This window comes from Polaromonas potterensis, assembly GCF_033446725.1.
Lineage (GTDB): Bacteria > Pseudomonadota > Gammaproteobacteria > Burkholderiales > Burkholderiaceae_C > Polaromonas.
In genome coordinates this window covers 169,105-224,923 of record NZ_JAWQLX010000005.1, presented here as the reverse complement: position 1 = coordinate 224,923, position 55,819 = coordinate 169,105, and the positions used below count along the sequence as shown (strand labels likewise).

Sequence of the window (55,819 nt, the reverse complement as noted above, 5' to 3'; positions counted from 1 at the left end):
TTATCCCGGAATCGACGCGGAAGAACGCGGCCAGTCCGAAGCCATCGGCCGCAACATCTTTGAGATGGCACAACTCGAAGTGCCCATCATCACCACCATCATCGGCGAAGGCGGTTCCGGCGGTGCGTTGGCGATTTCGGTCGCCGACCAGGTCGTGATGTTGCAGTATTCGATTTATTCGGTGATCAGCCCTGAAGGTTGCGCCTCCATTCTCTGGAAAACCTCGGCCAAGGCCGAGGAGGCCGCCGAGGCGCTGGGCATCACCGCCCACCGCCTCAAGGCCCTCGGTGTGATCGACAAAATCGTCAACGAACCCGTCGGTGGCGCCCACCGCGACCACAAACAGATGGCGGCATTTTTGAAACGCGCCCTGAATGACGCCTTCCGCCAGGTCAGCGATCTGAAGGTCAAGGAATTGCTGGACCGCCGCTACGAGCGCCTGCAAAGTTATGGCCGTTACACCGACACCAAAGCCGACGCCAAATAAGCCACCGGACGCTTCGACCGCGTCCGCGGGGCTGAACCGTCCCAACCCGGCGCTGGCAGCGCTGGATCAACGCCCCTTTTTTTCGCCCATCGGCGTGGCCTACAGCGGTGGTGCTGACTCCACGGCCTTGCTGCTGGCGGCGGCGCAGCGCTGGCCGGGTCAGGTCAGCGCCATCCATATCCACCATGGGTTGCAGGCGGCGGCAGATGATTTTGTGCGCGTGTGTGAGGCCACCTGTGCCGGCCTCCAGGTGCCGCTGCAGCTTGTGTATGTCGATGCTGGCCATGCTTCGGGCGAAAGTCCTGAAGATGCGGCGCGGCGTGCGCGTTATGCGGCACTGGCCGGCGCGGCGACACAGCTGGGCCTGGCGGGTGTGTTGCTGGGCCAACATGCCGATGACCAGGTCGAGACCCTGTTGCTGGCCCTGAGCCGCGGCGCCGGTTTGCCCGGCCTGTCGGCCATGGCGGCGCAGTTTGAGCGTGGCGGTATGGTGTTTTACCGGCCACTGCTGCAAGTGCCGGCCGCCAGCCTGCGCCACTGGCTGGTGCAGCAACAACACCCGTTTATCGACGACCCGAGCAACAGCGACGAGCGTTACACCCGGAATCGGATTCGCGCCCGCCTGCTGCCCGTGCTGGAGGAGGCCTTTCCCCAGTTTCGCGAGACCTTTGCGCGTAGCGCCCAACATGCGGCCCAGGCGCAGGCTGTGCTGCTCGAGCTGGCGCGTGAGGATATGGCGCGTACCGGTGCGCCGCCCGTGATCAAGGCCTTGCAAGGTTTGTCCCGGGCGCGGCAGTCCAATGTGTTGCGGCACTGGCTGCTCGAAGCGCATCAGGCCACGCCGAGCACGGCGCAACTGGAACAACTGCTGGCCCAGGTGGCGGCGTGCACCACGCGCGGGCACCGAATTCACCTCAAGGTGGCCACCGGCCATGTGACGCGGGCCGGGGACTGCCTGCATTACGCTGCCTAGCGCGTAGCGCAGGGCCGCCCCAAGCAAGCGCAGCCCCCTCAGGGGGGTAGAGAGCTACACGCAGTGAGCGAGCGTGGGGGCTCAATAGGTAGTACTCCTAGGTATAATTGAAGGCTTTGCTGGCGACCCAAGCCGTGTTGTACGGGGTGAAATGGGGCCTGCCATGAGCAATCTCCGTAACCAACTCCTGATTGATATCCTGCAATGGCTTTGATCGTTCATAAATACGGCGGCACGTCGATGGGCTCCACCGAGCGCATCCGCAATGTCGCCAAGCGCGTTGCCAAGTGGGCCCGCGCCGGCCACCAGATGGTGGTGGTTCCCAGTGCCATGAGTGGTGAGACCAACCGCTTGTTAGGCCTGGCCAAAGAACTGGCCCCGGCCCAGGCCCTGGACGCCTACCACCGCGAACTCGACGCGCTGGCGGCGACCGGTGAGCAGGCCTCCAGCGCGCTGCTGGCCATTGCGCTGCAAGCCGAAGGCATGCCCTCGGTGAGTTACGCCGGCTGGCAGGTCGCGATCAAAACCGACAGCGCCCACACCAAAGCCCGCATCGAATCGATTGACGACCAAAAAGTGCGTGCCGATCTGGATGCCGGCCGGGTGGTGATCATCACCGGTTTTCAGGGCGTGGACGATGGCGGCAACGTCACCACCCTGGGTCGCGGCGGCTCGGACACCTCGGCGGTGGCGATTGCGGCCGCGCTCAAGGCCCACGAATGCCTGATCTACACCGACGTGGACGGCGTTTACACCACCGACCCGCGGGTTGTGCCCGAAGCGCGGCGCCTGCACACGGTGAGTTTTGAAGAGATGCTGGAGATGGCATCGATGGGCTCCAAGGTGCTGCAGATCCGCTCGGTCGAGTTTGCGGGCAAATACAAGGTGCCCCTGCGCGTGTTGTCCAGCTTCACGCCCTGGGACATCAACATCGACGAAGAGGCCAAGTCCGGCACCCTGATCAGTTTTGAGGAAGACGAAAAAATGGAACAAGCCATCGTATCGGGCATCGCATTCAACCGCGACGAAGCCAAAATCTCCGTGCTCGGCGTGCCAGACACCCCGGGCATCGCCTACCAAATCCTGGGTGCCGTCGCCGACGCCAACATCGAAGTCGATGTGATCATCCAGAACATCAGCAAAGACGGCAAGACCGACTTCAGCTTTACCGTGCACCGCAACGACTATGTGCGGGCGGTGGACCTGCTCAAGGCCAAGGTGCTGCCCGCGCTGGGCGCGCATGAAGTCACCGGTGACGCCAAGATCTGCAAGGTCAGCATCGTCGGCATCGGCATGCGCAGCCACGTTGGCATTGCCAGCAAGATGTTCCGCGTGTTGAGCGAAGAGGGCATCAACATCCAGATGATCTCGACCAGCGAAATCAAGACCTCGGTCGTGATTGACGAAAAATACATGGAGCTGGCGGTCCGTGCATTGCACAAAGCCTTTGATCTGGACCAGCCTGTCGGCTAAAAATCACCTGATTGCTCGACAAGGGCTCAAGTCGTGAGATAATTCGCGTTAGCCAGGAAACGTGACCGAGTGGCCGAAGGTGCTCCCCTGCTAAGGGAGTATGGGGTGTAGAGCCTCATCGAGGGTTCGAATCCCTCCGTTTCCGCCAATGCATTAAAAAAGCCCATGTCAATCATGGGCTTTTTTTCGTCTGTACATAACGACGATTCAACCAAGCGAGCTAGGGCTGCCCGCAACTGGCGTTGGTTCAAGGACTGTATGGCTTCGACATCCCGGGGTGGGGCATCATTTTTTTTCCTTGTCGATGGATCTACGCTTGACGTCAATATGGCAATTCAGCCGTGTCAGGTGAACGTATTTCAGTGCAGGTACCTGGGTGATCAGGCCTTGAGAGCATTCATGCGCCCAAGCGATTCGCGCATCTGATCGATGAGTTCCGCCATTTGCGCCGCAATGGTGGTTGGCCGATCAATCGCGAAAACACTTTGCCCGGCCGCTTCGTAAATGAGGCGTGGGTCATCGTTCTCATGCATGGATGCAAAGACGTCGCCGGTGAGCGCTTGTTGCATGGGCATGGGCAGGGGAGTAGGGGCACCGGCTTCGGACCAGGCATCAATCCAGTCGCTGCGCACCACGCGGCAGGGCTTTCCGCTGTGCGCCCGGGTGATGACCGTGTCCTCGCTGCCGCTGTCGATCAGGCGTTGCAGCAGTGCCGGTGGTGTGTGGTTTTCCGCCGCAGCCATCCACAAGGTACCGAGCCAGCCTCCCTGCGCGCCCATGGCCATAGCGGCCACGATCTGGCCACCGGTGCCGATGCCACCCGCGGCTAGCACGGGCGTATGACCGGCCATAGCCACAATTTGTGGCACCAGTGAAAAGGTGCCAATGCCGCCGGTGTGTCCCCCCGCGTCATAGCCTTGCGCCACGAGCACATCAACACCCAGGGCAAGCGCCTTTTGGGCGTGGCGTACCGAGCCTATGAGCGAAAAAGTCAGCTTGCCACGCGCCTTGGCGCGCGCGATCAAATCGGCGCGAAGTCCGATCGCCGTCGCCACGCCGATCGCATTCGAGGCCAATACCTGCTCGATCTGAGATTCAAATAACTCTTCGGATCGCACTTGCGTGGTGAAAAAACTGGGTTTGACCGGCGGGGGCACGGCGAAGCGAGTACGCAAGCCATTCACGAAGTCCACATGCGCGCCGGGCAGCCCGGCGCGGACCTCGTTGATATTGCCTTGCTGCGGCACTTGCGAGGGCAGCATCAAGTCCACGCCATACGGACGTCCTTGCATACGGCGGTCTACCTCTTGCAGCAGGCCGGGGATTTCATGTGGCATTTCGCGGGCCAGTCCCAGCACCGGAAAGCCGCCGGCCCTGGCGATCTCCACCACCACATCAACGGAATGCGAGAAACCGAAAATGGGATGGGCAATGCCCAAGGTGTCGCAAAGAGGCGTGCGGAGATTGCGTGTCATGGTTTCCGTCCTTGGCTGACTCACTGGGGTTCTATGCCCGCTTGCTTGAGCACCTTGTTCCACCGGGTTGATTCAGCGGCAATGAAGGCGTCGAATTGCGCCGGGCTCTGAGGCGCCAATTCCATGCCCAAGGTGGCGAACTTGGCCTTCACCTCGGGCATATTCAGAATTTCGGCGACATCGGCGGAGAGCTTGCGCATCACGGCATCCGGCACCTTGGTTGGCGCGACCAGGCCAAACCAGGTTCCTACCTCGTAGTCGGGCAGCTTGGCAGCCTCCGCGACGGTCGGCAGATCCGGGAAGGCCGTCGAGCGCCTGGCCGTGGTGACGGCTAACGCGCGCAGCTTGCCGGTCTTGACGTAAGGCCCCGCGATGGCGGCGGTCAGCGGCATCATCGTGACCCGGCCTCCGAGCAGATCATTCATGGCATCGGACTGGCCGCGATAGGGGACGTGGGTGAGCTTCACACCGGCCATCTGGGCCAGCAATTCTCCCGACAGGTGGTTGGATGTTCCGACGCCAGCGGTGGCGTAAGACAGCGGTTCGCTGCTTTTCTTGGCCAGCGCCAGCAACTCGGGCATGGTCTTGACGGGCACGCTGGGATGCACCACAAACAGGTTGGGAACAATACCAATCCCCTGTATGGCGCGGAAGTCGCGAACAGGGCTCCAACTCAGGCCTTTGACCAGGCTGGGCAGTACGGCGTGGCTGGGGCTAACGCACAGCAGGGTGTAACCGTCAGGCGCTGACTTGGCGACGAATTCGGTGCCGATCGCACCTCCCGCACCGGTCTTGTTCTCCACGATGACGGGTTGGCCGTATTTGGCACCCAGCTTCTCGGCAATGATGCGCGCGGTGGAGTCCACCACGCCACCGGCCGAAAACGGCACGATGATGCGGATGGGGCGACTCGGAAAGCTGGCCTCCTGCGCGAGCGCAGACATGCTCAATAGCGCGGCAGTACTCAGTGAGAGGGTGGTCAAAATTTGGCGGCGGGTGAGTGTAGTCATGCTTGTCTCCTGGTTATAAGGTCATGAAATGGCGGTGAAGTGAGGGACGGTGCGCGGGATGTTCAGGGTTGCATGCGAATGGCGCGTCCCGAAGGCCGCCAGGTTGACCGGCTCAGTCTGGGCTTCACTCAGGCTGAGGACCGGCGTCACGCAGGCTTCCAGCGTTGAGAAATGCGCCGCCCATTGCGCCATGCTGCGCGTCAGAAAGCGTTGCTGAAAGCAGGCCGCCAGTTCGCCATGCCGGGTCTTGTCATGGCGTGGGGGCAAGGCGTCAGGCGCCAGTGCCAGACCTTGCACGAAGTTCAGATAGAAGCGCTCTTCGATGGCGCCCACCGCCATGTGGCGGCCTTCGGCCGTCAGATAGCTTCGGTACCAGGGAACACCGCCGTCAACCACATTGGAGGCAGGCGCGTCCTGCCAGGCGTTGACACCCAGGCGCGCAAACACGGCGGTGAGTAAATGCAGGCTGCCATGGGTCATGGCCGTGTCCACCACGCAGCCCTGACCACTAGCGGTGCGCGCGTGCAGCGCCGCGAGAATGCCCATCGCGGCGTACAGCGCCCCGCCGGCGAGGTCGCCAATGAGATTGAGCGGAACGCACTGCGGCCCGATGGCGTGCAGCGCACCCGACATGGCGATGTAGTTGATGTCGTGCCCGGCGCGCTGCGCCCACGGTCCTTGTCGGTCCCAGCCCACGATGCGCGCATAGATGAGGGCCGGCTTGCGTGCGTGGCAGTCCTGTGGCCCCAGGCCCAGGCGCTCCATGACGCCTGGCCTGAAACCTTCCAGCAGCACGTCCGCCTGGGCGATGGCGTCAAGCGCAGCCGCGCGGCCCGACGCCGTCTTCAGGTCCAGGGTCAGGTCGTCGCGCCCCCAGGTGCCGATGTCCGCGGCGGCGTCCACCGGCACGCCCAACTCGGGTGGGCGTGGGTTGACGATGCGCGTGATCTGCGCGCCCTGTTGCGCCAGCCACCAGCCGCAAAAGGGCACACCGCCTACCGTCGCGAACTCGACCACGCGCAGACCGGACAGCGGTTTCACGGCTTTGCCTTTTGTCCTTGCGCCAGCGCCACGGTGCGGCGTGCGATGTTGACCAGGTGAATCTGGCTGGTGCCTTCGTACAGACGGAACAAGCGCACGTCGCGGTAAAAACGCTCGGCCACGTTGTCGGCGATGTAACCGCCGCCGCCAAAAATCTGCACCGCACGATCCGCCACGCGGCCACACATTTCGGATGCAAAGAGCTTGCACATGGACGCCTCCAGGGTCACGTCCTGTCCATCGTCGCGTTTGCGGGCGGTTTCAAGCAGAAGCGCACGTGCCGCGTGAACCTCGACGTTGCTCTCGGCAATCATCTGTTGCACCAGCTGGAACTCGGCCACGGGCTGGCCAAACTGTTTGCGCGTGCTGGCCCGTTCAACCATTTCGTCCACCAGGCGAATGGCCGGACCTATACACAGTCCGGCCAGGTTGATGCGCTGCTTGTTCAAGGCCTTCATGGCCGTGCGAAAGCCAACGCCGGCTTGGCCGCCCACGATGGCGCTGGCCGGAACGCGGCAGTGATCCAGCAACACTTCGCCTACGGGCGAGCCGTGTTGTCCCATCTTGCGATAGGCCGGTGGTGTGCTCAGGCCGGCGGTGCCGCGCTCAATCAGAAAGGCCGTGACGCCAGCAGCGCCTTTGACCGACGTGTCCGTGCGTGCAAAGACGGTGAACAAGTCGGCGATAGGCGAATTGGTGATGAAACATTTTTTGCCACTGATGACATAGTCATCCCCTTCGCGCACGGCCACCGACTTGAGCGCGGTGGCGTCAGAGCCGGCATCGGGCTCGGTGAGTGCGAAACACCCTGTGAGTTCGCCGCTGGCCAGGCGCGGCAGGTAGCGCTGCTTCTGCTCCTCCGTGCCATCGACAACCAGGGACTCGGACGCGATCCCGGTGTTGCCACCGAAGCGCGCGCGAAAGGTGGTAGCGGCCTGCGAGACTTCAATGTTGATCAGCGACAGCTCTTCGGAGCTCAAGCCGGCACCGCCGTAGCCTTCGGGAATGCTGTGGCCAAACAGGCCCAACTCGCGCATGCGTTGTACCAGGGGTTCCGAAATAGTGTCGTTCCGGTCGACTTCGGCTTCGAGGGGGATGCATTCCGTGCGGATGAACTGGCGCACCTCGGCCAAAAGCTGCTTGAATTTCTCAGGATGACGGATCATGGTGTGTGTCTTTCCGGGTTAATGCAGGCCACAAGCGACTTCAATCTGCTGAACGGCCTCCAGTAGTTGGTTTGCCGCAAGCTTTTCCAGCGTGTTTTTGCCCAGCCGAAAAACCGACAAGGTGCAATTCAATGCCATGGGTTCTTCGCGTTGCATCTGGCGAATCGGAACTGCCAGGGCGTGTATGTCTTTGTGCCAGTCACCGCGCGAATAGCAATATCCGCGTTCGGCAAATGCGATCTGGTCGGCTTCCCAAAGGGGTTTGTCGAGTTCAAAACGCTGAGGGTCTTCGATCTTGAGCCGGTTCAGGATCGCCTTGCGCTCTGCAGGCGGGCTGGCCAGAATGAGGGCGCGTCCTATGGCCGTAGACAGCAGCGGTCGCGTGCTGCCGATATCTGGCTGGTACACATTGCCCTGGTCCACCCGGCAGGTGTCGACATAAACGACATTGGTCCGATCACGCATTCCGAGGTTCACGTTGCAACCGGTTTCCCGCGCCACTTTTTCCATGATCGGCCGTGCAATCTGCCGCACCCGCATGTTGGCCAACAAGGGGTATCCCAGCGACAGCACGCCTGAGCCCAGGCGGTACTTTTGCAGTTTGTCCACCCGGCTCAGATAACCCAGCAGGGTGAGTGTGTAGGTCAGACGCGAGACTGTGGGTTTGGGCAAGCCGGTGCGGTCCGCTATCTCGCGATTACCCAGCAGCGAGTCGGCCAATGTGAAAGCGCGCAAGACCTCCATGCCACGTGCCAGGTTCATGGAAAACTGGCGATCGGCGCTGAGGTCGTGAGGGTTGACCAGACCGGGTAGATGGATGGAGGACATGGTGCGTGGCTTGCGTTTGTTGGTGTTCATGATGGTTTGCTTAAAAACTGAAGTCAATGAATCCGGAAGACTGTTTCGCACAGCGAAACAGTCATTGTGTGGCGGACGGCATTCTGGCAAAACTCCATGAACCAACGCTTGCAACACGGAGATATTCAATTGAACGCAATACCAAACAACAGCGGCGCCCTGGCGGGCGTGCGCATTCTGGACATGGCCACCGTCCTGGCCGCTCCCTTTGGCGCCACCCTGTGCGCTGACCATGGGGCGGATGTGGTCAAACTGGAACTGCCTGATGGCAGCGACCCCTTGCGAACGCTGCAGCCGGTGAAGGACGGCAGCGCCCTGTGGTGGAAGGTGGCCAATCGCGGTAAACGTGGTATCTCCCTCGACGTACGCAAGCCCGAAGGGCGTGAGTTGTTCTTGCAGATGCTGCCGAGTTTTGACGTTCTGGTCGAGAACTTTCGCACGGGCACCATGGATCGCTGGGGACTAGGCGCGGCGACGCTGTTTGCCGCAAATCCGCGCCTCGTCATCCTGCGGGTCACCGGTTTTGGTCAGACCGGGCCTGACCGTTTGCGCCCGGGTTTTGCCCGCATCTTTGAAGCCAAGAGTGGCTTTACCAGCCTGACCGGTGAAAAAGGCGGTTCGCCCCTGCATTCCAATTTTCCGGTCGGCGACGCGGTGGCTGGCTTGTTTTCCGCGTTCTCCATTGCCGCTGAAATCGCGCGGCTGCGCGGTGACCCTCAGGCCAAGGGGGTTGAGATCGATCTGTCTGCGACCGAAGCGCTGTTTCGCCTGCTGGACCCCTTGCCGGTGGAGCATGAGCAACTCGGTCAGGTGCGTAAACCGGAGGGCAACTGCGCCAGTTACACGGCTCCCAGCAATATGTACGCGAGCCAGGAGCGGGTGTACTTTTCCGTTGTGGCCTCGTCAGATGCCATTTTTGTGCGTCTGGCCGAGGTCGTAGGCCAACCCGGTTGGGCCAGCGATCCGCGCTTCGACACCAATCCGCATCGGGTGCAGAACCTGCAAGCACTCGATGAGGCCTTGTCGGCCTGGTTCGCGAATCATCCGTATGCCCATATAGAAAGCGTGCTGGAGGCCGCTGGCGTCCCCTTCAGCAAGGTTTATACGATTGAAGACATTGAGACGGATCCGCAATTCATCGCGCGCGAGGCGATCGTGCGTTTGCCAGACCCCTTGTATGGCAGTCTGCCCGCGCCTTGTATTGTTCCGCGCATTCTGGGGCGCACCATGCCTATCCCGCGCACCGGCCCGGATGTGGGTGAGCACAACGCTCAAGTCTTTGCGGAGTTCGGCGTGGGTGCTGATGAACTCGCGGCGTTGAAAGCGCAGGGCGTGGTGTAGGTCTGATTTTTAAACCTGAACCGGTAAATCCATGCACACATTCAAAGCTTTTCGCCTGCTGGTCGGTGACAGCGAACCGGTACGGCAGTTTGCCGAGCTGTCTATTGACGATCTCAGCCCTGGCAACGTCGTTATTCAGGTCGCCTACTCCAGCATCAACTACAAGGATGCTCTCGCGTCCAAGGGCCTGAACGCCATCATCCGCACCTGGCCCCGCATCGGCGGGATCGACCTGGCAGGTACCGTGCTGGAGTCGGCTGATGCGCGCTTTCAGGCCGGCGACGAAGTCGTCGTACACGGTTTCGGGATCGGGGTCGATCATGATGGCGGACATGCGCAGGTCGCCCGGGTACCAGGCGACTGGGTACTGCGTATTCCCGACGGCTTGAGCCTCTTCGATGCAGCGGTGCTGGGCGCCGCCGGCTACACCGCCGCTTATTCGCTGCACCTGATGGAACTCAATGGGCTGGCGCCCGGCCAGGGTCCGGTGCTGGTGGATGGCGCCACGGGTGGTGTCGCCAGCGTGGCGATCGACATGCTGGCCCAGCGCGGCTACCAGGTGACCGCCATGAGCGGCAAGACCGATGAGGTGCCGTATCTCAAGAGCCTGGGCGCAAGCGAAGTCATTGGGCGCCTGGCGCCGCAGGACAAGCCGAAACCGCTGGAGAAGGCACAGTGGGCGGGTGCCGTGGATTCCGTGGGCGGCGCGACGCTGGCCTGGCTGACCCGCAGCATGCTGCCCGGTGGCGTGATCGCCGCCTTCGGCAACGCAGGCGGCGCCGAGCTGGCGACCACGGTGCTGCCCTTCATTCTGCGCGGCATCCGTCTGCTGGGCGTCAATGCCAACTCGCCCATGCCGGTGCGGGAGATCGTCTGGAAGAAGATAGCCATGGAGTACCGGCCCAAGCACTTGGCACAAATCGCCTGTGTCATCGGACTGGACGAACTGCCGAGCTACCTGGACCGCACGCTGGCGGGGCAGATCCGCGGCCGTACCGTGATTGACATGAACAAGTGAGCAAGCCGCTCTTGATCACCGGGGTGGGGCGCGTGATCGGGCGTGCCATTGCCTGTGCTGATGCTCAAACCGGTGCGGCCATGATGTGCCGCCCATCACGCGTCAAGTTGAGCATGAAAAAATTGACTGGGTAACAGACATGTTGAACCTGCCGCCGCGAAAATCGCATTTGGTTTTTAGCGTGTAAGCGCCTGCTCACGATTTCATCTGGATAGAGAATCCGATACGTGAGATGTCCGCGCTGGGGGACCGCTGTGACACGCTCCTTGCCCTCAGCGCATCACCGTGGCGAAGCGATCAGGTATTTGGCCAGCGCGTGGTAAGCCGGCAGCGAGGTCGGGTCGTTGGCCGCATTGCCGGCCACCGGGTTAGAGGCAAAACGGGCAATCACCATCTCGGCTTTCGGGTCGATGTACAGCGCCTGGCCGTGCACGCCGCGCGCCATGTAGGCGCCATGGTCGTTGTGTGTGACCCACCACATGTCGCGGTAGCTCCAGCCCGGCAGCAGTTTGTAACCGGCCTTGGCAAAGTTGTTTTTGTCGCCGCCTTGCCGGATGTCGGCTATCGCGGCCTTGGGCAGGATCTGCTGGCCGTTGAAAACACCGTCGTTGCGCAGCATCTCGCCGAAGCGGGCCAGGTCGCGCAGGCCGGCGTTCATGCCGCCGCCGGCAAAGGGTGTGCCTATGGAGTCCACGGTGTAGTAGCCGTCCTGCTCGGCGCCCAGGCGTTGCCAGATACGTTCGGACAGCAGTTGCGCCACCGTGCGCCCGGTGGCGCGTGCGATGACCCAGCCTAACGCATCGGTGTTGGCGGTCTTGTAGCCGAAGGCCTCACCGTGGTGGCCCTGCGGTTTCACGGTTTGCAAAAAATCGTAATAGCTGCGCGGCCCGGTGTAGCCCTTGGGTTTGGGCAGCGGGTTGCCGGCGGCCGCATGTTGCCAGACCTCGGCCTTGGGGTCGGCGTAGTCTTCGCTGAAACGGATGCCGGTGGTCATGTCCAGCAACTGGCGCACGGTGGCGCTGCCGAAGGCCGAGCGCGACAACTCGGGCACGTAGTCGGCCACACGTTTGTCGGCGTCGAGTTTGCCTTCGGCCACCAGCGCCGCGCCCAGGGTGCCAGCGAGGGATTTGCTGACCGACATCAGGCCGTGCTGGCCATCGTCCTTCAACACGCCGAAATAACGTTCGTAAACCACGCGCCCGCGATGCAGCACCACGATGCCGTCGGTGTAGTTGGCCAGCAGCGATTGCAACCAGCTCATGGGCTGGTTGCCGCCCAGCGGCGTGAAACTCACGCTGTCGATATCCTCACGTTCGGCGCGTGGCAAGGGCAAAGGCGCGCCCAGTCCACGTGAGACATTCGTGGTCGGCATCAACTGGCGAAAGTTGGAAACGCTCCAGCGCATGGCCGGAAACTGGAAGTAGCTGCCGTCCTCAAAACGCAGCGTACGGTCGGGCGGCGGTGGTGAGCCGACCATCCAGCCGAGTTTGGCCGGGTCGCTGGCCACGGCGTCCAGCGGTGCCTTGGTTTTTGCCGCTGATTCGGGCGCCGCGAAAACGCCGGGCACGGTGGCGCTCAGGGCCATGGACAGGCCCATCAGCAGGAAGAAGCGCGAAGGGGGGCGCGTGTGTACAGGATGTTGCATAAATACCTTTCAAGATTGGCGGCCATTGGGCCGCTGCAGATAAATGTCATAGCCAGTCAATACGATCAGTACATCACCACCAGATTGACCAGCCAGCCGCGCCAGACGGGGGCCGAGCCGCCCATCAACCGGGTCATGCCCTCGCCGGGGCGCGAGAAGCTGACGCCCCGGTGAAGAAGGTGTGTTTGTTGATCACCCGTGTGTATTTCAGATAAAGGTCGTCGGCCAGATGGGCGGAGGTGACACCGGTGATCAAGCTGGGCGCGCCGCCGACCAGAATGAGCCGGGTGGACTGGCCGAACTGCAGGGGGCTGGCGAGCTGATTCGCGTAGATGCCCGATGCCGCCCAGCGCCGCCTGCGTGTAGGGCGAGGACGAGCGGGTGACCTTGCCATAAGACAGCCCTGCAAACTTCTCTGCCGTGGGTTTGTACTGCAACACGGCCCCCACCAGCCGGGTGCCGGAATCGTTGTCGGGCTGCTCGTTGGGTGCCAGGTAAAACGCTTCGGTCGACCAGGGACCCTGGGTGAGGCGGGCAATGCCGGTCATCGCAAAAGCCCTGCGCGGACCCAGCTTGAGCGCACCGCGGTCAAACCCGTTGGAGGCGCCGTTGGACACCAGCATGCCAGTGCCCAGGGTGTAGCGTTGCGAGCCCGCTGACAGGTCCAGGCGGGCCGACGTGTCGGGAATAGCCACGCGCGGGCCAGCGTAGGCGTCCTCCAGGGTGACGCGGCCGGTGTTGCCGGCGTCAAAAGCATCCCGCCCCAACGTGCCCGAAGCCACCACCGACAGCGCCCCGTATGCCTCCAGGCCGGGCCGCAGGCTGCGCGTGGCGGCCACGCCGGGCTTGACGTAGAACTCGCCCCAGCCACGCTTGGCATTGAAGGCGGCGTGTTGTGCAAAGGTTTCCGCGAGCTTCCAGAACAGCTTGTGTTCGCTGGCGTACTGGATGCCTGCCTCGAGGGCGTAGTTGACACGGGTGTCGGTGTCGGCAGGTGACTCCGCCATCGCAAGAGAATGCGCTGCGGCGATGGCCAGGGCCGATGCCAGTGACTGGCGCCGTTGGCCAACTCGCTGCGGAGCGCTGCGCATGGGGAGCAAAGAGCGTCGCCGTTCCATGGTCAATCTCCGGATCACCTTGCGGGTTGCAGGAGCGTTCATGATAGAGCAAGGATCGGGCGTACAAGCCAGTCGTTGTGGCTGGCGGGCTGCGGGCGTGCAGGCCCTGCGGATGTGTGAGCACACCTCTAGGGGCGGGGGGGCTGTCCCGGGTTCGCGAAATGGCGTGCCGCAGCGGCGACGGCGACGCGAAGATTCAACATGCGCCTCCCCGTCACGCCGACGGCGTGAGTTACGCCAGTTCACTGATGTAGCGGCCGGCGCAAGCCATTTCATGAGTGAAATTGGCCTCTAGCCCATATAGGACGGGCGCAAGCAGCTATGGATTAAGTAGCGAATCAAGCCCGGCCTTGAGCCGCCGCGCCGGCGGCTTGCGACGATGGCTTAGCTGCGGCTGCGCTGGAGCAGGCTCTCGCCGATGAACTTGGCACGCTCACGCGACAAGGTGAAAAAGATCCAGCCGAAGCCGAGATGGCGCAAGCCCAGGCTGACATGGCGCTCCGGTGTTTGCGTTTGTGAGATGGCAAAGTCGGCATCGTGCTGCACCAGGACCGGCATGTCGGCCGTGACTTCCATTTGCACGGGCGGCTGCATGAGGTTGCGCGCTTGTGCCAGCTGGTGCATGAGTTCTTCAACCTGGCGTGTGGTCAGTTGCGCGCCAAGTACGGTGAGGGTACCGTCGGTGTTAGGTGTCATGGATGCCCCTTTCAGTGGCTTTGAGTTGTTGTCAGGGCTGGATTGTCCAGCCTTGGGGCGAGGCTGCTGATTTTATCCCCGCCCCCGCGTGGCCCGCTTGACGCAACCAGGCGTAAAAAAGCGCACACAGCCGTTTTCAGGCGTTATGGTTGATGTTTTTATTTCGTGAGGAACAAGAACATGGCTTTGAAACTCATCCTAGGCAGCGCTGCATTGGCGGTGGCACTGATCGGCTGCACCACACCGGGCACACCTGCGACCGGCACAGGTCCGGCTGCCGGAGGCGCCTCCGATGGCCTTTGCAATGCACAGGGCGCCCAGTTCACCATCGGCAAGGCCGCGGGCGCGAGTGTGGTCGAGAGCGCACGCCAGCGTTCGGGTTCCTACATGGCGCGGGTGCTGCGCCCCAACCAGGCGGTGACCATGGATTTCAATGCCCAGCGCCTGAATCTGGAAGTGGACGCTGCCGGGGTGATCAAGGCGGCGCGTTGCGGCTAAAGACTCAGTGAGGGCGGGGCCCCGCCTTGCAGCGGTACCTTGAAACACAATAACCTTTGATCCAAAGGTAAGGGGGCAAGCGCCTGACGTGGCCCTGTTTTGGGAGAAGCCGGCGATGGCGTGCACCGTGCGCAATCACTGACAAGCCGGTAGGTGTTTCTTTTTGCCGACAGTTGCTGCAACGACATTCGCAAATCATCAAGGTTCTCGCATTCAGGCGAGGTGTAGCGCAGGTATTCACTCAACGTAACAGGAATGCTCTTGATGGAAAGGCATTGAAATGGGGAATCAGCGAGCCTTATTTCAATCCTGCAGACGGCAAGCGTGGCATCTTCGGCGTCAACGCCTGGGTAGAACTCGGCGGCGAATACTATTTCGAGCTGGATTGTCGAACAGGGGAATTTCTGTGGGGCAAAGAGGTTCGCTTGTGAAGTCAAGCCTGATGCCATTAGTTTGTTCACTCATCGCAGCCGGCGAGTTTGGTGAGGGTCTAGCGTAGAAAGTAAAGTCCAGCCCGTAACCAACTTGCGATTACACCCGGCATGAAAAAAGATATTGGATATGTCGTCGAGTTAGAAATCACACGTCCTGCTTGTGCGAACGCAGGCGTAGTGGAAGACCAAGGTACTGCCGTCGGCGGTGGCAATCAGCTTCACTTTGTAGTTCCATTTGATGAGCGTGGTACAACGTTTAAATTGGTAGGTGGAAGGGCTTTGCCGTGAGCGCATTTGTAAAAAATCTCACTCTTCACAACGCACAGGGTGAAGAGATACTCGCGAGCGAAATTCTGGAATGGGTTGCCAAGCAAACTCCATGGCGTCCGTTCAACACCACAGCATATAGCTGGAGTGTCAACGAGAAAACAATATGCCTTCCGCTAGAAAACTTTAGTCTTTATCTACTTCCCGATGCCAGCGGTTTTGTTCGCATTGAGAAAGATCGAGTGCCGAATAATTGTGTTCTCTTGGATGCTCACGGTCAGGAGCGCATGCGCCTGATCGTACCTTGGCAACTCACAACATCCAGGAAAGCTGAGTCGGCGTTACCGTCAACAAGCTTTATCAGCACGGGTGGGCCTTACGAGAACCCCATGAATAACGAGATGGGAAAGTTCGGTGTCAGAGCATGGGTGGAGCTTGGTGGCGAGTTTTACTTCGAACTGGATTGGCGCACGGGAGAATTCCTATGGGGCAGAGAAATTCGCTTCTAGGCCACATTTCAGCTGTTGATCTCACCCCCATCACTTAAACCTTCCGCCTAATACTATTTGTTCGTCAAAATGATTTGTCAACACGCAGAGTATTCAATGAATCAATTCTTGAAATTTTCTTCCGAAAAGCGATTGAGTATAAAAAATATAACCATTCAACTTTTTCGCAAAAAACGAAATTCAAGACCAAGCGACTTGTGATGCTGTCGTGGTAGCAACTACGGGATCAGGCGACGTAGCCTGGGTTTTTCGTCCTGATGTGCAAGACGAGCAATTCGCCTTCATTTGGAATATTGAAGCGGCACGGGACGGTGATTTTGTCTTTGTATGGGTCAGTGTTCGAGAGTACAAAGATCAAGAACCCGCGATTTGGTCGGGAATTCAGTATCGCCATCGGATCAATCCAACCACTGGGGAAGTAGTGGAGTCTATCTATCAGATGAAGTAATTAAGTGTCGAATGAATACCCCAAAAATAGGAATCGATTGTGGTTGATCGCAATCAGTTCACGCTGCTGATCAAGATAGGTAGCATTACCGTCAAATACGGAGCATGTGACCCAATTGGGGGGCGCCCATCAAACTCTCGTACTGAATCGCAGTCAGTTCACGTCGCCCGTTAAAGTCGGAAGCATACGTGCAGGAGGTTACTGATGAAAAAACTGGTGAAACTCGATCCGGGTGGATGGCTCACGGAGATTGACCTCAAGGCCATGCGGCGCGAAGCGCTGACCTTGCGAGCTTATATAGAAGCTGCCTCGGAGGGTGAGGCGCGGCTTTTTGAATACCGGCGCAAGGTACTTCCTTTGATACAGGCTGCCCTCGATAGCACTCTGCCTATACCGTACAAGGGCGATGATCCCTATTCGTGGAGCTTGATGCTTGAAGGCTTGACGCCAAGACTGACAGAAGCCTTCTGTCACGTCTATAGCCGATTTATGAATCGTATTGCAGGGAGTTCGACGAACTCGGCGCTATCAACTGGGACTGAAAATAAGTCCGACTGGCTATCTAACGTTGTTGTTAAAGACGGTGAACGATATAAATGGGTCGAGTTTGAAGATTGATATGTAAAGGATCAGTTGGCGGTCATAGCTGCAATGAAACCCACTATCGGGCATGTAATTGATGTTGAAGTGGTGGCTCCGATTAGCGCGTTGGTCGGCCGAGTCGGTGCTCAGCCCGGCGCTACAGGCGGGGGCGGGTCAGATTCAGTTTGTCGTACCTATTGCTGATCGATCCAGCGTACTTTCTTGCGTCCAAAATAGTGCAAGAAAACTGTAATGAGCTTACTCAAAATCATCATGAAAATTAAGTCATTTTTCGGAAACTCTGTAAATGCGCCTGCGACCCAAGAGGCAACAGTTCTGCGCTCACGAGATGAAGGACTAGCCTGTCCTACATGCGAAACCATGCTTTCTATGGAAATGATATTGGACGCATCTAAATTTTGGACCGCGGGGGCGATTGTGTTTCACTGCCCACAGTGCAGTGATAGCGTTTATTTTGCACCGTACGAAAATGAAAATGAAATTGAATTAGGCAGGTTAGCCGCAAGTCCAGTGGTGGATACGCTTCCTTGTTTTCGCTATCCATATATGTCAGTTCACGAGTTAACAACAAGACAAGAGGGGACTGATTTAATGATAAGTGCTCAAGGCAAAGAATGGCGGATTCCTAGGTTTGGCGGTGGCTCATAGCGTTCCGGCGGGGGGCGCATGCATTGATTCAACGTAACAAGGATGCGTGAACTTGAAGCCCAATCTATGCAGGCATAAGCAGCTACGCATTCAGTGGCGAAAAGTCGCGCTCGCCCGCTCATTACCCTAAGCGTTGCGCAGAAGGTGTCACAGATTAAGTGATTCCTATTTTGAAACGTTTGTGCTATATTTTTTCAAATATAGATACAAGTGTTTCATGTCCACTTCTTCACTGTTTGCCAAACTCCCGCTTGAGGGCCTGAGCCCCGAACTGCTGCGTGCCGCGCGCTGGATAGAGGCGCATTCACGTGAGGTGGCGCTGCATTCCATGCGGGAATGTGCGCGCCGTGCAGAGCTGGCGCCAGCCACCTTGAGCCGGCTTGCCCAGGCCCTGGGCTTTCAGGGTTTTGAGGCGATCAAACAGCTGTGCCAGGAGTCTTTTTCGGCGCAGGCCGGTTATGCCGGTCGGGCCGAGGTCTTGCAGGCCAGCGCGCGGAAAACGCAGGACTGGCTGGCGCAGCTCAATGAAACCCAACATGCCAACACAGCGTCCGTCGGCGGGCTGAACCAGGCCGCGCAACTGGAGGCCGTGGCCGACGCCATGCTCAAGGCGCGGCGGGTTTATTTTTTTGGCTTGCGTGCCAGCCACGGCCTGGCCATGCACCTGCATTACACCTACGGCCTGCTGGCGCCCAACGGCGTGTTGGTGCAGGGGCTGGGCGGCACCTTGCGTGACCAGATCGGCGAGATGGCGCCGGGTGATTTGCTGGTCGCGGCCTCTTATGCGCCCTACACGCGGCAGACGGTGGACGCCGTCGCGCAGGCCAGTGCGCAAGGCGTGGACGTGTTGGCGTTGACCGACAGCGCCTTGTCGCCGATTGCCCGCTCAGCCGCACACACGCTGCTGTTTCGTACCGACAGCCCCTCGTATTTTCATTCCATGGTTGGCGCACTGGCCTTGGCCGAAGCGCTCGCCGCGGCCGTGGCGGTGCGCGGCGGCCGCAAGGTGCTGGCCCATTTGCAAATCCGGCAGGACCGTCTCGACAGCGAAGGCGCTTATTGGGACGAGCGCAGCGACAAGACCCCCGCCGCTCGTTCACTCCCTTCTTCATCAAGGAAATAAGTTTTATGGCTGTTGCGTCCACCCATGTGTTTCATCGCCAGTTGCAGCGCAAGCCGCCGGTGGCCGTCAGCGGGCAGGGCGTGTACCTCACCGACGCGCAGGGCAAAACCTACATCGATGCCTCGGGCGGCGCGGCCGTGTCCTGCCTGGGCCATGGGCATCCGGACGTGCTCGCCGCCATGCATGCGCAGATCGATAAGCTGGCTTATGCCCACACCAGTTTTTTCACCACCGAGGTGGCGGAGGAACTGGCCGACCAGTTGATCCGCACGGCGCCGCAAGGCATGAGCCATGTGTATTTTGTCAGCGGCGGCTCCGAGGCGGTCGAGGCCACGCTCAAGATGGCGCGCCAGTATTTTGTCGAGATCGGCCAGCCGCAACGCACCCACTTCATTGCACGCAAACAGAGTTACCACGGCAACACCCTGGGCGCGCTGGCCATAGGCGGCAACCAGTGGCGACGTGAACCGTTTGCACCCATTTTGATTCCGGCCACGCATGTTTCGCCGTGTTACCCCTACCGTGAGCAGCAGGCCGGTGAGATGCCCGAACAATACGGGCTGCGCCTGGCCAGGGAACTGGAAGACGCCATTCTGGCCAAGGGCGCTGACAGCGTGATTGCCTTTGTGGCGGAGACCGTGGGCGGCGCCACGGCCGGTGTGCTGGCACCGGTGCCGGGTTATTTCAAGGCAGTGCGCGAGGTCTGCGACCGTTATGGCGTGTTGCTGATTCTTGATGAAGTGATGTGTGGCATGGGACGCACCGGCACCTTGCATGCGTGCGAGCAGGACGGCGTTTCGCCCGATCTGCTGGCGGTGGCCAAAGGCCTGGGCGGCGGTTACCAGCCGATAGGTGCGGTGCTGGCGCAAAAGAAAATTGTGGATGCCATGCGTGACGGCTCGGGCTTTTTTCACCATGGCCACACCTACCTGGGCCATGCCATTGCGTGTGCGGCCGCGCTGGCCGTGCAACAGGTGTTTGAGCGTGACCAGTTGCTGCCGCAGGTGCGCGCACGCGGCGAATTTCTGCAGCAGCTCATGCACCACAGCTGGGGCGACCATCCCCATATTGGCGACATTCGCGGGCGTGGTTTGTTCTGGGGCATCGAGCTGGTGCAGGACCGTGCCAAGAAAACGCCGTTTGACCCGGCACGCAAACTGCATAGCCGTATCAAGCAGGAGGCGATGGCGCGCGGCTTGATGGTTTACCCGATGGGCGGCACCGTCGATGGCCGTTATGGTGACCATGTCCTGCTGGCGCCACCTTTTATCAGCAGCGAAGCGGAGCTGGCGATGGTGGTGGACCGCCTCGGTTCGGCCATGGATGCCGCGATCGCCGCGACCTCATAACCCTAGTTTTTACAACCTGGAGACACAGAGATGAGCAAGAAGTTTGCGTTGAATATGCTGAGTATGGCAAGTGCCGGTCTGGCGCTGGCGGCTGCCCTGGTGGCCACGCCGGTGTTGGCCCAGCAAAAGTTTGTGACCATAGGCACCGGGGGTGTCACCGGTGTGTATTACGCCGCGGGCGGCGCGATCTGCCGCCTGGTCAACAAGGACCGCGCCAAACACGGCATCCGCTGTTCGGTCGAGTCCACCGGCGGCTCGGTCTTCAACGTCAACACCATCAAGGCCGGCGAGCTGGATTTCGGCTTCACCCAGTCGGACGTGCAGTACAACGCCGTCAAGGGTGCGGGCCAGTACAAGGACGCGGCCTACACCGATCTGCGCGCGGTTTTCGCCGTGCACCCCGAGCCCTTCACCGTGGTCGCCCGCAAGGAAGCCAACATCAGCAAGTTCGAGGACTTCAAGGGCAAACGTTTCAACGTCGGCAACCCGGGCTCGGGCACACGTTCTTCCATGGAAGAGTTGCTGGGCGGAATGGGCTGGAAGTTGGGCGACTTTTCGCTGGCCTCCGAGCTGAAGGCCGACGAACATGGCCCGGCGCTGTGTGACGGAAAGATCGACGGCTTTTATTACGCGGTGGGCCATCCCTCGGCCAACATCCAGGACCCGACTACCTCCTGTGGCGCCAAGCTGGTGTCGCTGAGTGGCCCGGTGGTTGACAAGCTGGTGGCCGAGAAACCATATTACGCCAAGGTCACCATCCCCGGCGGCCTGTACCCGAACAACCCGCAGCCCACCAACACCTACGGCGTGTTGGCCACGGTCGTCACTTCCAGCAAAACGCCGGCGGAAACGGTGTATCAGGTCACCAAGGCCTTGTTTGACAACTTCGACGAGTTCAAAAAATTGCACCCGGCGCTGGCCAACCTGAACCCGCAGAACATGGTCAAGGACGGCCTGAGCGCACCGCTGCATGAAGGTGCTGCGCGTTATTACAAGGAAAAAGGCTGGATCAAATAAACACCTTCCGGTGTAGAGGGAAAGGGGTCAGGAGCGTGATGTTGCCTGGCCCTTTTTTTTAGAAAAATAACTAACAGCTCTGGAAGGCCACGGATGGCGCAACTCGAAAAACACTCGGCCCAAGAACTCGACCAGTTGGTCAAGGAGGCCGACCTGGGCGGGCGTGAGCCCGGCGGAAAAATTGGCGTAGGCCTGGCCATTCTGGCCGGTGCCTGGTCGCTGTTCCAGCTTTGGTATGCGTCGCCGCTGCCGTTTATGCTGGGCTTCGGCATCCTGAACGACACCGAGGCACGCGCCATCCATCTCGCGTTTGCGATCTTCCTGGCCTTTTGCGCGTTTCCGGCGTTCAAACATTCCTCGCGCAGCGTCATCCCCTGGTCGGACTGGCTGCTGGCGCTGGTCGGCGCTTTTTGCGGTGCCTACCTGTTCCTGTTTTACAACCAGCTGGCCCTGCGGCCGGGCGCGCCCACCACGATGGACATCGTGATCGGTGTGACCGGCGTCGCCGTGATGCTGGAAGCCACACGCCGCGCCATGGGTTTTGGCATGTTGGTGACCACCGGCGTGTTCATGGCCTTTGTGTTCCTGGGCCCGCACATGCCCGAGGTGTTGCAACACCGCGGCGCTTCGTTGTCGCGTTTTATCTCGCACATGTGGCTGACCACCGAAGGTGTTTACGGCGTGGCGCTGGGTGTGTCGGTGCAGTTTATTTTCCTGTTTGTCCTGTTCGGCACCTTGCTGGATATTGCCGGTGCCGGCAACTACATGTTGCAGGTGTCACTCGCCACCTTGGGCCATTTGCGCGGCGGGCCGGCCAAGGTGGCGGTGGTGTCCTCAGCGCTGAACGGCATTGTGTCGGGCTCGTCGGTATCGAATGTGGTATCTGGCGGTATCTTCACGATACCGTTGATGAAACGCACGGGTTATTCGGGTGTGAAGGCCGGGGCGATTGAAGCGGCCTCGTCGGTCAACGGCCAGATCATGCCGCCGGTGATGGGGGCGGCGGCTTTCCTGATGGTTGAATACGTGGGTATTCCGTATTCGGAGATCATCAAACATGCGGCCTTGCCGGCCATCATTTCTTATGTGGCGCTGTTTTACATCGTGCACCTGGAAGCGCTCAAGTACGACCTGAAACCGCTGGTGCGCGAACGCCAGCCGACCTGGCGCGAACGGCTGCTGGGCTGGGCGCTGGGCCTGTCCGGCACCACCATCGCTTGCGCCGCGATTTATTACGCGATCACCGCTGTGCAATACCTTGCGGGCGATGCCGCGGGTTGGGCGCTGGCTGTGCTGGCGGCCGTGGCTTATGTGGTGCTGATGGCCTATTCCTCGCGTTACCCGGACATCGCGGTGGACGATCCGCTGGCCAAGGAGGTCAAGCTGCCGCTGCCCTGGCCCACGGTGCGCGCCGGCCTGCATTTTTTCATCCCGATCACGGTCTTGTTGTGGTGCCTGATGGCCGAAGAGTTGTCGCCCGGGCTGTCGGCTTTCTGGGCCACGGCCACCGTCATGGTGATGGTGGTGCTGCAGCCTTTCATGTTGTCCGTTTTCCGTCCCGACGGCAAGGCCGAGGCGGCCTTGTCCTCGCTCCAACGCGGCGTGGCCGATCTGTGGCGTGGCCTGGTGCTGGGTGCGCGCAACATGATAGGCATCGGTGTGGCTTGCGCCAGTGCCGGCCTGATTGTGGGTGTCATCACGCTGACCGGCATGGGGCTGATGATGACCGACTTTGTCGAGCTGGTCTCGGACGGCAATGTGCTGGTGATGTTGCTGCTGACGGCGGCGATTTGCCTGGTCATAGGCGCGGGTGTGCCGACCACGGCCAACTACATTCTGGTCGCGACCTTGATGGCGCCGGTGATTGTTGAACTGGGCGCGCGCAGCGGCCTGGTGATTCCGCTGATCGCGGTGCACATGTTTGTGTTTTATTTCGGTATCCTGGCCGACGTGACGCCGCCTGTAGGGCTGGCGTCTTACGCGGCCGCGGCGATTTCGGGCGAAGACCCGAATGCCACGGGCTGGCAGGCGACTTGGTACAGCCTGCGCACCACCGTGTTGCCTTTTGTGTTTATCTTCAACCCGCAGATTTTGCTGATCGGCCTGGGCTCCTGGGTCGATGTGGTGCTGGTGTGTGTGACTGCGGTGGCCGCTTCGTTGCTGTTTGCCGCCGCCACCATGAAATGGTTTCGCACCCGCTGTACCTGGCCCGAGGTGGCGGTCTTGCTGCTGGCGACTTTCCTGTTTTTCCGGCCCGACTGGGTGGTGGACCAGTTTTCGTCCAAATATGTGTCGGCGCCGGCGGCCGACATCTACAAGGTGGCCGATGGCTTGCGCGCCGATGAATGGCTGGTGGTGGGTATTGCCGGCGAAACCCTGAACGGCGAGCCGCAGACCAAAACCGTGGCCCTGCCCATGGGCGAGGGCGCCACTGGCCGCGAGCGCCTGCGCGACGGGGGTGTGACCCTGAGCCAGCTTGGGACAGACCTGGAAGTGGCAGCCGTCAAGTTTGGCAGCCGCGCGAAAAAGCTGGGTGTCGAGCAGGGCTACAAGGTGGTTGAGCTCAAGCTGCCGAATCCGTCACGGCCGTCAACCCACTGGGTGTTTATTCCGGCGGCATTGCTGGCCTGGGGGGTGTGGTGGATGCAGGGCCTGCGCCTGCGCCGCGGGTCTGCCAAGCTGTCGCTGCGGACCTGAGCCACCGTCCAGCCCGGAAATGCTTGGTAAGGCCTGGTTTATGAGTGAAGTAGGCCTCTAGCCATAATCCACGGGCGCAAGCAGCTATGAAAAACAGAGCGTTTTATGAGTCGGCCGAAGCGCTCCAGCGGTCGCCCCAGTTTTTGTCCTGGGCTTTCTCCAGGTCACGCCGGTCGCGTTTGGTCGGGCGCCCGTGTTCTATGCTGCTGGCCGGCTCGTGGTTCAGCCGGCGTTGCTCGGCCGCCGCCTCGCGCAGGCGCAGGCTGTCAGCGGTTTCTTCGTAAAGCTGTTGCGCCACCGGGGCTGCGCCGCGATGCTGGCTCAAGCCCTTGACCACCACGGTGCGGGTGACCGGCCCTTGCCGCATGGCCACGGTGTCGCCGGCCTTGATGTCGCGGGCCGGTTTGGCGTCCTGGCCATTGACCGCGACGCGGCCCTTGCTGATTTCATCGCTGGCCAGTGAGCGGGTTTTGTAAAACCTCGCGGCCCAAAGCCATTTGTCAAGACGCATCCGGGAACTCCCCTGCAGTGCTTTTGCCGGCCCGCAGCTGTTGATCAAGACCTATATTTTTCATCAACTCTCATTGTGTACCAGGGGCAAACGCACGGTGGCGTCCAGCCCGACGATACGCCCATGGTCTTCGCGGTTTTCCAGGATGATGCTGCCGCCCAGCGCCTGTGTGATTTCGCGGCAAATCGCCAGGCCCAGGCCCGAGCCCTGGCGCACGTCGCCGGCGGAAAAAGGTTCGTACAGGCGCGCGGCCAGCTCGGTGCTGATGCCTGGCCCGCTGTCGCTGACCGTCAGCGCCGCGTAGAAAGTGTCGGTGACCAGGCGCACCGTGAGGGTGCCGCCGCGCGGCGTGTATTTGATGGCGTTGTGCAGCAGGTTGCGCGCCAGCTCGCGCAGCATCCAGTCGTGCGCGCGCACCTGGGCCGGCATGGTGCTGATTTCAAAATCCAGGTCCTGCTCGGCCAGCAGCGGGGAGATGTCAATCACGATGGAGCGCAGCAGCTCGGGCCAGTCCTGTGGCTGGGCATCGGTCTGCAGGCGCAACTGCTCGACCTTGGCCAGCGCCAGCATCTGGTTGGCCAGCAGGGTGGCACGTTCGACCGTGTCGGCGATTTCGCGCAGCGCCTGGCGTGGTGCCACGTCGCCGCGCTGCGCCGACTGCACCTGTGTCTTGAGCACGGCCAGCGGCGTGCGCAATTGGTGCGAGGCATCACGCACAAATCGTTTCTGGTGCCCGATCAGGGCTTGCAGGCGCTGCATCACCTGGTTGGTGGCGTCGATCAGCGGCAGCAACTCGCGCGGGGCATCGGGCGCGGCCACCGGGGTCAGGTCGCCTTCGGGCCGCGCCTGCAACTCGGCGCTGAGGCGGCGCACCGGTCGCGTGGCGCGTTGCACCACCAGAATCACCACCAGCGCGATCACACCAATCAGCAAGGCCTGGCGCCACAAGGTGTCAAACAAGACCTTGCGCGCCAGGGTCTGGCGCAACTCCAGGGTTTCGGCCACCTGCACCACGGCCATGCCGCGGCCGCGTGCGCTGGCCACTGGCTGCAGCAAGACCGCCACACGCACCTCGTCGCCTCGAAAAACGTCGTCGTAAAACGCCACCAGCGCGGCATACGCGCCCTGGTTGGGAATGCTGCCGCGCCAGAAGGGCAACTCGCCAAAGCCGGAAATCACCTCGCCCTGCAGGTTGGAGACGCGGTAGACCAGTTGGCTGCGGTTGTCGGCTTCAAACGCCTCCAGCGCCGAATAAGGCACGGTGGCGCGCAACACCGACAAGTCGTCGTAACCTTCGACATCCAGCTGTTCGCCAATGGTTTTGGCCGAGGCCAGCAGGGTGCGGTCGTAAGCGGTGTTGACGGCCGCCAGCGTTTGCCGGTAGAGGCTGACGCTGTTGATCACAATCAGCAGGCTGATGGGCAGCAGGATGCCGATCAGCAAATACCTTCTCAGGGACATGACGGCCCCCACGCTTGTCGCTTCGCGTACTGCGCTGTCCCCCGAGGGGGCTGTGCTTGCTCGGGGCGGCCCTTCGCTGCGCACGTTGTCCCCCGGCAGGGGGGTAGTTTGTCGGGACAACGGTCTAGTCATCGGTCTTGAGCAGGTAGCCCAGGCCGCGCAAGGTCATCAGGGTCACGCCGGTGTGCGCCAGGCGTTTGCGCAGGCGGTAGACCACGACCTCGATGGCTTCGTATTGCACATCGGTCTGGCCGGGAAACACCAGGTCGAACAGCCTTTCCTTGGTCACGGCGTGGCCACGTTTTTCCAGCAGCGCCTTGAGCAAGGCCAGCTCGCGCGGGGGGAGGTCCAGCACCTGGTCGCGGTAGTAAATGGCGCCACTCTCTTTTTCATAGCTGATGGCGCCCGCTGAATAAGGGCTGGAGGCCGATTCGACCAGTGATCCCGGGCGGCGCCGGTGCAGGGCGCGCAAACGGGCCTCGAGTTCGTCGAGGTCAAACGGTTTGGGCAGGTAGTCGTCGGCGCCGGTGTTCAGGCCGATGATGCGGTCGCCCACGGTGCCGCGTGCGGTCAGGATCAGCACCGGCGTGTCCAGGCCGCTGCGCCTGGCCTGCTCCAGCACCTGCAGGCCGTCCAGGCCGGGCAGGGTCAGGTCCAGCAGGATCACGTCAAAAGCCGAGGCCTGCCACTTCTCCAGCGCTTGCCGGCCGTCGCCGCAGGCCTCGATTTGGATGCCGCGACGCCCCAGCGACCGGACCAAGGTTGTGCGCATGGCGGCATCATCTTCAACCAAAAGCAGTTTCATGGGCAGCACATTAGCACTTTCCCCAATGCCTGGGACAGCTGTTTGACAGGCAAGCGGCGCATGATGCACGGGTTAGATAAAACTCCAGGAGACATTTATGCGTCGCGACACCTTTCTCAAATCCATGGCGGCCTTGGTTGCCGCCGGCTCCTTGCCGCTGTCTGCCCTGGCGGCCGCCAATGTCAAGATGATGATTCCCGCCAACCCCGGCGGCGGCTGGGACACCACCGGCCGCGCCTTGGGCAAGGCGCTGCAGGAGTCCGGCGCGGCCTCCACCGTGACCTACGACAACAAGGGCGGCGCCGCCGGCGCACTGGGCCTGGCCCAGTTCATCAACGGCAGCAAAAACGACCCGAACGCGCTGATGGTCATGGGCGCCGTGATGCTGGGCGGCATCATCACCGGCAAACCGCCAGTCAACCTGAGCCAAGCCACACCGATTGCCCGCATCACCAGCGAATACAACGTGTTTGTGTTGCCGGCCAACTCGCCATTCAAGACCATGGCCGATGTCGTGGCGCAGCTCAAGAAAGATCCCGGCAGCGTCAAGTGGGGCGGCGGTTCACGTGGTTCCACAGAACACATCGCCGCGGCCATGATTGCGCGCGAGGTGGGGGTGGACCCGGCCAAGATCAACTACGTGGCCTTCCGTGGCGGCGGTGAGGCGATTGCGGCCATTCTGGGCGGCAACGTCACCATAGGCGGCAGCGGCTACAGCGAGTTTGCCGAATACATCACCACCGGCAAGATGCGCCCGCTGGCCGTGACGTCCGACACCCGCCTCAAGGGTGTCAACGTTCCCACGCTGAAAGAGCAGGGCATCAACGTCGCCATCGGCAACTGGCGCGGTGTCTATGGCGCGCCCGGCATCACCGCGGCACAGCGCAAGGAGCTGACCGACATGGTGCTGAAGGCGCTGAAGTCCAAGGCCTGGGCCGAGGCACTAGAGAAAAACAGCTGGACACCGGCCGTCCTGACCGGCGCCGATTTCGAGAAATTCGTCGACGACGATTTCGCCAGCCTGCGCGCCACCATGGTCAAGTCGGGCATGGTCTAAGGACCTCAGCCTGTCATGGCGGGCCTGAGCCGCCATCCATGTCTCCGGCTTCACGGCTGGCATCAACGGAGGCATGGATCCCGGACTGGGTCCGGGATGACCGCCGCAGCTGGTGGCCAGCCTTCCATCGGGAAAAAATAATGACACAACAAACCCTCTCTCCCGCCCACAAACGCTCGCAGACCCTGGTCGGCGGCGGTGTGGTGCTGCTGGGCCTTGGCCTGGCGTTTGGTGCGATCAGCATCCCCTCGGCCGCCGGTTATGCCGGGGTCGGCCCCAATTTTTTACCCTGGGTGGTTTCGCTGGCCTTGCTGGTCTGCGGCGGCTTCCTGGTCTGGGAAGCGTCAAGCGGCGGCTTCCGTGAGATGGAACCGGCCAGCGAGGGCGTACAGGCCTACTGGCCGGGTTTTGTCTGGGTCTCGGCCGGCCTGCTGGCCAATGCGGCCCTGATCACCAGCATTGGTTTTATCCTGAGCTGCACCCTGTGTTTTGTGCTGGCCGTACAGGGCTTGCGCGGCGCCGAAGGTCATGCCGGCGTGGACCCCAAAATCTGGCTGAAAAACGTCGTGATCGGTTTGCTGATTTCTGCGCCCGTGTATTGGGCGTTTACACAATTCCTGGCGATCAACCTGCCGGGCCTGACTTCCACCGGGTGGCTTTAAATGGATATCTTCAACCAGCTCATGCAGGGCTTTATCACTGCGGCCACCCCGATCAACCTGCTTTGGTGTTTTGTCGGTTGTGCCCTGGGCACCGCCGTTGGGGTGTTGCCCGGCATTGGCCCGGCCGTGGCCGTGGCCATGTTGCTGCCGATCACGGTCAAGGTCGAGGCCACGGCCTCCATGATCTTTTTTGCCGGCATTTATTACGGCGCCATGTATGGCGGCTCCACCACCTCGATTTTGCTGAACACGCCGGGTGAAACGGCCAGCATGGTCACGGCCATGGAGGGCAACAAGATGGCCAAAAGCGGGCGCGCCGGTGCGGCGCTGGCCACGGCGGCCATAGGCTCGTTTGTGGCGGGATCGATCGCCACCGTGATCGTCACGCTGTTTGCGCCCATCGTGGCGGAGTTTGCCGTCAAACTTGGCCCGCCTGAATATTTCATGCTAATGCTGCTGGCCTTCACGACCGTGAGCGCGGTGCTGGGCAAAAGCGAGGTGCGCGGTATCACGGCCCTGTTCGTAGGCCTGGCGGCCGGGCTGGTCGGGCTGGACCAGATCACCGGCCAGGCGCGTTACACCGGCGGTGTGCCTGAAATGCTGGACGGCATCGAGATTGTGCTGGTGGCGGTGGGCCTGTTTGCGGTGGCCGAAGCCATGCATGCGGTCTTGTACGAAGGCAAGGTCGATGCGGCGCAGAACAAGCTCAGCAAGGTCCACATGACCAAGCGTGACTGGCGTCGTTCCTGGCCCGCCTGGTTGCGTGGCACGGCGATTGGTGTGCCTTTTGGCTGCATCCCGGCCGGCGGCACCGAGATCCCGACCTTCCTCAGCTACGCGGCCGAGAAAAAACTCGCCAAAGACAATTCAGAGTTCGGCAACCAGGGCGCGATCGAAGGTGTGGCCGGCCCCGAGGCGGCCAACAACGCCACCGTGACGGCGGCCATGATTCCCCTCTTGACCCTGGGCATCCCGACCTCCAACACCACGGCCATTTTGCTCGGCGCTTTCCAGAACTACGGCATCCAGCCGGGGCCACAACTGTTCACGTCCTCGTCGGCACTGGTGTGGGCCTTGATCGCTTCGCTTTACATCGGCAACGTCATGCTGCTGGTGCTCAACCTGCCGCTGGTCGGCCTGTGGGTCAAGCTGCTGAAAATTCCCAAGCCTTATCTGTACGCCGGCATCCTGATTTTCGCGACCGTGGGTGTTTACGGCATGCGGCAAAGTGCTTTTGATCTCTTCCTGCTCTACGCCATCGGGGTGTTGGGTGTGGTGATGCGGCGTTTTGATTTCCCGACAGCGCCCGTGATTGTCGGCATGATCCTCGGCCCACTGGCCGAAGCGCAGCTGCGCAACGCGATGTCCATTGGCGAGGGCAGTGCCATGGTGTTTTTGCAACGGCCCATGTCGGTGGCTCTGCTGGTGGTGGTTGTGGCCGTGCTGGTGTTGCCGCGTGTGGCGAAGGCTTGGTCGGCGCGGCGTGAGCGGGTGGCGGGGCTTGGTTGAGGCTGCCTGTCTGCTGCTTTTTTGATCGGATGGACTTATTGGCGGCTTTTTGCATCCAGCCGTAAAGCCTGTAGCACCAGAGAAAAGGCTGGTGATGGCTGGCGCCTGCTGGGGTAGTACAGGTGATAGCCAGCAAATGGCGGACACCAGTCCTCCAGTGCGCGCACCAGGCGGCCTTCTTCGATGTGTGACCCCAGCTCATCGTCTGGTAGCAAAGCGATGCCCAGCCCTGCCAACGCAGCATCGACTTGGGGTGGTGCGGTATTAAAGATTAGCGGGCCATCTACGCGCACATTGACCTGCTTGCCCTTGCGTGAAAAATCCCAGACGTACAAGCCACCCGACGTGGGCATCCGTTGGTTGATGCAGCGGTGCATCATCAGATCGGATGGTTTTTTCGGAAGAGGGTTGATAGCAAAGTAGCCCGGTGACGCCACCACGGCCATGCGAAGCGGTGGGCCGATGGGCACGGCAATCATGTCCTTGTCTATGGTGTTGCCCATGCGGACGCCTGCATCAAAACGATCCGCCACGATGTCGCGGAAACCGTAGTTCATGTCGAACTCCAGCTTGATGTCCGGGTGCTCACTCAGAAGCGGCATGAGTTTGGGCAGTAGCGTGGTGTGCATCACGTTGTCACCACAGGTAATACGCACTGTGCCTGCGGGCTTGTCGCGCAACTCGGTCAAAGCATCGAGCTCGGCTTCAATCTCGTCAAAGCGGTGACCGATGGCCTGCATCAGTCGCTCACCTGGCGGCGTAGGCGAGACGCTGCGTGTTGTGCGCGTGAGCAATCGGATTTTTAACCGCTCCTCCAACCCGCGTATTGTTTGACTCAACGCCGATTGGGTCACGCCCAGGATGGCAGCGGCCCGGGTAAAGCTGCCTTCGCGTGCCACCGTAACGAAGGCCAAAAGGTCATTGAGATTGCGTCGCGCCATGGTTCATACGTCCCAATTGATTAGTAATGCTAATAAAGCTATGTAGTATTCATTATCTAGTCAAATCGCAGGGTGCTAGGCAAACTTCATGCCATGGCAAAGAGCATTCGCATCCACTCCCTCCGCAAGCGTGCATTGGCTTGGGGTGCCTCTGCGTTGGCCCTGGCATGCGCACTGACAACCACTCACACATTCGCACAGCAGGTCCTTATGAAGCTTCGTCTACATGTCGACGGCGAGATCGTCACCGCAACGCTTAACGATAGCGCCGCCGCGCGTGATTTCGCAGCGTTTCTGCCCCTTTACCTGACGCTGGAGGACTATGCAGTGGTTGAACGCATCTCCAGTCTGCCGGGCAAGCTGTCCGTGGCGGGTTCAGCTGCGGGCATGACCCCCAGGACGGGCGACATCACCTACTACGCCCCATGGGGCAATCTGGCGATCTTTGTGGGCAACGATGCGTATGCGCGCGGGCTTGTGCGACTTGGCAAGGTGGATGCAGGCCTGCCCGCGTTGCAACGATCAGGGCCGCTGAAGGTTCGCATTGAGCGAGCCAAAGATTGATTGTCATACGCAGGAACGCGTGCGCTATCCGCTTTCTTATTCATCCATTTCATCCTCAATAGGAACATCAAATATGCACATGACACTCGACACCGGCCACGCGGCCACAGAAGAACTTATCAGCTCAACGTCGGCTCGGCGCGATTTCCTGAAGAAGGCCGGCACCGGCGCGGCTGCATTCGGCGTCCTGTCAGCCACTGGCGGCGCGGCTTTCGCTGCCGGTGCGCAGACGACTGCCAACACGGCCAATGGTGCGGACAATTTCTACAAGAGCGACAAAGTAGCCGTGCAGAAGGTCACTTTTAAGAACCAGTACCAAATGAAGGTCGCCGGCAACCTCTTCACTCCCCAAAATCTGGATAGAAGCAAAAAGAGCCCGGCGATTATTGTTGGGCACCCGATGGGCGCCGTGAAGGAGCAAAGCGCGAATCTGTACGCCACAAAAATGGCCGAGCAGGGATACATCACGCTGTCACTCGATCTTTCTTTTTGGGGGGAGAGCGATGGCCAGCCACGCAACGCCGTTGCGCCGGATATCTATGCCGAGGATTTCAGTGCCGCCGTGGACTTCCTGGGAACCCGGGCATTTGTTGACAACAAACAGATTGGTGTCATTGGAGTTTGTGGCAGCGGCAGTTTCGTCATCAGTGCAGCAAAGATTGACCCCCGCATGAAAGCCATCGCCACGGTCAGCATGTATGACATGGGCGCTGCCAACCGCAATGCGCTCAATCACTCGCTGACACTTGAGCAAAGAAAGAGAATTATTGCCGAAGCAGCGGAGCAACGCTATGCGGAGTTTGCTGGTGGTCAAATCAAATACACCGGCGGAACTGACCATGTACTGAATGAAAAAACGCACCCCATTCAGCGCGAGTTTTATGACTTCTACCGTACCCCCAGAGGCGAATACACGCCTAAAAGCTCATCGCGACAGCTTACGACGCACCCGACGCTCACCAGCAATGTCAAGTTCATGAACTTTTACCCGTTCAATGACATTGAGACGATTTCTCCTCGCCCCATGCTCTTCATCACGGGTGACCAGGCGCATTCCAAAGAGTTCAGCGAAGACGCCTACAAACTCGCCGCCGAACCCAAGGAGTTGCACATCGTCCCCGGTGCTGGTCATGTGGACCTGTATGACCGCGTGAACCTGATTCCCTGGGACAAGCTGACGACGTTCTTCGGGAAGCATCTCATACAAGCAAGCGCCTGATGACGGCTCAAGTGCTTAACGCCTCCCCGGGCAGCGCTTCCGTCGAGCACGACGAGGCTAGACCCGCCCACTGGGGCGGGGTCTTTGCGATGACGTTATGCGTTTTCGCGTTGATTGCCTCGGAGTTCATGCCCGTCAGCCTGCTGACGCCGATAGCTTCCGATCTCAAGGTCACCGAAGGCCTGGTCGGGCAAGGCATCGCCATATCCGGCGCCTTTGCGGTACTCATGAGTCTGTCCATTTCGGCTGTCGCCAGCAGGATCAACCGCAAGGCGCTGCTGCTGTCTCTGACGGCGATGATGTGCCTCTCCGGGGCCATCGTCGCGCTCGCCCCCAACTACCTGACCTACATGGCTGGTCGGGCACTGCTCGGCGTCGTCGTGGGCGGCTTCTGGTCCCTGTCGGCGGCCACGGCCATGCAGCTTGTGCCCGCCGATCAGGTGCCTCGCGCTCTGGCGATCTTCAATGGCGGCAATGCTCTGGCCACAGTGGTTGCAGCCCCGCTGGGCAGCTATCTTGGCGCGACCATCGGCTGGCGCGGCGCCTTCTTCTGTCTCGTGCCGATAGCGCTGATCGCGTTTGCCTGGCAATGGTTCAGCCTTCCCTCAATGGAGGCCAAGCAGCGCGCGCCTGGTTCCAGCAACGTTTTCAGGCTGTTCAAGAGCCGGTTGGTGACGCTCGGCATGCTGGCTGTCGGGGTGTTCTTCATGGGACAGTTCGCGCTATTCACCTATCTCCGGCCGTTCCTGGAAGCGGTGACGAGGGTCGACGTGTCCACGCTGTCGCTCATCCTGCTGGCGGTGGGCGTCGCGGGTTTCATCGGCACCACGGTCATCGGCCGGTTTCTGAAGATGGGCTTCTATGGCACGCTGACGATCATCCCGGTTGTGATGGCCGCGATCGCGGTGACTCTCATCGCCGTTGGTGCTTCGGTGCCCGCCGCGGCGGTACTGCTGGGCGTCTGGGGCCTGGTGGCCACTGCCGCGCCCGTTGGCTGGTGGACCTGGGTGGCAAAAACGCTACCGCACAACGCCGAAGCTGGTGGTGGGCTGATGGTCGCCGTGGTTCAGCTCGCCATTGCGCTGGGCTCCACGGTCGGTGGGGTGTTGTTCGACAGGAGTGGCTACCAGAGCACGTTTACGGTGAGTGCGGTCTTGCTGCTGATCGCCGCCCTGCTGGTCTTTTTGACTTCGCGCGCAGACCAGGCGCAGACGGTCTGATCCTCTACAAACCGGACAAAGAGTATTTCAATACTGGAAAGCATTTGGCGCCCATGGGGTGGTCTCTTCTCACCCCTCGTCGTCCATGCTTTGTCGCCAGCACGCGCTGGTGATCCGGCAACAGAAAAAATTGATTTTTGCAGGCTGGTTGACGTAGCGAAAACCCACTTTTGGGCCCGAATCAGACATTCTGAGGCTTTTTCGCTGACTATCGATTGTCAAACATCGTCGATAGTTTCATATCGAATGCCGGGTAAAAACGTGGCGCGGAGTTCCAACTAGCCCATCGATTGAACCGGAGGGGCGTTACCATTCCTGCATGCAAGCGCCTGATACCCCGACGACCGGCCTGCCGCGCGATGCCCAGAGTATTCTGGAGCTGGCCGCGCGGTCCATGTTTCAGCTTTTTTCCAGCATCAGCCAGGGCATGTTCCTGGTGGACCGGACCGGTCGCATCGTCTGGGTCAACGAAGGTTACAAGCGGTTTTTGCCCGCATTAGGCTTTTCTTCGGTGGACCAGTTCGTCGGCCACATGGTCGAAGAGGTCATCCCCAACACCCAGATGCGGCGCGTGCTGGAAACCGGTGAGCCTTTCCTGATCGACTTGCTGACCAACCGCGCCGGCACCTTTGTGGTCAGCCGCATTCCGCTGCGCGATGAGAGTGGTGGTGACGTGATTGGTGCCATCGGCATCGTGTTGTTTGACCACCCCGAAACCACCTTGCAGCCGCTGATCAGCAAGTTCGCCTTGCTGCACCGCGACCTCGACGATGCCCGTCGCGAGCTGGCCAGCCAGCGCCTGCAGTCGCCGGGTCAGCGCCAGTCCAAGTACACCTTTGCGAGTTTTGTTGGCACCAGCCCGGCCGCGGTCGAGGTCAAGCGCCAGGCGCGCCGCGCCGCCCAAACCTCCAGCCCGGTGCTGCTGCTGGGTGAGACCGGTACCGGCAAGGAGTTGCTGGCCCACGCCATCCATGCGACCTCCAGCCGGGCGCGTGGCCCCTTCATCAGCGTCAACATCGCAGCCGTGCCCGACACCTTGCTGGAAGCCGAGTTTTTCGGCGTGGCGCCCGGCGCTTATACCGGCGCCGACCGCAAGGGGCGCGACGGCAAGTTCAAGCTGGCCGATGGCGGTACGCTGTTTCTCGACGAGATCGGCGATATGCCGCAGGCGCTGCAGGCCAAGCTGTTGCGCGCCTTGCAGGAGGGCGAGATCGAGCCGCTGGGCTCCAACAAGCTGATCCCTTTTGACGCGCGCCTGATCGCCGCGACCTCGCGCGACCTCGCGGCACTGGTGCGCGAGGGCAAGTTCCGCGAAGACCTGTTTTACCGGCTCAATGTCTTGCCCGTGCGGGTGCCGCCGCTGCGCGAACGTCGCTCCGACATTCCGGCGCTGCTGGACGTGCTGGGTGAGGAGATGGCGCTGCGCAGTGGCGACCGGCAGCCCGAGCTGGCGCCCGATGCGCTGGCCTTGCTGTCGGCCCAGACCTGGCGCGGCAATATCCGCGAGTTGCGCAATGTGCTGGAGCAGGCGGTGATGCGCAGCGACTCGCAAAACATAGGCCGCGCCCAGTTCGAAGAAGTGCTGAAGGCCGCGGGCATAGAACGTATCGCACCGGAACCGATGGCGGCGCTGGAGAGTGCGGACGCGGCGGCGTCGGACCCCCTGCGCCCCTTGGCCGAGCAGGTCGCCCAGGTCGAGCAGCGCGCGATTGCCGCGGCCATGGCAGCGACCGGTGGCAACAAGCTGGCGGCTTCGCGGCTACTGGGTATTTCGCGTGCCAAACTCTACGAACGTCTGGATAACCCTGTATTAAAATAATGCAATTGTCTAAAAACAAGACAATAAAATTGTATAAAAATAATACATATCTTTAAGGTTAATAAAAAACCCTATAGATATCAACGATGTACGGCTGGCACGACATGTGCAATCATGGTGCACAGCCCACAACAGGAGACATTTCATGCATCGTCGCACCTTGATCGCACTCAGCGCGGTCGCCACCGCCCTGATTTCCACCACCGCTTTCAGCCAGACCGCGGGTGAAGTCCGCATTGGCCACATCTACAGCAAGACCGGCCCACTTGAGGCTTATGGCAAACAAACCGCCACCGGTTTCATGATGGGCCTGGACTATGCCACCGGCGGCACCATGACCGTGGCCGGCAAAAAAATCGTCGTGATTGAAAAAGACGACCAGGGCAAGCCCGATCTGGGCAAGTCGCTGCTGGCCGCCGCTTATTCGGACGACAAGGTGGACATCGCCGTCGGACCGACCGCTTCCGGCGTGGCACTGGCCATGTTGCCTGTGGCTGAAGAGTACAAAAAGATTTTGCTGGTCGAGCCTGCCGTGGCTGATTCGATCACCGGCGACAAGTGGAATAAATACATCTTCCGCACCGGCCGCAACAGCAGCCAGGACGCAATCTCCAACGCGGTGGCCATCGACAAGGCCGGTGTGATATTGGCCACGTTGGCGCAGGACAATGCTTTCGGCCGTGATGGCGTGAAGGCTTTCAAGGACTCGGTCAAAAAATCCAAGCTGGTGCATGAAGAATACCTGCCGGCCGCCACCACCGACTTCACCGCCGGTGCGCAGCGCCTGATCGACAAGCTGAAAGACCAACCCGGCCGCAAGATCATCTGGATCGTCTGGGCTGGTGCCGGCAACCCGTTCAAGATCGCCGACATGGACTTGAAGCGTTATGGCATCGAGATCGCCACCGGCGGCAACATTCTGCCGGCCATGACCAGCTACAAAAACTTCCCCGGCATGGAAGGCGCAGCGTATTACTACTTCGGCATTCCGAAAAACCCGATCAACGACGCCATGGTGGCCCAGCATTACAAGCAGTTCAAGACACCCCCTGACTTCTTCACCGCCGGTGGTTTCTCGGCTGCGATGGCCATCGTCACCGCGCTGAAAAACAGCAAGGGTGATGCCAGCGCCAATACGCTGATCAAGACCATGGAAGGCATGAGTTTTGACACACCCAAAGGCAAGATGACTTTCCGCAAGGAAGACCACCAGGCCATGCAAAGCATGTACCACTTCAAGATCAAGGTGGATCCGGCTTTTGCCTGGGGCGTGCCTGAACTCGTGCGCGAGATCAAGGCTGAAGAGATGAACGTTCCTATCCGCAACAAACGCTAAAACAGCGTGCTCGGCTACTGCGCGCGCCGATAGCGGCGTTGCGCAGTGCTCGAAATCCTCACGTACCTGAGTACGTTCCGGTTCCTGCGCGCTGTGCGCCTTGCTCTCGACCCGCTCGCTACGCCGCTCCCACTGTTTTAGGGGAGCCCAAGAAATATGCTTCAAACAAACGAACTCACGGTCCGCTTCGGTGGCCATGTGGCGGTGAATGCTGTCAGCTGCCGCTTTGCGCCTGGCACCTTGACCGCCATAGTTGGCCCCAACGGCGCCGGCAAAACCACCTATTTCAACCTGATCTCGGGCCAGTTGCCGGCCAGCAGTGGCACGGTCACGCTCAACGGTGAGGATCTCTCCGGCAAAAGCGCCTCGGCACGCACACGCGCCGGCCTGGGCCGGGCCTTTCAGCTGACCAATCTGTTCCCCAACCTGACGGTGCTGGAGAACGTGCGCCTGGCGGTGCAGGCCACCAGGTCGGGGCGGCATCGCCATGGTTTGAACTTGTGGAGCATCTGGAGCGACCACAAGGCGCTGGTGCAACGCGCCGAAGAAATCCTGGACGTGGTGGCCATGAACGACAAGGCCGGCATGCCGGTGGCCAGCCTGCCGCATGGCGACCAGCGCAAGCTGGAAGTCGCCTTGTTGATGGCGCTTGAGTCGCAGGTCTTTATGTTCGACGAACCGACCGCCGGCATGAGCACCGACGAGGCGCCTGTGATTCTCAATTTGATCCGCCAGCTCAAGCAGGACAAGACCAAAACAATTTTGCTGGTGGAGCACAAGATGGATGTGGTGCGTGAACTGGCCGATCGCATCATCGTGCTGCACAACGGCTCGCTGGTGGCCGACGGCGAACCGGCCGAGGTGATTGCCTCGCCGGTGGTGCAGGAGGCTTATCTGGGTGTGGCGCCCGCATCGCAAGGGGAGGGCGCATGAATACAAATCTGTTGACGCTGGAAGGTGTGCACACCCACATAGGCGCGTACCACATCCTGCACGGTGTGGACCTGGCCATCCCGCGCGGGCAACTGACCATGCTGCTGGGCCGCAACGGCGCTGGAAAAACCACCACGCTGCGCACCATCATGGGTTTGTGGCAGGCCTCACAGGGCAAGGTCAGCTTCAACGGCAAGGACATCACGGCACTGAACACGCCGGATATTGCCGCTCTCAACATCGCCTACGTGCCCGAAAACATGGGTATCTTTTCCGACCTCACGGTCAAGGAAAACATGTTGTTGGCCGCGCGTAAAGCCAGCCGGGCCAGCCAGATGGATGAAGCCCGGCTCAAGTGGATTTTCTCGCTGTTCCCCGCGGTGGAGAAGTTCTGGAACCACCCGGCCGGCAAATTATCGGGCGGGCAAAAACAAATGCTGGCCGTGGCTCGCGCCATTGTGGAGCCGCGTGAACTGCTGATTGTGGATGAGCCCAGCAAAGGCCTGGCCCCGGCCATCATCAACAACATGATCGACGCCTTTGCGCAGCTCAAGGCTAGCGGCGCCACGATTTTGCTGGTCGAACAAAACATCAACTTCGCCAAACGCCTGGGTGACACCGTGGCCGTGATGGACAACGGCCGCGTGGTGCATGCCGGGTCCATGAAAGAACTGGCTGAAGACGCGGCGCTTCAGCAATCCCTGCTTGGATTGGCATTATGAAAACAGATTTCGACTGGAAACCCCTGGCCCTGGTGCCTTTGCTGGCCGTGGGTGTGTTGCCTTTTATCGGTTCGGGCTCCACCTGGCTGACGCTGACCGTGGCCGGCCTGGCCATGGGCATGATCATCTTCATCATCGCGTCGGGCCTGACCCTGGTCTTCGGCCTGATGGACGTGCTCAACTTCGGCCATGGCGTGTTTATCGCACTGGGTGCATTTGTCGCCACCAGCGTGTTGGGTGCGATGAGCGACTGGACCGGCTCGCAAGAGTTGTGGCGCAACCTGGTGGCCGTGTTGCCGGCCATGCTGATTGCCATGCTGGTGTCGGCGGCCGTGGGCCTGGCCTTTGAGCGTTACATCGTGCGGCCGGTTTATGGCCAGCACCTGAAGCAGATTCTCATCACCATGGGCGGCATGATCATCGGTGAAGAACTGATCAAGGTGATCTGGGGTCCGGCGCAGATTGCGCTACCGCTGCCCGAAGCCATGCGTGGCGCAGTGCTGGTCGGTGATGCAGCGATTGAAAAATACCGGCTGATTGCCGTGGTGGTGGGGCTGGTGGTGTTTGCGCTCTTGGTCTGGACCTTGAGTCGCACCAAGATTGGTCTCCTGATCCGCGCCGGTGTGCAAGACCGCGAGATGGTCGAGTCGCTGGGTTACCGCATCCGGCGTTTGTTTGTCGGCGTGTTTGTGGTCGGCAGTGCGCTGGCCGGCCTGGGCGGCGTGATGTGGGGCATGTACCAGCAAAACGTGATTCCGCAAATGGGCGCACAGGTCAACGTGCTGATTTTTATCGTCATCATCATCGGTGGTCTGGGTTCCACCGGCGGTGCGCTGATAGGCGCTTTGCTGGTTGGTCTGATGGCCAACTACACCGGTTTTCTGGTGCCCAAGGTGGCGCTGTTTTCCAACATCGTGCTGATGGCCGCCATCTTGCTCTGGCGTCCCCAGGGCATCTACCCCGTGACCAACCGCTGAGGACAGACCCATGAACAAACTCCTCACACGTCTGGTCTCCAACGACTTTCCGCGTAACCGCGTGCTGGCCGTGATTCTGGTCGGCCTTTTGCTGGCGCTGGCTTTTGCGCCTTTCCTCTTCCCCGGTGTCAAGGCGCTCAATGTGGCGGCCAAGGTGCTGGTGTTTGTGGTGCTGGTCGCCAGTTTTGACCTGCTGCTGGGCTACACCGGCATTGTCAGTTTTGCGCACACCATGTTTTTCGGCATTGGGGCTTACGGCATCGCCATCGCCACCACCCGTCTCGGCGCCACCTGGGAGGCGCTGGCCGTGGGCCTGCTGTGTTCACTGGCCCTGTCTTTTGTATTGTCACTGGCGGTGGGCCTGTTTTCTCTGCGGGTCAAGGCCATCTTTTTCGCCATGATCACGCTGGCCGTGGCCTCGGCCTTCCAGACCCTGGCGTCGCAGTTGTCGGAGTTCACCGGCGGCGAAGACGGTTTGACCTTCAAGGTGCCCGAGCTGCTGTCGCCCAGCATGGAGTTTTTCGAGCAGCCTTTCATGGGTGTGTCCATCGACGGCAGGCTGTTGTGTTATTACCTGCTGTTTGTGGTCGCGCTGGTGTCGGTGCTGAGCCTGCTGCGTATCGTCAACTCGCCTTTCGGCCGCGTGTTGCAGGCCATTCGCGAGAACGAATTCCGCGCCGAAGCCATCGGTTACCGCGTGGTGGTGTACCGCACCACTTCCAGCATCTTGTCGGCGTTGTTCGCCACGGTGGCCGGCGCCATGCTGGCGCTCTGGCTTCGCTACAACGGGCCGGACACCTCGCTGTCGTTTGAAATCATGATCGATGTGTTGCTGATCGTCGTGATAGGCGGCATGGGCACGATTTACGGTGCGGCCATTGGTGCGGCGCTGTTCCTGGTGGCACAGAGTTACCTGCAGGACTTGCTGCGCCTGGGCAGCGAAGCCGCGGCCAGCCTGCCGTGGCTGGCCGCCTTGCTTTCGCCGGACCGCTGGCTGCTCTGGCTGGGCCTGCTGTTTGTGTTGTCGGTTTATTACTTTCCCACCGGTGTGGTGGGGCGGCTGCGCGCCGTCAGTGTCAAGGGATAACAAGGAATGCACCGCATTTCACCGCCTGGACACAGGCACCACCAGCAGGAGACAGCGCATGAAGACAACCTTCAGGACATGGACCCGACAGACGGCCGCGGCGTTGGTGTTGTGGGGGCTGGCAGGGGTCGCCACTTCCGCTGAACTGGTGATTGGCCAGGTGGCGCCGCTGTCGGGCGTGCTGGCCAGCACCGGGCAACAAATGGTGGTGGGTGGCAAGATTTATTTCGACCACATCAATGCGCAGGGCGGCATCCATGGCGCGAAGATCCGGCACGAGGTGCTGGACGACGGTTACAAAGTGCCTGAGACCGTTCGCCTGACGCGGGAACTGCTGGCCAGACCCGAGGTGCTGGCACTGTTTGGTTTTGCCGGCACCGCCAATGTCACGCAGTTGCTGACCGAGGGTGTGCTGGAGGCCGGCGGTGCCGCGCTGGTCGCGCCTTACACCGGCGGCGAGTCCTTACGCAATCCTTTCAATCCCTGGATTTTTCATGTGCGCGCCGGTTATGCCGACGAAGCCGAACACATGGTCCAGCAGGTGACCACCTTGGGTATGCGCCGCATTGCCGTGATGTACCAGGACGACGGTTTTGGCAAAGCCGGCCTGCTCGGTGTCGAAAACGCCCTGGCCAAACGCAATCTGAAGCTGTCCGTTGCGGCCGGTTATGAACGCAACACCGACAAGGTGGAAGAGGCCGTCAAAAAGATCAAGGCCTCGGACGCGCAGGCCATCATCATGATCTCGATCAACAAGCCGACAGCCGCGTTTGTGAAGCAGTACCGCGAAAGCGGCGGCGGCGCGCAGCTGTACAACATCTCGGTGGTGGACCCGGCTGAGCTGGTCAAGCTGGCCGGACTGAAAAATGCCCATGGCCTGGGCATCAGCCAGGTCGTGCCTTACCCCTATTTGCCCAACACACCGGTGGTGCGTGAGTACCAGGCGTTGCTGAAGAAATACGCGCCCACGGAACTTGTCAACTACACCAGCTTTGAAGAGTTTGTTGGTGCCAAGGTGCTGGTCGAAGCCCTGCGCCGCGCCGGCCCCAACCCGACACGTGCCAAGGTGCTCAAGGCCCTGGAAAACATGGGCAGTTACGACACCGGCGGCGTCACCCTCAGTTATTCGCCCAGCAACCGCATCGGCTCGCGTTATGTCGAGGTGACGGTGATTGGCAGCACCGGCAAGTTGCTGAAATAAGCGCCGCATCGCCTTTCAAAATAATTCATCACAGAGAGACCCGCTTCATGTCCTTCACATCCCACTACTTGACCTGCGCAGGGCGGGAAATTCATTACACCGAATGGGGTGCTGAACACAGCGCCACCGTCATCGCCTGGCACGGGCTGGCGCGTACCGGGCGCGACATGGATGAGCTGGCCGCCCATCTGAGCACGCGTTACCGCGTGATTTGCCCCGACACGATTGGGCGTGGCCTGAGCCAGTGGAGCCCGGATCCGAAAAACGAATACCGGCTGTCGTTTTACGCGCGGATTGCGGCGGATCTGTTTGACCAGCTGAAGATTGAAAAAGCGCACTGGGTGGGCACCTCCATGGGCGGCGCCATCGGCACGGTCTGCGCATCCGGTCTGTTCGAGCCGGGCATGAAGCAGCGTATCCAAAGCCTGGTGCTGAATGACACGGCGCCGAAAATTGCCGATGCGGCGATAGAACGCATTCGCTCTTACGCCGGCAACCCGCCCGCGTTTCACACCATGCGGGAGCTGGAAGCGTTTCTCCGGCAGGTCTACAAACCGTATGGCTGGCTCAGTTGCATCCAGTGGCGACGTATGGCGGAGACGTCCATGCGCCGCCTGCCCGACGGCCGGGTGACGCCACACTACGACCCGGCGATGGTGCAACAGTTTTCCTACCACCCCGACGACTACCTGATCTGGGACCACTACGACGCGCTTTCGCTTCCCGTGTTGTGCCTGCGGGGCGCCGAGTCCGACCTGGTGCTGCGCGAAACCACGGCCGAGATGTTGACACGCGGGCCAGGCGCCGCCGGCTTGACGCAGGTGGTCGAGATCGAAGGCTGCGGCCATGCGCCAGCGCTGAATGTGGCGGATCAGCTGGAGCGGGTGGCGGCGTTTATTGATGCCGCAAACGAAGCCTGATTCGCTACTGTATTGATAGCTGTTTGCGCCCAATCCGTAAGGGCTGGAGGCCGATTTAATGCCTAAGTGCAAGGGGGTCTTGCCTTGGCTGGTCATCGCGGGTTTGACCCGCAAGCCCTGGCGGCTCAGGCTTCGTCGATGTAACCGCGCTTGAAAGCCAGCGCCTGATCCTCAAAAATCGCCATCGCGGTGGTCATGCGTTGGAAGCCGAACTTGCGATAAAAAGGCTCTTTGCCTGGCACGGCGTACAGGATGATTTTTTTGTGTCCGCTGGACAACTCCACCAGTCGGTTGACGATCTCTTTGCCCAAACCTGTGCCCTGGTTACTGGGCAAGACAGCGACGTCGCAAATGTAAGAACAATCCACACCATCGGCCAAGGCCCGGCCCACACCGACCAGCTTGCCGTCTTCGTAAGCGAAACACTTGAACAGGCTGTTGGTGAACGCGGTCTTCAGCCCGGCAGGGTTTTTGTTGCCAAGAGGCGCGGCGTGGTAAAGCGCGGTGAGTTCGTGCCAGTCGATGTTGGCGAGCTGCTGGGTCCAGGTGATGGGCATGGTGTTCTTCCAGAGAGGCTCAACGTAGAGTTAAGTGGCTTGCTCGGCTGTTTGCGCAGCTTCGTTTGAACGCCGGATGAGCCCTATTTTTTTGGAACATTGACTCCCTCGATGAAATTTTTTGCCGGACTCTCAAGTTGCTCGTCGAGAGTCTTTCCACGATGCGAATAGGCAGCAAGGAAGCCAAGGTCTTGTTGTGTTGGGTGGCGACAGTACAAGGAAATAACCTGCAACTTTAGTTGATCTTTTCCGGTGGGCGTGACCGCCGCAGTATCGTCAAAGTCAATGGTGACGTCGACACAAGGATAGCCGCGACTCTCGGAGTATTGGTAACTGGACTTCACCTCTTGAAATCGGGGATTTGGATTCATGGTGGCGATGCGTTTCTTGACAAAATTAACAAACTCATCGTTGTCATTATTTAGCGGTGGTTTCTTAAAAATGATTACCTGTGCGCCATAAGTCTCATTGTTTTCGGCCCCCCCCTTTTTCCGAGCGAGATTCCATTGCTTGCTGAGCCAGTGATGACCCACCCTTCATCATCCGGGAAATACACATTCACGATATTGCTCGGAAACAATTGCTTTGGTGTAACTGGCTGCCCTAGAGATTGCGCATGAGTTACGTTGGCAATCAGGCAGCCGGAGATCAGAGCAAAAAGTATTTTTGCGATAGGCATATTGTTTGTGAAGTTCCGAGGGAATTTTTTGAAAGGCCTACCTTGGAGGTAACCGGCCTGTCGGAGGCAGGTCCGGTTGACCGAACAGGTCGACAGAAGGCCGTCAAACATCGCACGATTTTTGACTGGGAATCGGGATGGCAGATTCTTCACAAGAAGTGGGTAAATCCCTAAAAATGCGGCGGAAGATCATCCCGCAAGCTGCGGACCACGCCGCCCCCGCCATCCGCAGGTGCTTGCTGTTTCAGGTCGGCAATCTCGCGAATCAGGGCATCGATTTGCTGCTGTTGCCGCACGACGACCAGGTCGAGTTTGTCCAGCAGGTCTTCGGTGAAGCTGGCTTTGATTTCCAGCTCGGTCAGGCGTTGTTCGGTGTTGTGGGCTTGTTCCATGGGGCTATTGGACATGAATCTCAGGGCCGAGTCAGCGTGGCGGCGATCAGGGCTTCGTCGAGTACGGTGAAGCTCGTGTTGTGCCTGTCGGTGAGTGGGCCACCACCAGGCATCAGTTCACCGTTGGTGCCGTAACCGATTGCCTTGAACTTCCAGACGCCGTTGATCAATTTCAAATTGCCCACGTGAGCGCCCTGACGGTCCAGCACGCGGTAGACAGTTGCGTTGAGGGGGCTAAGGCTTAGTTCGGACAAGACAGGCAACTTCGTCAAAGAAAAACTACTGCTGGGCACCCAGCGTCAACGCGGCCGCACGGGAGGCGGCCAGGGCCTGCGCATCAGGCGTACCCTGCGTGGGCCAGCCGGCCAAGTGTTGCGTCGTGATGTCGCTGAGCGCGCGCAGCCATTCGGGGCTGTCGTTCAGGCATTCGATGTAATTGAAGGTTTTGCCGCCCGCCTCAAGAAACGCGTGGCGCGCTTCCATGTTGATTTCTTCCAGCGTCTCCAGGCAGTCGCCGGTGAAACCCGGGCACATCACGTCCACGCTGTGGGTGCCGGCCTGCGCCATGGCCACCAGCGTGGGCTCGGTATACGGTTCCAGCCATTTGGCCTTGCCGAAACGCGACTGGAAGGTCACCACATATTTCTCTTTGTCCAGGCCCAGTTGTTCGGCCAGCAGGCGCGCGGTCTTGTGGCATTCGCAGTGGTAGGGGTCGCCCAGGTGCAGGGTGCGTTCGGGCACGCCGTGAAAACTCATCAGTAATTTGTCGGCTCGGCCATGGGCTGACCAGTGGGTACGCACGCGTGCCGCCAGCGCGGCGATGTAGCCCGGGTGGTCGTGGTAGTGGTTGACAAAACGCAGCTCGGGCAGTCGGCGTACTTTAGCGGCCCAGCTGTACACCGCGTCGAACACGCTGGCGGTGCTGGTGCCGCTGTATTGCGGGTAGGCGGGCAGGATCAGGATGCGGGTGGCGCCTTCGGCCTTGAGTGCGTCGAGTTGCGAGGCGATGGAGGGCTGGCCGTAACGCATGGCGTAACGCACGGCCACCGCGTGGCCGCGTTCGCCGAGGTAGCCGCGCAACAGCAGCGCTTGTTTGGCGGTCCAGACTTTGAGGGGCGAGCCTTCCGGCGTCCAGATGCTGGCGTATTTGGAGGCCGACTTTTTGGGACGGGTGCGCAGGATGATGCCGTGCAGGATCAGCCACCAGATCGCCTTGGGGATTTCAATCACGCGGTGGTCGCTGAGAAATTGCGCGAGGTAAGGGCGCAAGGCCGCGGCGGTGGGGGCCTCGGGTGTGCCGAGGTTGCAATACAACACGGCGGTTGCGCTGGCGGTTTTGGCTGCTTGACCGTGTGTAAAGGTGGGTTCGGGGGAAAAAGACATGGGTTATTCTCCCCTACCTATGCTTGACCTGACAATTATTAAAGCCGTTTCTATTGACCTGGACGACACCCTGTGGCCAGTCTGGCCCGCCATTGAGCGGGCTGAGGTGGCCCTGGATGCCTGGCTGGGGCGCCACGCACCCATGACCGCCGCGCTGTTTGCCAACCCGTCGGCGCGCCACGATATTCGGGAGCAGATTGTCCGCACCCGGCCCGAACTCAAACACAACCTCAGCGCGATACGCCGCGAGGCGATCCGCCTGGCCTTGTACCGCTCGAAAGAAAACCCCTTGCTGGCCGAACAGGCGTTTGACGTGTTTTTTGAAGCACGCAACCAGGTCACGCTGTTTGACGACGCCTTGCTGGCGTTGGAATTTTTGTCGCAGCGTTACCCTGTGGTGGCGCTGTCCAATGGCAATGCCGATATCGCGCGTATCGGGCTGAGCCGCTACTTTCGCGCCTCCATCAGCGCGCAGGCCTTTGGGGTGGGCAAACCGGATCCACGGATTTTTCATGCAGCCGCCGGCGCGGTGGATGTCGCACCTGAATACGTGTTGCACGTGGGCGACGATGCCACGCTGGATGTGCTGGGCGGGATCAACGCCGGTATGCAGACCGCCTGGGTCAACCGGGCCGATCACTTGTGGACCCATGAGGCTCAGCCACACGAAACCGTCACCAGCCTGGAAGAGTTGTGCGACCTGTTCCGGGCCTCGGAGACCCAGCCATGACGCTCAAAATCTACGGCATCGCGGCCTCGCGTGCCTCACGGCCTTTGTGGGTGGCGCAGGAGCTGGGCCTGGACTATGAACATGTGGCCCAGCCTTACCAGGACGGCGCCACACGCACACCGGCTTTCCTCGCGCTCAATCCCAACGGCCATATTCCCGTGGTTGACGATGGCGGCGTGCTGGTCTGGGAGTCCATGGCTTGCGCGCTGTACCTGGCCGAACGTTTCAAGGGCGATGAAAAAACCTCTCTGGCGGCGCAGAACCACGCCGAACAGGCCGACATTTTGCGCTGGAGTTTCTGGACCGTGACCGAGTGCGAAAAAGACGCGCTGACTTTTTTGATGCACCGCGTGGCCATGCCCGAAGCGCGGCGCAAGCCCGAGCTGGCGGTGCAGGCCGAGCAGCGCCTGGCACCGGCGCTGCGTGTGCTGGAGCAGCATTTGCAGACCCGCAGCTATATCGCGGGCGAACGATTCAGCGTCGCCGACATTTGTGTGGCCTCGGTGCTGGCCTGGGTGCAACGCGCCGAGGCCATGGCGCAGTGCCCGCGGCTCGCCGACTGGCTGCAGCGCTGCCTGGCGCGGCCTGCGCAGATGCAGGTGCGGGCGATGGCACGGCGCGAGGTCAAGGTCTGAATCTGGCATTTCCTTAAGAAAAACAGGGCTCCAGCCCAGGCAGTGCGGGCGTAAGTAGCTATCTATTTGATAGTGATTAGCGTCCGCCAATGGCGTGGGCCAGGGCGTCGTTCACGGTCGCCTGGATGTTCATGTTCTTGAGCAGGCCCAGCGCATTGCTACTGGCGTTGATCACGGTCTGCTGAATGATTTGCTGGTTGTTCAAGCTGTTCTGGATGATGGTGGCAAAAGCCACACCCAGGGCATCCGGTGAGATGCTGTTGCCCGGACCGGTTTGCACCACCAGGTTCAAGGCCCCGAGCTGGCGTCCCAGCTGAGCCGCTTGCGCCGAGTTCAGTCCGGCGAGCTGGCCGAAGTTCAAACTGGTCTGGGCGCTCAGTTCGCCGTTGATATAGACACTGCGTGTGATCCCGAAACTCACCAGCAGCCCAGCCCCCAGGTCAAAACCGCCGCGCAGGTCGTCCAGGGTGCGGTCGCTCACGGTTTCCCAGAGCTCGCCCGTCGGCTCTTTATCGGCCGCTTGTGCCGAACCGGAGAAACCCGCGAGTAGCAGGAACAGGCTACCGGCGAGGCAGGTAGACAAAAGGGGCCTAGCGCTAGACATCAAAAATCTCCCGGCCCCAGCTTGGGCAGGGTGATGCTGTCCCGGCTGATGCCATGACCCAAAGGCGCGCGTGGCGCCACGCGCCAATCGGTTGCCAGGTTAAAACGGGCGGCCTCCATGCGGTTGTGCACTACAAACAGCAGGCGGTTGCTCCAGAGAGCCTCAAAATCCCGGCGCGGCAAGGCGCGTGTGCCCTGGGACGGATCACCGATCAGCACCCGGTCGGCCTGCAGGCCCTTGACCACGACGAAGTGGTGGTAGCCGTTGTCGTTGATCAGCACGATGGCCGGAACCTTGGCCTCGTTGAGTTTGTCCAGCGGCTGCTCGAAACCATCGGCCTCGAAGCCGCGCGATGCCAGAAAACGTTTCATGTCCAGCAGTGAAAATCCCTCGCTCTGGATCTTGCGCTGGTCGCCATGGCTATACATTTCTTCGAACACCGTTTGTTCGCTGACCGGCTGGCCGTAGTGATGTGTCAGCAGCGTGGCAATCGCCGCCGAGCCGCAGCTGAAGTCGTATTTCTGGATCAAGGTGCTGGCCAGGCGCGATTGCCGCAGGCTGGTGACCGGCAGGGCCACGTCGCCCATGGCGATGGATGGCAGGTAGGCGGTCTGGGCCGGCGACTGGCCGGCCCCCGCAAGCAGCGCGAAGCAGAGCAACAGGCCGCGCATGATGTTCACCTTCAGTTCATTTGCAGATGCAGGATCACGGCGCTTTGGATCAGCACATTCGCGCCGGAGTTCTGGATCACGACCGGCAGGCCGCTCATATTGGCAAAAGCGCCGGTGCTGATGGCGTTGGTGCCGGTGGTGACATTTCGGGCCGTGTTATCGGCCGTGGTGCCGGTCAGCGTCATGTCGTTGCGCACCAATTGGCTACCGCCGCGCAAGGTGTCAAGCACGGCGGGGTCAACTGGTGTGGCGAAGGCCGCCCCGCTCGAGGGGGCGGTGTTCACGCTGTCTTTGGTAACAGCTGTTTGCGCGAGCACAGGGGTCGCCAGTGCGAACAGCAAGACCAGGCCTATGGCCTGGCTACGTGTGTGCGATGTCATGGACTCTCCCTTCGGTCTGGGTCGCGGCACACCGTGCGGCCTGCCGGGATGGCAGGCCGCACGGTGATGGCCGATGGGGCCTTAGTGGACAGCCAGATTGGCTTGCACGTTCACACTTTGCTGAACCAGCGAGGAAATGCCGCTGTTCTGGTTCGCAAGCATGATGCCGGCCGCCGATTGTCCGACGCTGGTCATGGTGTTGGCCATGCTGAAGGTTCCGGCATTGACGGAGTTCATGCCGCCCGCACCGCCGGTGCCGCCTTGGCCCGTGCCGCCCGTGCCGCCCGCTGCCGTGTTGGTGCCGCCGCTGCCGGCGCCACCGGTGCCGCCCGTGCCGCTACCACCGGCGCCGCCGTTGCCTGCGGCGTTGTTGCCGTTGCTGGCGCTGCCATTGGTGGCGCTACCGTTCATGCTCGACCCGCCTGCGCCGCCCGTGCCTGCGCCGCCCATGCGGGTTCCGCCGGAAGTGCTGGTGGCCGCGCCGCCGCCGCCGCCTGCGCCGCCCGCGCCGCCTGCGCCCGTAGCGCCGCTCGCGCCGCCCGTGCCAGCCGTGCTGGTCCCGGAGCCCGCGCCGCCTGCGCCGCTAGCGCCACCGGCGCCTGCCGTGCCGCTCGCACCGCCGCTGCCGCCGGTGCCGCCGCCCGCGCCGCCTGCCCCTAGGCCACCGTTACCGCCCGCGCCAGCCGAGCCTGCCGCGGTGTTGCCCGAACCGCCGCCGCCGCCGCCGCCACCGCTCCTGCCGCCCAGACCTGAAGCCTCACTTTCGCTGCCGCCGCCGCGACCGCTGTCGCCGCTTGCACCGCCGCGTCCGCCGTCTCCGCCGCTGGATGAGGCCCTTCCACTTTCGCTTGAGCCGTTCGCGCCGCCGCCCGTGCCGCGACCGCCGTTACCCGCGTCGCCGGAACCGCCATTGGTGGCGCTACCGTGGGTGATGGCTCCGTTGGAGGCGCTGCCGCCGGCCGCACCCACCGCGCCTACGCCGCCGGCACCGTTGCCACCGGTGCCCGAGCCGGAAGCGCGGCCCCCTTTACCGGTGCCGCCTTCACCACCGTAGCCTGTGCCGCCATTGGCGTTGCCGGTGTTGTAAGCGTTGTTACCGATGTCATGCACCCTGTTGCCCGTGACCGTACCGTTGAGCGTGCTGATGGCACTAACGGTTGTGTGGTTGAAGGCGTTGCTGAAGGTGCCGGTGGAGCCATTGTTGAGTGCGGCAGAGCGCGCGGCGTTGGCCTGGGCCTGACCGGAATTCTTGTAGGCACTGTTGTCGGAATCGTTGTTGGTACTCTTGTTGTTGCCTTGGTCCGAGTTGTTCGAACTGTTCGTGCGGGTCGTACTCTTGTTGTTGGCTTGATCCGAGTTGTTTTGCGTTGCAGTGGAATTCTCGTTAGCCTGCGGCGAACTATTGCCGCTTTGCGTCGAGGTGGCTGTCGCGGTTTGGTTTCCGGTCGTTGCGCTGGTCGTACCGTCGGTACCGTTATTGGTCGGATTTGCCCATGCGGAAACAAATGCAAGGGCCATGGCTGAAGCCAGAAGTGTCTTCTTCATAATTCCTCCGGAGGTTGACGTTAGTTACAAGATCTTGGGTTGAGTTGCGTTTCCGCAAATCGGCCGCAGCGTGAGCAACTTCAATGCCAGGCTTCACGCCGCGTGTGTGAAGGCCTTGTCTTCGGCCGCAGGGCTGGTCGGGCGGGTTTGTTTCAAGGTGTGCAGGTGGCCAGACTGCCGCCGTGCCGGCCTGTTGTGGGCGCGAAGTGTCACAAGGGGTTGACGGTGGCAGGGGCTTGTGCGGGCCGCGGTGCTTGTCCATGGCTGTACAGGCTGACCCGCCATGAAGGCCAGGTGTCTCATGCCTGTGACAGATCCTTCGTGGCGGGCACGGCGGGACGCGGCGCTTCAGCTTCGCGCCATGCGCGGCCACGCCTTGTAGGGTTTGTGCTCAAGGGGTGTTGCAAGCAGTGAGGATCGGACTGCCACATTCCTGAGACAGTACCTCCGCCTGCATGCACGGAATTACTGGTGGTTGCAATTTGCAGCTTGCCACTCGCTGCTCGATGGACTTACGCTGCGGCTGAGTCCGACGAAAAAGAAAACAAAAGTACAAGCAAAGCAAAAAAATCGGAGCAAAACATGACGTACCTGAGGGAATTTTCCGTCATGGATAGCCTTGGCCAACACAAGGCGTGGACCTTGTTGGCCTGCTCCTCCCTGGTGATGTCCGGAGCGCTCGCGCAAGCGCAAGGGACGGCCGCCTCCAGGAACGCGAACAAGCGTATCGAGTTGTTGCAGCAACAGGTGTCGGAGCAAGGGCGGCAGATTGAGGCCCTGCAGCAACAGGTCATGGAGCAGGAGAACCGCTACCGCGACCAGCAGCGTGTCGAGAAGGAACGTGAGGAGGCACTGGCCGCCGCACGCTCCGAAGGCAAAGGGCAGGACGACAAAAAACAAGCTGCAAGCAACGAGCCGCCCGATGGCTCCACCCGTTCGGTGCGTGTCGGTGTGGCACCTGCCGCGGAAGCCCCGCCGCCCGCGGTGGCGCAGTTGTTCGATCAGCCCGGCATTCTCACGCCCCCCGGCCACTACGTGCTGGAGCCTTCGCTGCAGTACGGCTACTCGTCGAGCAACCGGGTGGCGCTGGTGGGCTACACCATCATCCCAGCCTTGTTGATCGGCCTGATCGATGTGCGTGAGGTCAAACGCAGCACGATCACGGCGGCCATCGCCGGCCGCTGGGGGTTGACCAACCGGCTGGAGGTCGAAGCCAAGCTGCCCTACGTTTATCGTTCCGATGCCACCATCAGCCGCGAGCTGTTCACCGGCACCGCGTCTGAAAGAGTTTTCAATGCCAACGGCAGTGCAATTGGCGACATCGAGTTGGGCGCGCGTTACCAGTTGAACCAGCCGCAGCCCAATGCACCCTACCTGATTGGCTCGCTGCGTTTCAAGACCCGCACCGGCAAGGACCCGTTCGAGGTGATAACCGATTGCGTGACGCGTTGTCTGGGCAACACCACGGGCACCGGCCTGCCGCTGGACTTGCCGACGGGGTCGGGTTTTTATTCCTTGCAAACCGGTCTGACCTGGCTCTTCCCTTCGGACCCGGCGGTGTTTTTTGGCGGCATCAGCTACACGCATAATTTTGGGCGCGACAACATCAGCCGCCTGGTGTTGAACGGCGAGAAAGAGTTCATCGGCTCGGTCAAGCCGGGCGGTATCGTGGGCATCAATTTCGGCATGGGCCTGGCGCTCAACGAACGCTCCTCCTTCAGTGTCGGCGTGGACCTGAATTCCATAGGCCGGACCCGGCAGAACGGTGTGCCGGTGGCGACTTCGGTGCGTACCCAGCTGTCGTCGCTGCTGCTGGGTTATTCCTACCGCTACAGCCCCAAGACCACCCTGAACGTGACCGTGGGCGCCGGGCTGACGCGAGACACGCCCGATTTGACGCTGACGGTCAGGATCCCCATGATGTATTAGCGAGCATGCCATGCCGATCCGAAACATCCTGTGTGTGACTTTGGGTGAGGACGCGGGTGGTGTGGCGCAACACCTGCTCGGCGGGGGCTGGCAGGTGGTGCAGGCGTCAGACCTGGCGGCAGCCAGCCGGATTCAAGCGCATCAGCATTTTCCTGTCAGTCTGCTGGTCATGGGCAAGGCGCGGGCCGTGCCGGATCGGCTGCTGGAGGCCTGCGTCAAGGCCTCGAATGGCTCGGAATGGGTGGCCGTGTGTGAGGCCCAGGCGCTGGAGTCGCCGGGTTTTCGTGACTTGGTGCTCAACTGTTTTTTTGACCATCAAATCCTGCCGCTGGACTGGCACGACCTGGCGCTGATGCTGGAACACGCCGGTCAGCGCGCCATGCTTCGCAGCCAGCACCACACCCACCTGCATGCGGCGGACACCCTGGGCATGGTGGGGCAGGGGCCGGCCATCACACGCCTGCGCGAGCAGATTCGCAAGGTGGCAGCGACGGATGCCCCGGTGCTGATAGGGGGGGAGAGCGGCAGCGGCAAGGAGTTGGCCGCACGCGCGATTCACCAATGTTCACACCGGGCGGCGGGTCCGTTTGTGGCGGTCAACTGTGGTGCCATCGCACCCACCCTGATTCATTCTGAACTGTTTGGCCACGAACGCGGGGCTTTCACCGGTGCGTCGGCGCAGCGGCACGGGCTGATCGAGACGGCCAATGGCGGCACGGTTTTTCTCGATGAAATCGGCGACCTGCCACTGGAGTTGCAGACGAATTTGCTGCGTTTTTTGCAGGAGAAAACCATCAATCGCGTGGGAGCGGTGCGCAGCCTGCCGGTCGACGCCCGTGTGGTGGCGGCTTCGCATGTGGACCTGGCCGAAGCCGTGGCCATCGGGCGTTTCCGCGAAGACCTGTTTTACCGCTTGAACGTGTTACCCATCGAGGTGCCGTCGCTACGCCATCGCATAGAAGATGTGCCCATCCTGGCCGAACATTTTTTCCAGTCCTGCGTGGGTGAAAGCGCGAGCCGGGTCAAGGGTTTTACCCGGCAGGCGCTGGCCGCGCTGACGGCGCACAGCTGGCCCGGCAATGTGCGCGAGTTATACAACCGCGTGCAGCGGGCGGTCATCATGACCGATCAGCGCCTGATCGCGCCCGCCGACCTCGGCCTGGCGGAATCGGACCATGCCGTGGGCATAGGGCTGGACGCGGCCCGCACCATGGCCGAGCGCGATGCGATCTGCCTGACACTGACACGTGTGGGGCGCAACATCACCCATGCGGCACGTGAGTTGGGGATTTCACGCATGACCTTGTACCGCCTGATGGACAAACACAGCATAGGCCAGAGTGTCGAATAAGGCTTTAAGTGTGAGCCAGGACAGCCGCGTCGCGGCCGCTGCGCACAGCGCCTTCCAGCGTGGCCGGGTAAGGCCCGACGATGTAATCGCCGCAAGCCAGCAGCCCGGGTAGGACTTGGGCTGATGGTCGCACCATGCCGGGCAAGCAGGCGAAGGTCGCGCGTTTTTCGACAATGGTTTGCACGGCGACTGGCTGCATCAGTCCCAGTTGTTGCGCGCCTTGCCACAACACGCGTTGGCTCAGCGCGGCACTGTCGCCGGTGCTGGCGCTGACCACAAAAGCCAGCAGGCCGGCCGGTCCGCCTAATTGGCCACGGTCAAACACAAACTGCGCCGGCGCGTCGCTGTCCGGTGTACTGGCACGCAGTGCCAGCATGGGCTGGGCCAGACGTGTGCCCGACGCGGAGACATAGACCGTGGTGATGGCTTCAAATTGCAGGGCGCGGGCTTGCGCCTGCCAGTCCTCGCAGGGCAGGCCGCTGGATTGCGCCAGTCGCGCCGCTTCGCCCGGCGGGCAGGCCAGGATCACACGGTCAAACGGCACGCCATCGACCAGCCAGCCGGTACTTGTGGCGGCCAGGGTCTGGACGCGGGCGCTGAGCTGAACCTGGGCGCCGCGTTGTGCCACCCAGGCCAGCGCCGCATCGGGCAGCAGCGCGCTCAAATCGGTGCGCGGCAGCAAGAGGTTGGAACCACCGGACTGCGAAAACAAGGCGTCGCGCAAGACCCGCAAAAAGACCTGGGCGCTGGCGTATTCGGTGGGCGTGTTCAGCGCCGCCACACACAAGGGCTCGATCAGGGTGGCCATCACGGTGGGCTGGATGTTGCGACACAACTGCGCGACTGACAGCTCAGGCGCGCAGCGAAAACCGTTTACTTGCCAGCGCAGGGCGGCCAAGAGCAGCGACCCTTTGTCGCGCAAAAACCAGCCGCGCGCACCCAGGATGCCGACCAGCGCATCCAGCGGCGTGGGGAGGGCGGGCAGGCGCAGGCCAGCGCCGTTGGGGAACTGCAGCGTCAGCGGCAGGCGCAACATCAAGGCATCGGCGTCCAGCCCCAGTTCGCTCATCAGGTGCAAGGTTTCGCTGTAGGCCCCAATCAGGATATGTTGGCCGTTGTCCAGTGGTAGGGCGCTGCCGTCAGGCCACTGGCTGTCGACACGCCTGGCGCGGCCGCCGGGGATACGTGCCGCTTCAAACACCGTGACCTGCTGGCCGCGCTGCGTGGCTTCAACCGCCGCGGCGCAACCGGCCCAGCCGGCGCCGATGACGGCGATCCTCACGTCGGAACCCGTGGCGCCGCCAAACACGCCAGCAGCAGGCCTCGGTCGACCCGGGGTCCCGGCAAGCCGGGGCCGCGGGTCCGGCTTTGCCGGCTCGCAGGCGCAGCGCCCACTCGGGGGGCAGCGAACCACACGAAGTGGGGAGCGTGGGGGCTCACTGAACTTTTCCGAAGGCCTGCGTTTTCCAGGCCAACCAGAATTTGCGCAGCGGCGTCAGGCTGACACGCTGGTGCAGCACCTGGTAGTTGTCGCGTGCAATCTCGCGCAGCAGGGTGCGGTAGATGCTGGCCATCATCAAGCCGGGTTTTTGCGCGCGGCGGTCGGCTTCGGGCAACAGGGCCAGCGCTTCGTCGTAGAGGGCGAGGGCACGTTCCGTCTGGAACTGCATCAGCGCGGTAAAACGCTCGGAATACTGGCGTTTCAAAATTTCGTGCGCCTTCACATCAAACTGCTGCAGCTCGCTGACCGGCAGGTAAATGCGGCCGCGCAAGGCGTCTTCCCCGACGTCGCGGATGATGTTGGTCATCTGGAAGGCCAGGCCCAGCTTGTGGGCATAAGCCGTGGTGGCTTCGTCGGTCTGGCCAAAAATGCGCGCCGCCACTTCGCCGACGATGCCGGCCACCAGGTGGCAATACGTTTTCAGGTTGGGAAAGTCGAGATATCGGTTTTGCGCCAGGTCCATCTGGCAGCCTTCGATCACGGCTTGCAGGTGGCGCGCCTCAATCCGGTAGGTGGGTGCCAACGGCATCAAGGCCTTCATCACCGGATGGGTGGGCGTGCCGCCGTAGGCCTTGAGCACCTCGGCCTGCCACCAAGCCAGCTTGGTGTGTGCCACGCCGGGAT

Annotated in this window: 56 protein-coding genes and 1 tRNA gene (2 of these 57 running past the window's edge); 34 read left to right on the top strand and 23 right to left on the bottom strand. The window is 61.3% G+C overall.

Annotated features, from left to right (window positions below):
* The 4 genes from R6254_RS11790 to R6254_RS11775 all read left to right on the top strand — a co-directional run.
* Positions 1-487: the 3' portion of an acetyl-CoA carboxylase carboxyltransferase subunit alpha gene (locus tag R6254_RS11790; protein WP_318406999.1), read on the top strand. 491 nt of this gene lie to the left of the window's left edge; only the last 487 of its 978 coding nucleotides appear in the window; the start codon falls outside the window, past its left edge; its stop codon occupies positions 485-487.
* Positions 450-1,460, top strand: a complete 1,011-nt coding sequence (gene tilS / locus R6254_RS11785) for a tRNA lysidine(34) synthetase TilS (RefSeq protein ID WP_318406997.1) — start codon at positions 450-452, stop codon at positions 1,458-1,460. Before R6254_RS11790 ends, tilS begins: the two co-directional genes overlap by 38 nt.
* A gap of 204 nt (positions 1,461-1,664) precedes the next feature.
* Positions 1,665-2,933 (top strand): aspartate kinase, encoded by a 1,269-nt coding sequence (locus R6254_RS11780; protein WP_318406995.1) that lies wholly within the window; start codon positions 1,665-1,667, stop codon positions 2,931-2,933.
* A gap of 55 nt (positions 2,934-2,988) precedes the next feature.
* Positions 2,989-3,081: transfer RNA gene (locus R6254_RS11775), tRNA-Ser, on the top strand.
* 232 nt (positions 3,082-3,313) lie between these two features.
* Here R6254_RS11775 and R6254_RS11770 read toward each other — a convergent pair.
* From R6254_RS11770 to R6254_RS11750, 5 genes are read right to left on the bottom strand one after another with little or no spacing between them, the layout of a single operon-like run.
* Positions 3,314-4,408, bottom strand: a complete 1,095-nt coding sequence (locus tag R6254_RS11770; RefSeq protein WP_318406993.1) for an NAD(P)H-dependent flavin oxidoreductase — start codon at positions 4,406-4,408, stop codon at positions 3,314-3,316.
* Between the two features lie 20 nt (positions 4,409-4,428).
* Positions 4,429-5,418, bottom strand: a complete 990-nt coding sequence (locus R6254_RS11765; RefSeq protein ID WP_318406991.1) for a Bug family tripartite tricarboxylate transporter substrate binding protein — start codon at positions 5,416-5,418, stop codon at positions 4,429-4,431.
* Positions 5,419-5,439: 21 nt separating this feature from the next.
* The gene (locus R6254_RS11760) at positions 5,440-6,459 is read right to left on the bottom strand and encodes a CaiB/BaiF CoA transferase family protein (protein ID WP_318406990.1); all 1,020 of its coding nucleotides are present in this window, start codon (positions 6,457-6,459) and stop codon (positions 5,440-5,442) included.
* Positions 6,456-7,625 carry an acyl-CoA dehydrogenase family protein gene (locus R6254_RS11755; protein WP_318406989.1) on the bottom strand — a complete coding sequence of 390 codons (1,170 nt, stop codon included), beginning with the start codon at positions 7,623-7,625 and terminating at the stop codon, positions 6,456-6,458. The genes R6254_RS11760 and R6254_RS11755 overlap by 4 nt, the downstream gene beginning before the upstream one ends.
* Before the next feature lie 18 nt (positions 7,626-7,643).
* Positions 7,644-8,483: an IclR family transcriptional regulator gene (locus R6254_RS11750; protein WP_412103154.1), complete on the bottom strand. Its 840-nt coding sequence runs from the start codon at positions 8,481-8,483 to the stop codon at positions 7,644-7,646.
* Positions 8,484-8,579: 96 nt separating this feature from the next.
* On the opposite strand from R6254_RS11750, the gene R6254_RS11745 reads away from it, so the two are divergent.
* Complete coding sequence (locus R6254_RS11745) at positions 8,580-9,824, top strand: CaiB/BaiF CoA transferase family protein (RefSeq protein ID WP_412103153.1); 1,245 nt, start codon at positions 8,580-8,582, stop codon at positions 9,822-9,824.
* A gap of 31 nt (positions 9,825-9,855) precedes the next feature.
* Positions 9,856-10,842 carry an oxidoreductase gene (locus R6254_RS11740; protein ID WP_318406987.1) on the top strand — a complete coding sequence of 329 codons (987 nt, stop codon included), beginning with the start codon at positions 9,856-9,858 and terminating at the stop codon, positions 10,840-10,842.
* A 280-nt stretch (positions 10,843-11,122) separates the two neighbouring features.
* Here R6254_RS11740 and R6254_RS11735 read toward each other — a convergent pair whose 3' ends face one another.
* The 3 genes from R6254_RS11735 to R6254_RS11725 all read right to left on the bottom strand — a co-directional run bounded on the left by R6254_RS11735 (position 11,123) and on the right by R6254_RS11725 (position 14,301).
* Positions 11,123-12,439 carry a serine hydrolase domain-containing protein gene (locus R6254_RS11735; RefSeq protein WP_318407092.1) on the bottom strand — a complete coding sequence of 439 codons (1,317 nt, stop codon included), beginning with the start codon at positions 12,437-12,439 and terminating at the stop codon, positions 11,123-11,125.
* A 113-nt stretch (positions 12,440-12,552) separates the two neighbouring features.
* A complete protein-coding gene (locus tag R6254_RS11730) occupies positions 12,553-13,605 on the bottom strand; it encodes a hypothetical protein (RefSeq protein ID WP_318406986.1) in 1,053 nt (350 codons plus the stop codon).
* A 384-nt stretch (positions 13,606-13,989) separates the two neighbouring features.
* Positions 13,990-14,301 carry a hypothetical protein gene (locus R6254_RS11725; RefSeq protein ID WP_318406985.1) on the bottom strand — a complete coding sequence of 104 codons (312 nt, stop codon included), beginning with the start codon at positions 14,299-14,301 and terminating at the stop codon, positions 13,990-13,992.
* A 180-nt stretch (positions 14,302-14,481) separates the two neighbouring features.
* Here R6254_RS11725 and R6254_RS11720 point away from each other — a divergent pair, with 180 nt between their 5' ends.
* From R6254_RS11720 to R6254_RS11675, 10 genes are all read left to right on the top strand, one after another.
* Complete coding sequence (locus R6254_RS11720; RefSeq protein WP_318406984.1) at positions 14,482-14,799, top strand: I78 family peptidase inhibitor; 318 nt, start codon at positions 14,482-14,484, stop codon at positions 14,797-14,799.
* A 275-nt stretch (positions 14,800-15,074) separates the two neighbouring features.
* Positions 15,075-15,230, top strand: a complete 156-nt coding sequence (locus tag R6254_RS11715) for a hypothetical protein (protein ID WP_318406982.1) — start codon at positions 15,075-15,077, stop codon at positions 15,228-15,230.
* Between the two features lie 111 nt (positions 15,231-15,341).
* On the top strand, positions 15,342-15,521 hold the full coding sequence (locus R6254_RS11710) for a hypothetical protein (RefSeq protein WP_318406981.1): 180 nt from the start codon (positions 15,342-15,344) through the stop codon (positions 15,519-15,521).
* Positions 15,518-16,009, top strand: a complete 492-nt coding sequence (locus R6254_RS11705) for a hypothetical protein (protein ID WP_318406980.1) — start codon at positions 15,518-15,520, stop codon at positions 16,007-16,009. Before R6254_RS11710 ends, R6254_RS11705 begins: the two co-directional genes overlap by 4 nt.
* Positions 16,010-16,661: 652 nt before the next feature.
* The gene (locus R6254_RS11700) at positions 16,662-17,075 is read left to right on the top strand and encodes a hypothetical protein (protein WP_318406979.1); all 414 of its coding nucleotides are present in this window, start codon (positions 16,662-16,664) and stop codon (positions 17,073-17,075) included.
* 216 nt (positions 17,076-17,291) lie between these two features.
* Positions 17,292-17,708 carry a hypothetical protein gene (locus R6254_RS11695; protein WP_318406978.1) on the top strand — a complete coding sequence of 139 codons (417 nt, stop codon included), beginning with the start codon at positions 17,292-17,294 and terminating at the stop codon, positions 17,706-17,708.
* 217 nt (positions 17,709-17,925) lie between these two features.
* A complete protein-coding gene (locus R6254_RS11690; protein ID WP_318406977.1) occupies positions 17,926-18,831 on the top strand; it encodes a MurR/RpiR family transcriptional regulator in 906 nt (301 codons plus the stop codon).
* A 5-nt stretch (positions 18,832-18,836) separates the two neighbouring features.
* Positions 18,837-20,180 carry an aspartate aminotransferase family protein gene (locus R6254_RS11685; RefSeq protein WP_318406975.1) on the top strand — a complete coding sequence of 448 codons (1,344 nt, stop codon included), beginning with the start codon at positions 18,837-18,839 and terminating at the stop codon, positions 20,178-20,180.
* Between the two features lie 30 nt (positions 20,181-20,210).
* Positions 20,211-21,197, top strand: a complete 987-nt coding sequence (locus R6254_RS11680) for a TAXI family TRAP transporter solute-binding subunit (protein ID WP_318406973.1) — start codon at positions 20,211-20,213, stop codon at positions 21,195-21,197.
* Positions 21,198-21,290: 93 nt separating this feature from the next.
* Complete coding sequence (locus R6254_RS11675) at positions 21,291-23,894, top strand: TRAP transporter permease (protein ID WP_318406971.1); 2,604 nt, start codon at positions 21,291-21,293, stop codon at positions 23,892-23,894.
* A 103-nt stretch (positions 23,895-23,997) separates the two neighbouring features.
* On the opposite strand, the gene R6254_RS11670 is transcribed toward R6254_RS11675, so the two are convergent.
* The 3 genes from R6254_RS11670 to R6254_RS11660 all read right to left on the bottom strand — a co-directional run bounded on the left by R6254_RS11670 (position 23,998) and on the right by R6254_RS11660 (position 26,671).
* Positions 23,998-24,405, bottom strand: a complete 408-nt coding sequence (locus R6254_RS11670) for an RNA-binding S4 domain-containing protein (protein ID WP_318406970.1) — start codon at positions 24,403-24,405, stop codon at positions 23,998-24,000.
* 63 nt (positions 24,406-24,468) lie between these two features.
* Positions 24,469-25,866: a sensor histidine kinase gene (locus R6254_RS11665; protein ID WP_318406969.1), complete on the bottom strand. Its 1,398-nt coding sequence runs from the start codon at positions 25,864-25,866 to the stop codon at positions 24,469-24,471.
* A gap of 124 nt (positions 25,867-25,990) precedes the next feature.
* Positions 25,991-26,671, bottom strand: a complete 681-nt coding sequence (locus R6254_RS11660) for a response regulator (protein WP_318406967.1) — start codon at positions 26,669-26,671, stop codon at positions 25,991-25,993.
* A gap of 97 nt (positions 26,672-26,768) precedes the next feature.
* Between R6254_RS11660 and R6254_RS11655 the strand changes: the two genes are divergently transcribed.
* From R6254_RS11655 to R6254_RS11645, 3 genes are all read left to right on the top strand, one after another.
* Positions 26,769-27,728, top strand: a complete 960-nt coding sequence (locus R6254_RS11655) for a Bug family tripartite tricarboxylate transporter substrate binding protein (protein WP_318406966.1) — start codon at positions 26,769-26,771, stop codon at positions 27,726-27,728.
* A gap of 140 nt (positions 27,729-27,868) precedes the next feature.
* Positions 27,869-28,390, top strand: coding sequence for a tripartite tricarboxylate transporter TctB family protein (locus R6254_RS11650; RefSeq protein ID WP_318406964.1), 522 nt, complete (start codon positions 27,869-27,871; stop codon positions 28,388-28,390).
* Positions 28,391-29,899, top strand: coding sequence for a tripartite tricarboxylate transporter permease (locus R6254_RS11645; protein ID WP_318406961.1), 1,509 nt, complete (start codon positions 28,391-28,393; stop codon positions 29,897-29,899).
* A gap of 35 nt (positions 29,900-29,934) precedes the next feature.
* On the opposite strand, the gene R6254_RS11640 is transcribed toward R6254_RS11645, so the two are convergent.
* On the bottom strand, positions 29,935-30,840 hold the full coding sequence (locus R6254_RS11640) for a LysR family transcriptional regulator (protein ID WP_318406959.1): 906 nt from the start codon (positions 30,838-30,840) through the stop codon (positions 29,935-29,937).
* Between the two features lie 210 nt (positions 30,841-31,050).
* Here R6254_RS11640 and R6254_RS11635 point away from each other — a divergent pair, with 210 nt between their 5' ends.
* The 11 genes from R6254_RS11635 (at position 31,051) to R6254_RS11585 (ending at position 42,838) form a co-directional block, all read left to right on the top strand.
* A complete protein-coding gene (locus R6254_RS11635) occupies positions 31,051-31,404 on the top strand; it encodes a cyclophilin-like fold protein (RefSeq protein ID WP_318406956.1) in 354 nt (117 codons plus the stop codon).
* Positions 31,405-31,483: 79 nt separating this feature from the next.
* Entirely contained in the window at positions 31,484-32,623 is a 1,140-nt protein-coding gene (locus R6254_RS11630; RefSeq protein WP_318406954.1) for an alpha/beta hydrolase, read from the top strand.
* Positions 32,623-33,843, top strand: a complete 1,221-nt coding sequence (locus R6254_RS11625; RefSeq protein WP_412103152.1) for an MFS transporter — start codon at positions 32,623-32,625, stop codon at positions 33,841-33,843. The genes R6254_RS11630 and R6254_RS11625 overlap by 1 nt, the downstream gene beginning before the upstream one ends.
* A 319-nt stretch (positions 33,844-34,162) precedes the next feature.
* The gene (locus R6254_RS11620) at positions 34,163-35,662 is read left to right on the top strand and encodes a sigma-54 interaction domain-containing protein (protein WP_318406952.1); all 1,500 of its coding nucleotides are present in this window, start codon (positions 34,163-34,165) and stop codon (positions 35,660-35,662) included.
* Positions 35,663-35,807: 145 nt separating this feature from the next.
* Entirely contained in the window at positions 35,808-36,998 is a 1,191-nt protein-coding gene (locus R6254_RS11615) for a substrate-binding domain-containing protein (RefSeq protein WP_318406950.1), read from the top strand.
* A gap of 156 nt (positions 36,999-37,154) precedes the next feature.
* The gene (locus R6254_RS11610; RefSeq protein WP_318406948.1) at positions 37,155-37,931 is read left to right on the top strand and encodes an ABC transporter ATP-binding protein; all 777 of its coding nucleotides are present in this window, start codon (positions 37,155-37,157) and stop codon (positions 37,929-37,931) included.
* On the top strand, positions 37,928-38,653 hold the full coding sequence (locus tag R6254_RS11605; RefSeq protein WP_318406946.1) for an ABC transporter ATP-binding protein: 726 nt from the start codon (positions 37,928-37,930) through the stop codon (positions 38,651-38,653). The genes R6254_RS11610 and R6254_RS11605 overlap by 4 nt, the downstream gene beginning before the upstream one ends.
* Complete coding sequence (locus R6254_RS11600) at positions 38,650-39,630, top strand: branched-chain amino acid ABC transporter permease (protein WP_318406944.1); 981 nt, start codon at positions 38,650-38,652, stop codon at positions 39,628-39,630. Before R6254_RS11605 ends, R6254_RS11600 begins: the two co-directional genes overlap by 4 nt.
* 10 nt (positions 39,631-39,640) lie before the next feature.
* On the top strand, positions 39,641-40,717 hold the full coding sequence (locus R6254_RS11595) for a branched-chain amino acid ABC transporter permease (protein ID WP_318406943.1): 1,077 nt from the start codon (positions 39,641-39,643) through the stop codon (positions 40,715-40,717).
* A 58-nt stretch (positions 40,718-40,775) separates the two neighbouring features.
* A complete protein-coding gene (locus R6254_RS11590; protein WP_318406941.1) occupies positions 40,776-41,918 on the top strand; it encodes an ABC transporter substrate-binding protein in 1,143 nt (380 codons plus the stop codon).
* Between the two features lie 47 nt (positions 41,919-41,965).
* Complete coding sequence (locus tag R6254_RS11585) at positions 41,966-42,838, top strand: alpha/beta fold hydrolase (RefSeq protein ID WP_318406939.1); 873 nt, start codon at positions 41,966-41,968, stop codon at positions 42,836-42,838.
* Between the two features lie 125 nt (positions 42,839-42,963).
* Here R6254_RS11585 and R6254_RS11580 read toward each other — a convergent pair whose 3' ends face one another.
* The 5 genes from R6254_RS11580 to hemH form a co-directional block, all read right to left on the bottom strand.
* A complete protein-coding gene (locus R6254_RS11580; RefSeq protein ID WP_318406937.1) occupies positions 42,964-43,395 on the bottom strand; it encodes a GNAT family N-acetyltransferase in 432 nt (143 codons plus the stop codon).
* Between the two features lie 83 nt (positions 43,396-43,478).
* A complete protein-coding gene (locus tag R6254_RS11575; RefSeq protein ID WP_318406935.1) occupies positions 43,479-43,928 on the bottom strand; it encodes a hypothetical protein in 450 nt (149 codons plus the stop codon).
* 316 nt (positions 43,929-44,244) lie between these two features.
* Positions 44,245-44,466, bottom strand: a complete 222-nt coding sequence (locus tag R6254_RS11570; protein ID WP_318407090.1) for a SlyX family protein — start codon at positions 44,464-44,466, stop codon at positions 44,245-44,247.
* Between the two features lie 20 nt (positions 44,467-44,486).
* Positions 44,487-44,720: a hypothetical protein gene (locus R6254_RS11565; protein ID WP_318406933.1), complete on the bottom strand. Its 234-nt coding sequence runs from the start codon at positions 44,718-44,720 to the stop codon at positions 44,487-44,489.
* Between the two features lie 25 nt (positions 44,721-44,745).
* On the bottom strand, positions 44,746-45,849 hold the full coding sequence (gene hemH / locus R6254_RS11560) for a ferrochelatase (protein ID WP_318406931.1): 1,104 nt from the start codon (positions 45,847-45,849) through the stop codon (positions 44,746-44,748).
* A gap of 19 nt (positions 45,850-45,868) precedes the next feature.
* On the opposite strand from hemH, the gene R6254_RS11555 reads away from it, so the two are divergent.
* Both R6254_RS11555 and R6254_RS11550 read left to right on the top strand, forming a co-directional pair.
* Positions 45,869-46,579: an HAD family hydrolase gene (locus tag R6254_RS11555; RefSeq protein ID WP_318406929.1), complete on the top strand. Its 711-nt coding sequence runs from the start codon at positions 45,869-45,871 to the stop codon at positions 46,577-46,579.
* Positions 46,576-47,214, top strand: coding sequence for a glutathione S-transferase family protein (locus R6254_RS11550; RefSeq protein ID WP_318406927.1), 639 nt, complete (start codon positions 46,576-46,578; stop codon positions 47,212-47,214). Before R6254_RS11555 ends, R6254_RS11550 begins: the two co-directional genes overlap by 4 nt.
* Positions 47,215-47,290: 76 nt before the next feature.
* Here the strand turns inward: R6254_RS11550 and R6254_RS11545 are convergent, their stop codons facing one another.
* The 4 genes from R6254_RS11545 to R6254_RS11530 form a co-directional block, all read right to left on the bottom strand.
* Positions 47,291-47,797: a hypothetical protein gene (locus R6254_RS11545; protein ID WP_318406926.1), complete on the bottom strand. Its 507-nt coding sequence runs from the start codon at positions 47,795-47,797 to the stop codon at positions 47,291-47,293.
* Between the two features lie 20 nt (positions 47,798-47,817).
* A complete protein-coding gene (locus tag R6254_RS11540) occupies positions 47,818-48,489 on the bottom strand; it encodes a C39 family peptidase (RefSeq protein WP_318406924.1) in 672 nt (223 codons plus the stop codon).
* Between the two features lie 11 nt (positions 48,490-48,500).
* Positions 48,501-48,869 (bottom strand): hypothetical protein, encoded by a 369-nt coding sequence (locus tag R6254_RS11535; RefSeq protein WP_318406922.1) that lies wholly within the window; start codon positions 48,867-48,869, stop codon positions 48,501-48,503.
* A gap of 81 nt (positions 48,870-48,950) precedes the next feature.
* Positions 48,951-50,414, bottom strand: coding sequence for a hypothetical protein (locus tag R6254_RS11530; RefSeq protein ID WP_318406920.1), 1,464 nt, complete (start codon positions 50,412-50,414; stop codon positions 48,951-48,953).
* Between the two features lie 609 nt (positions 50,415-51,023).
* Here R6254_RS11530 and R6254_RS11525 point away from each other — a divergent pair.
* A complete protein-coding gene (locus R6254_RS11525) occupies positions 51,024-52,343 on the top strand; it encodes an acetate kinase (RefSeq protein WP_318406918.1) in 1,320 nt (439 codons plus the stop codon).
* 10 nt (positions 52,344-52,353) lie between these two features.
* Positions 52,354-53,694 (top strand): sigma-54 interaction domain-containing protein, encoded by a 1,341-nt coding sequence (locus R6254_RS11520; protein ID WP_318406916.1) that lies wholly within the window; start codon positions 52,354-52,356, stop codon positions 53,692-53,694.
* A gap of 4 nt (positions 53,695-53,698) precedes the next feature.
* On the opposite strand, the gene hpnE is transcribed toward R6254_RS11520, so the two are convergent.
* Positions 53,699-54,976 carry a hydroxysqualene dehydroxylase HpnE gene (gene hpnE, locus R6254_RS11515; RefSeq protein ID WP_318406914.1) on the bottom strand — a complete coding sequence of 426 codons (1,278 nt, stop codon included), beginning with the start codon at positions 54,974-54,976 and terminating at the stop codon, positions 53,699-53,701.
* A 154-nt stretch (positions 54,977-55,130) separates the two neighbouring features.
* On the bottom strand, positions 55,131-55,819 hold the 3' portion of the coding sequence (gene hpnD / locus R6254_RS11510; protein ID WP_318406913.1) for a presqualene diphosphate synthase HpnD. It continues 154 nt past the right edge of the window; only the last 689 of its 843 coding nucleotides appear in the window; the start codon falls outside the window, past its right edge; the stop codon is at positions 55,131-55,133.

Bases quoted from the DNA above. Each gene is read 5' to 3' on its own strand.
- tilS (WP_318406997.1), top strand. From the start codon at position 450: ATGGCCGTTACACCGACACCAAAGCCGACGCCAAATAAGCCACCGGAC.
- R6254_RS11780 (WP_318406995.1), top strand. From the start codon at position 1,665: ATGGCTTTGATCGTTCATAAATACGGCGGCACGTCGATGGGCTCCACC.
- R6254_RS11770 (WP_318406993.1), bottom strand. From the start codon at position 4,408: ATGACACGCAATCTCCGCACGCCTCTTTGCGACACCTTGGGCATTGCC.
- R6254_RS11765 (WP_318406991.1), bottom strand. From the start codon at position 5,418: ATGACTACACTCACCCGCCGCCAAATTTTGACCACCCTCTCACTGAGT.
- R6254_RS11755 (WP_318406989.1), bottom strand. From the start codon at position 7,625: ATGATCCGTCATCCTGAGAAATTCAAGCAGCTTTTGGCCGAGGTGCGC.
- R6254_RS11750 (WP_412103154.1), bottom strand. From the start codon at position 8,483: ATGAACACCAACAAACGCAAGCCACGCACCATGTCCTCCATCCATCTA.
- R6254_RS11745 (WP_412103153.1), top strand. From the start codon at position 8,580: ATGAACCAACGCTTGCAACACGGAGATATTCAATTGAACGCAATACCA.
- R6254_RS11740 (WP_318406987.1), top strand. From the start codon at position 9,856: ATGCACACATTCAAAGCTTTTCGCCTGCTGGTCGGTGACAGCGAACCG.
- R6254_RS11735 (WP_318407092.1), bottom strand. From the start codon at position 12,439: ATGGGCCTGTCCATGGCCCTGAGCGCCACCGTGCCCGGCGTTTTCGCG.
- R6254_RS11730 (WP_318406986.1), bottom strand. From the start codon at position 13,605: ATGGAACGGCGACGCTCTTTGCTCCCCATGCGCAGCGCTCCGCAGCGA.
- R6254_RS11725 (WP_318406985.1), bottom strand. From the start codon at position 14,301: ATGACACCTAACACCGACGGTACCCTCACCGTACTTGGCGCGCAACTG.
- R6254_RS11720 (WP_318406984.1), top strand. From the start codon at position 14,482: ATGGCTTTGAAACTCATCCTAGGCAGCGCTGCATTGGCGGTGGCACTG.
- R6254_RS11710 (WP_318406981.1), top strand. From the start codon at position 15,342: ATGAAAAAAGATATTGGATATGTCGTCGAGTTAGAAATCACACGTCCT.
- R6254_RS11700 (WP_318406979.1), top strand. From the start codon at position 16,662: ATGAAAAAACTGGTGAAACTCGATCCGGGTGGATGGCTCACGGAGATT.
- R6254_RS11695 (WP_318406978.1), top strand. From the start codon at position 17,292: ATGAGCTTACTCAAAATCATCATGAAAATTAAGTCATTTTTCGGAAAC.
- R6254_RS11690 (WP_318406977.1), top strand. From the start codon at position 17,926: ATGTCCACTTCTTCACTGTTTGCCAAACTCCCGCTTGAGGGCCTGAGC.
- R6254_RS11685 (WP_318406975.1), top strand. From the start codon at position 18,837: ATGGCTGTTGCGTCCACCCATGTGTTTCATCGCCAGTTGCAGCGCAAG.
- R6254_RS11680 (WP_318406973.1), top strand. From the start codon at position 20,211: ATGAGCAAGAAGTTTGCGTTGAATATGCTGAGTATGGCAAGTGCCGGT.
- R6254_RS11675 (WP_318406971.1), top strand. From the start codon at position 21,291: ATGGCGCAACTCGAAAAACACTCGGCCCAAGAACTCGACCAGTTGGTC.
- R6254_RS11670 (WP_318406970.1), bottom strand. From the start codon at position 24,405: ATGCGTCTTGACAAATGGCTTTGGGCCGCGAGGTTTTACAAAACCCGC.
- R6254_RS11665 (WP_318406969.1), bottom strand. From the start codon at position 25,866: ATGTCCCTGAGAAGGTATTTGCTGATCGGCATCCTGCTGCCCATCAGC.
- R6254_RS11660 (WP_318406967.1), bottom strand. From the start codon at position 26,671: ATGAAACTGCTTTTGGTTGAAGATGATGCCGCCATGCGCACAACCTTG.
- R6254_RS11655 (WP_318406966.1), top strand. From the start codon at position 26,769: ATGCGTCGCGACACCTTTCTCAAATCCATGGCGGCCTTGGTTGCCGCC.
- R6254_RS11650 (WP_318406964.1), top strand. From the start codon at position 27,869: ATGACACAACAAACCCTCTCTCCCGCCCACAAACGCTCGCAGACCCTG.
- R6254_RS11645 (WP_318406961.1), top strand. From the start codon at position 28,391: ATGGATATCTTCAACCAGCTCATGCAGGGCTTTATCACTGCGGCCACC.
- R6254_RS11640 (WP_318406959.1), bottom strand. From the start codon at position 30,840: ATGGCGCGACGCAATCTCAATGACCTTTTGGCCTTCGTTACGGTGGCA.
- R6254_RS11635 (WP_318406956.1), top strand. From the start codon at position 31,051: ATGAAGCTTCGTCTACATGTCGACGGCGAGATCGTCACCGCAACGCTT.
- R6254_RS11630 (WP_318406954.1), top strand. From the start codon at position 31,484: ATGACACTCGACACCGGCCACGCGGCCACAGAAGAACTTATCAGCTCA.
- R6254_RS11625 (WP_412103152.1), top strand. From the start codon at position 32,623: ATGACGGCTCAAGTGCTTAACGCCTCCCCGGGCAGCGCTTCCGTCGAG.
- R6254_RS11620 (WP_318406952.1), top strand. From the start codon at position 34,163: ATGCAAGCGCCTGATACCCCGACGACCGGCCTGCCGCGCGATGCCCAG.
- R6254_RS11615 (WP_318406950.1), top strand. From the start codon at position 35,808: ATGCATCGTCGCACCTTGATCGCACTCAGCGCGGTCGCCACCGCCCTG.
- R6254_RS11610 (WP_318406948.1), top strand. From the start codon at position 37,155: ATGCTTCAAACAAACGAACTCACGGTCCGCTTCGGTGGCCATGTGGCG.
- R6254_RS11605 (WP_318406946.1), top strand. From the start codon at position 37,928: ATGAATACAAATCTGTTGACGCTGGAAGGTGTGCACACCCACATAGGC.
- R6254_RS11600 (WP_318406944.1), top strand. From the start codon at position 38,650: ATGAAAACAGATTTCGACTGGAAACCCCTGGCCCTGGTGCCTTTGCTG.
- R6254_RS11595 (WP_318406943.1), top strand. From the start codon at position 39,641: ATGAACAAACTCCTCACACGTCTGGTCTCCAACGACTTTCCGCGTAAC.
- R6254_RS11590 (WP_318406941.1), top strand. From the start codon at position 40,776: ATGAAGACAACCTTCAGGACATGGACCCGACAGACGGCCGCGGCGTTG.
- R6254_RS11585 (WP_318406939.1), top strand. From the start codon at position 41,966: ATGTCCTTCACATCCCACTACTTGACCTGCGCAGGGCGGGAAATTCAT.
- R6254_RS11580 (WP_318406937.1), bottom strand. From the start codon at position 43,395: ATGCCCATCACCTGGACCCAGCAGCTCGCCAACATCGACTGGCACGAA.
- R6254_RS11570 (WP_318407090.1), bottom strand. From the start codon at position 44,466: ATGGAACAAGCCCACAACACCGAACAACGCCTGACCGAGCTGGAAATC.
- hemH (WP_318406931.1), bottom strand. From the start codon at position 45,849: ATGTCTTTTTCCCCCGAACCCACCTTTACACACGGTCAAGCAGCCAAA.
- R6254_RS11555 (WP_318406929.1), top strand. From the start codon at position 45,869: ATGCTTGACCTGACAATTATTAAAGCCGTTTCTATTGACCTGGACGAC.
- R6254_RS11550 (WP_318406927.1), top strand. From the start codon at position 46,576: ATGACGCTCAAAATCTACGGCATCGCGGCCTCGCGTGCCTCACGGCCT.
- R6254_RS11540 (WP_318406924.1), bottom strand. From the start codon at position 48,489: ATGCGCGGCCTGTTGCTCTGCTTCGCGCTGCTTGCGGGGGCCGGCCAG.
- R6254_RS11535 (WP_318406922.1), bottom strand. From the start codon at position 48,869: ATGACATCGCACACACGTAGCCAGGCCATAGGCCTGGTCTTGCTGTTC.
- R6254_RS11530 (WP_318406920.1), bottom strand. From the start codon at position 50,414: ATGAAGAAGACACTTCTGGCTTCAGCCATGGCCCTTGCATTTGTTTCC.
- R6254_RS11525 (WP_318406918.1), top strand. From the start codon at position 51,024: ATGGATAGCCTTGGCCAACACAAGGCGTGGACCTTGTTGGCCTGCTCC.
- R6254_RS11520 (WP_318406916.1), top strand. From the start codon at position 52,354: ATGCCGATCCGAAACATCCTGTGTGTGACTTTGGGTGAGGACGCGGGT.